The 57,390-nt window shown below is 36.9% G+C and carries 64 protein-coding genes, 3 pseudogenes and 2 riboswitches (1 of these 69 running past the window's edge); of the genes and pseudogenes, 12 read left to right on the forward strand and 55 right to left on the reverse strand.

Annotation, left to right across the window (positions count from 1 at the left end; genetic code table 11):
• Positions 1–29: 29 nt before the first annotated feature.
• The 16 genes from BTHG_RS21305 to BTHG_RS21380 form a co-directional block, all read right to left on the reverse strand.
• The gene (locus BTHG_RS21305; RefSeq protein ID WP_010284312.1) at positions 30–842 is read right to left on the reverse strand and encodes a histidinol-phosphatase; all 813 of its coding nucleotides are present in this window, start codon (positions 840–842) and stop codon (positions 30–32) included.
• 73 nt (positions 843–915) lie between these two features.
• Complete coding sequence (locus tag BTHG_RS27730) at positions 916–1,608, reverse strand: peptidoglycan DD-metalloendopeptidase family protein (RefSeq protein ID WP_010284314.1); 693 nt, start codon at positions 1,606–1,608, stop codon at positions 916–918.
• A gap of 221 nt (positions 1,609–1,829) precedes the next feature.
• The gene (locus BTHG_RS21315; protein ID WP_026021924.1) at positions 1,830–3,062 is read right to left on the reverse strand and encodes a hypothetical protein; all 1,233 of its coding nucleotides are present in this window, start codon (positions 3,060–3,062) and stop codon (positions 1,830–1,832) included.
• On the reverse strand, positions 3,037–3,585 hold the full coding sequence (sigX, locus tag BTHG_RS21320) for an RNA polymerase sigma factor SigX (RefSeq protein ID WP_010284317.1): 549 nt from the start codon (positions 3,583–3,585) through the stop codon (positions 3,037–3,039). Before sigX ends, BTHG_RS21315 begins: the two co-directional genes overlap by 26 nt.
• Positions 3,586–3,695: 110 nt before the next feature.
• Positions 3,696–4,199, reverse strand: coding sequence for an ECF transporter S component (locus BTHG_RS21325; protein WP_010284319.1), 504 nt, complete (start codon positions 4,197–4,199; stop codon positions 3,696–3,698).
• Positions 4,199–4,615, reverse strand: a complete 417-nt coding sequence (locus BTHG_RS21330; RefSeq protein ID WP_010284323.1) for a DUF4430 domain-containing protein — start codon at positions 4,613–4,615, stop codon at positions 4,199–4,201. The genes BTHG_RS21325 and BTHG_RS21330 overlap by 1 nt, the downstream gene beginning before the upstream one ends.
• 168 nt (positions 4,616–4,783) lie before the next feature.
• Positions 4,784–4,986, reverse strand: a riboswitch (cobalamin riboswitch).
• Between the two features lie 272 nt (positions 4,987–5,258).
• Complete coding sequence (locus BTHG_RS21335; RefSeq protein ID WP_010284325.1) at positions 5,259–7,046, reverse strand: ATP-binding protein; 1,788 nt, start codon at positions 7,044–7,046, stop codon at positions 5,259–5,261.
• Positions 7,043–7,759 carry a response regulator transcription factor gene (locus BTHG_RS21340; protein ID WP_010284327.1) on the reverse strand — a complete coding sequence of 239 codons (717 nt, stop codon included), beginning with the start codon at positions 7,757–7,759 and terminating at the stop codon, positions 7,043–7,045. Before BTHG_RS21340 ends, BTHG_RS21335 begins: the two co-directional genes overlap by 4 nt.
• A 180-nt stretch (positions 7,760–7,939) precedes the next feature.
• A complete protein-coding gene (gene ccsB, locus BTHG_RS21345) occupies positions 7,940–9,112 on the reverse strand; it encodes a c-type cytochrome biogenesis protein CcsB (protein WP_010284329.1) in 1,173 nt (390 codons plus the stop codon).
• A 1-nt stretch (position 9,113) separates the two neighbouring features.
• Complete coding sequence (locus BTHG_RS21350; protein ID WP_010284330.1) at positions 9,114–10,772, reverse strand: cytochrome c biogenesis protein ResB; 1,659 nt, start codon at positions 10,770–10,772, stop codon at positions 9,114–9,116.
• 13 nt (positions 10,773–10,785) lie between these two features.
• A complete protein-coding gene (gene resA / locus BTHG_RS21355; protein WP_010284331.1) occupies positions 10,786–11,316 on the reverse strand; it encodes a thiol-disulfide oxidoreductase ResA in 531 nt (176 codons plus the stop codon).
• A 146-nt stretch (positions 11,317–11,462) separates the two neighbouring features.
• Positions 11,463–12,200: a 23S rRNA pseudouridine(2605) synthase RluB gene (gene rluB / locus BTHG_RS21360; protein ID WP_010284332.1), complete on the reverse strand. Its 738-nt coding sequence runs from the start codon at positions 12,198–12,200 to the stop codon at positions 11,463–11,465.
• 134 nt (positions 12,201–12,334) lie between these two features.
• A complete protein-coding gene (locus BTHG_RS21365) occupies positions 12,335–12,868 on the reverse strand; it encodes a spore maturation protein (RefSeq protein ID WP_010284333.1) in 534 nt (177 codons plus the stop codon).
• Positions 12,865–13,464, reverse strand: coding sequence for a nucleoside recognition domain-containing protein (locus BTHG_RS21370; protein WP_010284334.1), 600 nt, complete (start codon positions 13,462–13,464; stop codon positions 12,865–12,867). The genes BTHG_RS21365 and BTHG_RS21370 overlap by 4 nt, the downstream gene beginning before the upstream one ends.
• Positions 13,465–13,466: 2 nt before the next feature.
• Positions 13,467–14,612 (reverse strand): D-alanyl-D-alanine carboxypeptidase family protein, encoded by a 1,146-nt coding sequence (locus tag BTHG_RS21375; protein WP_010284337.1) that lies wholly within the window; start codon positions 14,610–14,612, stop codon positions 13,467–13,469.
• A 323-nt stretch (positions 14,613–14,935) separates the two neighbouring features.
• A complete protein-coding gene (locus tag BTHG_RS21380) occupies positions 14,936–15,814 on the reverse strand; it encodes a superoxide dismutase (protein ID WP_010284340.1) in 879 nt (292 codons plus the stop codon).
• Between the two features lie 191 nt (positions 15,815–16,005).
• Here BTHG_RS21380 and BTHG_RS21385 point away from each other — a divergent pair, with 191 nt between their 5' ends.
• The gene (locus BTHG_RS21385; RefSeq protein ID WP_010284341.1) at positions 16,006–16,818 is read left to right on the forward strand and encodes a DUF2935 domain-containing protein; all 813 of its coding nucleotides are present in this window, start codon (positions 16,006–16,008) and stop codon (positions 16,816–16,818) included.
• Positions 16,819–16,862: 44 nt separating this feature from the next.
• On the opposite strand, the gene BTHG_RS21390 is transcribed toward BTHG_RS21385, so the two are convergent.
• The 3 genes and pseudogenes from BTHG_RS21390 to BTHG_RS21400 all read right to left on the reverse strand — a co-directional run bounded on the left by BTHG_RS21390 (position 16,863) and on the right by BTHG_RS21400 (position 18,709).
• Positions 16,863–17,279 (reverse strand): hypothetical protein, encoded by a 417-nt coding sequence (locus BTHG_RS21390; protein ID WP_010284342.1) that lies wholly within the window; start codon positions 17,277–17,279, stop codon positions 16,863–16,865.
• A gap of 76 nt (positions 17,280–17,355) precedes the next feature.
• Positions 17,356–17,945 (reverse strand): annotated as a pseudogene (gene scpB, locus BTHG_RS25575) (SMC-Scp complex subunit ScpB).
• A 2-nt stretch (positions 17,946–17,947) separates the two neighbouring features.
• On the reverse strand, positions 17,948–18,709 hold the full coding sequence (locus BTHG_RS21400; RefSeq protein WP_042342431.1) for a segregation/condensation protein A: 762 nt from the start codon (positions 18,707–18,709) through the stop codon (positions 17,948–17,950).
• A gap of 343 nt (positions 18,710–19,052) precedes the next feature.
• On the opposite strand from BTHG_RS21400, the gene BTHG_RS25580 reads away from it, so the two are divergent.
• Together BTHG_RS25580 and BTHG_RS21410 are read left to right on the forward strand one after the other, a co-directional pair.
• Positions 19,053–19,142, forward strand: coding sequence for a YjcZ family sporulation protein (locus BTHG_RS25580; protein WP_042342399.1), 90 nt, complete (start codon positions 19,053–19,055; stop codon positions 19,140–19,142).
• 110 nt (positions 19,143–19,252) lie between these two features.
• Complete coding sequence (locus tag BTHG_RS21410; protein WP_010284345.1) at positions 19,253–19,783, forward strand: DUF309 domain-containing protein; 531 nt, start codon at positions 19,253–19,255, stop codon at positions 19,781–19,783.
• Positions 19,784–19,883: 100 nt separating this feature from the next.
• Here BTHG_RS21410 and BTHG_RS21415 read toward each other — a convergent pair whose 3' ends face one another.
• The 6 genes and pseudogenes from BTHG_RS21415 to BTHG_RS21445 all read right to left on the reverse strand — a co-directional run bounded on the left by BTHG_RS21415 (position 19,884) and on the right by BTHG_RS21445 (position 24,442).
• The gene (locus BTHG_RS21415) at positions 19,884–20,261 is read right to left on the reverse strand and encodes a GNAT family N-acetyltransferase (protein ID WP_010284347.1); all 378 of its coding nucleotides are present in this window, start codon (positions 20,259–20,261) and stop codon (positions 19,884–19,886) included.
• Between the two features lie 189 nt (positions 20,262–20,450).
• The gene (gene ribH / locus BTHG_RS21420; RefSeq protein WP_010284349.1) at positions 20,451–20,918 is read right to left on the reverse strand and encodes a 6,7-dimethyl-8-ribityllumazine synthase; all 468 of its coding nucleotides are present in this window, start codon (positions 20,916–20,918) and stop codon (positions 20,451–20,453) included.
• Positions 20,919–20,983: 65 nt separating this feature from the next.
• Positions 20,984–21,592: pseudogene (gene ribB, locus BTHG_RS25585) on the reverse strand (3,4-dihydroxy-2-butanone-4-phosphate synthase); the annotation flags it as partial.
• Between the two features lie 16 nt (positions 21,593–21,608).
• The gene (gene ribE / locus BTHG_RS21430) at positions 21,609–22,265 is read right to left on the reverse strand and encodes a riboflavin synthase (protein WP_010284355.1); all 657 of its coding nucleotides are present in this window, start codon (positions 22,263–22,265) and stop codon (positions 21,609–21,611) included.
• A gap of 10 nt (positions 22,266–22,275) precedes the next feature.
• On the reverse strand, positions 22,276–23,346 hold the full coding sequence (gene ribD / locus BTHG_RS21435; protein ID WP_042342436.1) for a bifunctional diaminohydroxyphosphoribosylaminopyrimidine deaminase/5-amino-6-(5-phosphoribosylamino)uracil reductase RibD: 1,071 nt from the start codon (positions 23,344–23,346) through the stop codon (positions 22,276–22,278).
• A gap of 201 nt (positions 23,347–23,547) precedes the next feature.
• A riboswitch (FMN riboswitch) is annotated at positions 23,548–23,722 on the reverse strand.
• Positions 23,723–24,007: 285 nt separating this feature from the next.
• On the reverse strand, positions 24,008–24,442 hold the full coding sequence (locus BTHG_RS21445; RefSeq protein ID WP_010284360.1) for a peptidylprolyl isomerase: 435 nt from the start codon (positions 24,440–24,442) through the stop codon (positions 24,008–24,010).
• 197 nt (positions 24,443–24,639) lie between these two features.
• Here BTHG_RS21445 and BTHG_RS21450 point away from each other — a divergent pair, with 197 nt between their 5' ends.
• A complete protein-coding gene (locus tag BTHG_RS21450; protein WP_010284361.1) occupies positions 24,640–25,509 on the forward strand; it encodes a DUF1002 domain-containing protein in 870 nt (289 codons plus the stop codon).
• Between the two features lie 46 nt (positions 25,510–25,555).
• On the opposite strand, the gene lysA is transcribed toward BTHG_RS21450, so the two are convergent.
• The 20 genes from lysA to BTHG_RS21550 form a co-directional block, all read right to left on the reverse strand.
• A complete protein-coding gene (lysA, locus tag BTHG_RS21455) occupies positions 25,556–26,875 on the reverse strand; it encodes a diaminopimelate decarboxylase (RefSeq protein WP_010284364.1) in 1,320 nt (439 codons plus the stop codon).
• Positions 26,876–27,062: 187 nt separating this feature from the next.
• Positions 27,063–28,541: a spore germination protein gene (locus tag BTHG_RS21460; protein ID WP_010284367.1), complete on the reverse strand. Its 1,479-nt coding sequence runs from the start codon at positions 28,539–28,541 to the stop codon at positions 27,063–27,065.
• Positions 28,495–29,103 carry a stage V sporulation protein AE gene (locus tag BTHG_RS21465; RefSeq protein ID WP_010284370.1) on the reverse strand — a complete coding sequence of 203 codons (609 nt, stop codon included), beginning with the start codon at positions 29,101–29,103 and terminating at the stop codon, positions 28,495–28,497. The genes BTHG_RS21460 and BTHG_RS21465 overlap by 47 nt, the downstream gene beginning before the upstream one ends.
• 5 nt (positions 29,104–29,108) lie before the next feature.
• Positions 29,109–29,459, reverse strand: a complete 351-nt coding sequence (spoVAE, locus tag BTHG_RS21470) for a stage V sporulation protein AE (protein WP_010284371.1) — start codon at positions 29,457–29,459, stop codon at positions 29,109–29,111.
• Between the two features lie 197 nt (positions 29,460–29,656).
• Complete coding sequence (spoVAD, locus tag BTHG_RS21475) at positions 29,657–30,661, reverse strand: stage V sporulation protein AD (RefSeq protein ID WP_010284372.1); 1,005 nt, start codon at positions 30,659–30,661, stop codon at positions 29,657–29,659.
• A gap of 23 nt (positions 30,662–30,684) precedes the next feature.
• Positions 30,685–31,146 (reverse strand): stage V sporulation protein AC, encoded by a 462-nt coding sequence (gene spoVAC / locus BTHG_RS21480; RefSeq protein WP_010284373.1) that lies wholly within the window; start codon positions 31,144–31,146, stop codon positions 30,685–30,687.
• A gap of 39 nt (positions 31,147–31,185) precedes the next feature.
• Positions 31,186–31,605, reverse strand: coding sequence for a stage V sporulation protein AB (locus tag BTHG_RS21485; protein ID WP_010284375.1), 420 nt, complete (start codon positions 31,603–31,605; stop codon positions 31,186–31,188).
• Positions 31,595–32,215 carry a stage V sporulation protein AA gene (locus BTHG_RS21490; protein WP_010284377.1) on the reverse strand — a complete coding sequence of 207 codons (621 nt, stop codon included), beginning with the start codon at positions 32,213–32,215 and terminating at the stop codon, positions 31,595–31,597. The genes BTHG_RS21485 and BTHG_RS21490 overlap by 11 nt, the downstream gene beginning before the upstream one ends.
• 125 nt (positions 32,216–32,340) lie before the next feature.
• Complete coding sequence (gene sigF / locus BTHG_RS21495) at positions 32,341–33,099, reverse strand: RNA polymerase sporulation sigma factor SigF (RefSeq protein ID WP_010284378.1); 759 nt, start codon at positions 33,097–33,099, stop codon at positions 32,341–32,343.
• Between the two features lie 12 nt (positions 33,100–33,111).
• Entirely contained in the window at positions 33,112–33,552 is a 441-nt protein-coding gene (gene spoIIAB, locus BTHG_RS21500) for an anti-sigma F factor (RefSeq protein ID WP_010284379.1), read from the reverse strand.
• Positions 33,552–33,902: an anti-sigma F factor antagonist gene (spoIIAA, locus tag BTHG_RS21505; RefSeq protein ID WP_010284381.1), complete on the reverse strand. Its 351-nt coding sequence runs from the start codon at positions 33,900–33,902 to the stop codon at positions 33,552–33,554. The genes spoIIAB and spoIIAA overlap by 1 nt, the downstream gene beginning before the upstream one ends.
• A 299-nt stretch (positions 33,903–34,201) precedes the next feature.
• Entirely contained in the window at positions 34,202–35,365 is a 1,164-nt protein-coding gene (locus BTHG_RS21510) for a D-alanyl-D-alanine carboxypeptidase family protein (RefSeq protein ID WP_010284386.1), read from the reverse strand.
• A gap of 135 nt (positions 35,366–35,500) precedes the next feature.
• Complete coding sequence (locus BTHG_RS21515; protein ID WP_010284388.1) at positions 35,501–36,802, reverse strand: pyrimidine-nucleoside phosphorylase; 1,302 nt, start codon at positions 36,800–36,802, stop codon at positions 35,501–35,503.
• Between the two features lie 35 nt (positions 36,803–36,837).
• On the reverse strand, positions 36,838–38,031 hold the full coding sequence (gene deoB, locus BTHG_RS21520) for a phosphopentomutase (RefSeq protein WP_010284390.1): 1,194 nt from the start codon (positions 38,029–38,031) through the stop codon (positions 36,838–36,840).
• 215 nt (positions 38,032–38,246) lie between these two features.
• The gene (gene xerD / locus BTHG_RS21525) at positions 38,247–39,137 is read right to left on the reverse strand and encodes a site-specific tyrosine recombinase XerD (protein WP_010284393.1); all 891 of its coding nucleotides are present in this window, start codon (positions 39,135–39,137) and stop codon (positions 38,247–38,249) included.
• 6 nt (positions 39,138–39,143) lie between these two features.
• Positions 39,144–39,371 (reverse strand): YqzK family protein, encoded by a 228-nt coding sequence (locus tag BTHG_RS21530; RefSeq protein ID WP_010284396.1) that lies wholly within the window; start codon positions 39,369–39,371, stop codon positions 39,144–39,146.
• Positions 39,372–39,524: 153 nt separating this feature from the next.
• Complete coding sequence (fur, locus tag BTHG_RS21535) at positions 39,525–39,995, reverse strand: ferric iron uptake transcriptional regulator (protein WP_010284400.1); 471 nt, start codon at positions 39,993–39,995, stop codon at positions 39,525–39,527.
• Between the two features lie 114 nt (positions 39,996–40,109).
• Positions 40,110–40,757: a stage II sporulation protein M gene (gene spoIIM / locus BTHG_RS21540; protein WP_010284406.1), complete on the reverse strand. Its 648-nt coding sequence runs from the start codon at positions 40,755–40,757 to the stop codon at positions 40,110–40,112.
• Between the two features lie 120 nt (positions 40,758–40,877).
• Entirely contained in the window at positions 40,878–42,047 is a 1,170-nt protein-coding gene (locus BTHG_RS21545) for an endonuclease Q family protein (protein ID WP_010284409.1), read from the reverse strand.
• Between the two features lie 6 nt (positions 42,048–42,053).
• Positions 42,054–42,605, reverse strand: coding sequence for an NUDIX hydrolase (locus tag BTHG_RS21550; RefSeq protein WP_010284413.1), 552 nt, complete (start codon positions 42,603–42,605; stop codon positions 42,054–42,056).
• A 92-nt stretch (positions 42,606–42,697) separates the two neighbouring features.
• Between BTHG_RS21550 and mciZ the strand changes: the two genes are divergently transcribed.
• Positions 42,698–42,841: a Z-ring formation inhibitor MciZ gene (gene mciZ / locus BTHG_RS21555; protein ID WP_010284415.1), complete on the forward strand. Its 144-nt coding sequence runs from the start codon at positions 42,698–42,700 to the stop codon at positions 42,839–42,841.
• Positions 42,842–42,940: 99 nt separating this feature from the next.
• Positions 42,941–43,864, forward strand: coding sequence for an aldo/keto reductase (locus BTHG_RS21560; RefSeq protein WP_010284417.1), 924 nt, complete (start codon positions 42,941–42,943; stop codon positions 43,862–43,864).
• A gap of 49 nt (positions 43,865–43,913) precedes the next feature.
• On the opposite strand, the pseudogene BTHG_RS25590 reads toward BTHG_RS21560, so the two are convergent.
• The 4 genes and pseudogenes from BTHG_RS25590 to BTHG_RS21580 form a co-directional block, all read right to left on the reverse strand.
• Positions 43,914–44,164 (reverse strand): annotated as a pseudogene (locus BTHG_RS25590) (YqkE family protein).
• Between the two features lie 87 nt (positions 44,165–44,251).
• Entirely contained in the window at positions 44,252–44,908 is a 657-nt protein-coding gene (locus BTHG_RS21570; RefSeq protein ID WP_010284421.1) for a CoA transferase subunit B, read from the reverse strand.
• 13 nt (positions 44,909–44,921) lie between these two features.
• Positions 44,922–45,611: a CoA transferase subunit A gene (locus BTHG_RS21575; protein ID WP_010284423.1), complete on the reverse strand. Its 690-nt coding sequence runs from the start codon at positions 45,609–45,611 to the stop codon at positions 44,922–44,924.
• A gap of 12 nt (positions 45,612–45,623) precedes the next feature.
• Positions 45,624–46,811 (reverse strand): acetyl-CoA C-acetyltransferase, encoded by a 1,188-nt coding sequence (locus tag BTHG_RS21580; RefSeq protein ID WP_010284427.1) that lies wholly within the window; start codon positions 46,809–46,811, stop codon positions 45,624–45,626.
• 177 nt (positions 46,812–46,988) lie between these two features.
• On the opposite strand from BTHG_RS21580, the gene BTHG_RS21585 reads away from it, so the two are divergent.
• Together BTHG_RS21585 and BTHG_RS27735 are read left to right on the forward strand one after the other, a co-directional pair.
• On the forward strand, positions 46,989–47,882 hold the full coding sequence (locus BTHG_RS21585) for a hydroxymethylglutaryl-CoA lyase (RefSeq protein ID WP_010284429.1): 894 nt from the start codon (positions 46,989–46,991) through the stop codon (positions 47,880–47,882).
• A gap of 74 nt (positions 47,883–47,956) precedes the next feature.
• Entirely contained in the window at positions 47,957–48,085 is a 129-nt protein-coding gene (locus tag BTHG_RS27735; protein ID WP_010284432.1) for a hypothetical protein, read from the forward strand.
• A gap of 43 nt (positions 48,086–48,128) precedes the next feature.
• Here the strand turns inward: BTHG_RS27735 and BTHG_RS21595 are convergent, their stop codons facing one another.
• On the reverse strand, positions 48,129–51,188 hold the full coding sequence (locus tag BTHG_RS21595; protein WP_010284435.1) for an efflux RND transporter permease subunit: 3,060 nt from the start codon (positions 51,186–51,188) through the stop codon (positions 48,129–48,131).
• 215 nt (positions 51,189–51,403) lie between these two features.
• On the opposite strand from BTHG_RS21595, the gene BTHG_RS21600 reads away from it, so the two are divergent.
• Positions 51,404–52,312, forward strand: coding sequence for an alpha/beta hydrolase (locus BTHG_RS21600; RefSeq protein WP_026021927.1), 909 nt, complete (start codon positions 51,404–51,406; stop codon positions 52,310–52,312).
• 13 nt (positions 52,313–52,325) lie between these two features.
• Here the strand turns inward: BTHG_RS21600 and BTHG_RS21605 are convergent, their stop codons facing one another.
• Complete coding sequence (locus BTHG_RS21605; RefSeq protein ID WP_010284439.1) at positions 52,326–52,568, reverse strand: DUF2552 family protein; 243 nt, start codon at positions 52,566–52,568, stop codon at positions 52,326–52,328.
• The gene (locus BTHG_RS21610) at positions 52,552–52,896 is read right to left on the reverse strand and encodes an iron-sulfur cluster biosynthesis family protein (RefSeq protein WP_010284441.1); all 345 of its coding nucleotides are present in this window, start codon (positions 52,894–52,896) and stop codon (positions 52,552–52,554) included. Before BTHG_RS21610 ends, BTHG_RS21605 begins: the two co-directional genes overlap by 17 nt.
• A 160-nt stretch (positions 52,897–53,056) precedes the next feature.
• Between BTHG_RS21610 and BTHG_RS21615 the strand changes: the two genes are divergently transcribed.
• The 3 genes from BTHG_RS21615 (at position 53,057) to BTHG_RS26925 (ending at position 55,353) form a co-directional block, all read left to right on the forward strand.
• Positions 53,057–53,260: a CDGSH iron-sulfur domain-containing protein gene (locus tag BTHG_RS21615; RefSeq protein ID WP_010284443.1), complete on the forward strand. Its 204-nt coding sequence runs from the start codon at positions 53,057–53,059 to the stop codon at positions 53,258–53,260.
• A 99-nt stretch (positions 53,261–53,359) separates the two neighbouring features.
• Positions 53,360–55,153: a dihydroorotate dehydrogenase gene (locus tag BTHG_RS21620; RefSeq protein WP_010284453.1), complete on the forward strand. Its 1,794-nt coding sequence runs from the start codon at positions 53,360–53,362 to the stop codon at positions 55,151–55,153.
• 50 nt (positions 55,154–55,203) lie between these two features.
• Positions 55,204–55,353 (forward strand): hypothetical protein, encoded by a 150-nt coding sequence (locus BTHG_RS26925; protein ID WP_157256241.1) that lies wholly within the window; start codon positions 55,204–55,206, stop codon positions 55,351–55,353.
• 79 nt (positions 55,354–55,432) lie between these two features.
• Here the strand turns inward: BTHG_RS26925 and BTHG_RS21630 are convergent, their stop codons facing one another.
• The 3 genes from BTHG_RS21630 to BTHG_RS21645 all read right to left on the reverse strand — a co-directional run.
• On the reverse strand, positions 55,433–56,164 hold the full coding sequence (locus BTHG_RS21630; RefSeq protein WP_010284454.1) for a class I SAM-dependent methyltransferase: 732 nt from the start codon (positions 56,162–56,164) through the stop codon (positions 55,433–55,435).
• Between the two features lie 367 nt (positions 56,165–56,531).
• Positions 56,532–57,080: a GNAT family N-acetyltransferase gene (locus BTHG_RS21640; protein WP_010284456.1), complete on the reverse strand. Its 549-nt coding sequence runs from the start codon at positions 57,078–57,080 to the stop codon at positions 56,532–56,534.
• 66 nt (positions 57,081–57,146) lie between these two features.
• Positions 57,147–57,390, reverse strand: partial view of a YolD-like family protein gene (locus BTHG_RS21645; RefSeq protein WP_010284458.1) — the 3' portion only. The gene runs 89 nt beyond the window's last position; the window shows 244 of its 333 coding nt (coding positions 90–333); its start codon lies off the right edge, out of view; it ends in the stop codon at positions 57,147–57,149.

Below are 57,390 nucleotides of genomic sequence, written 5' to 3' on the forward strand. Positions count from 1 at the left end.
TACACTCTGACAGGCTTTCGCCTGTTTTTTTATCCTAGTGGAACTTCTTTTCGTTCCCCTTTTTCAAATGTCATGAGTGTTTTATAGCCAACACGTTTAGCTAACTCTATGGCTTGGTCAAAATCAGCGCCTACATCCTGAGGTCGATGTGCATCAGATGATAAAACGATTGGAATATGTTTATCAAAACACATTTGCAGTAAGCGTGGATCTGGATATAGTTTGCCGATTGTCTTTCGTAGTCCTGCTGTACTGATTTCCACACAGGTTTTGGAATTTGCTAATGCATTAGTTGCACGATCAAATTGATGCAAAAGAAATTCTTCATCTGTTGGGATATATTTAAAAATTTTAACTAGATCAATATGACCGATAATATCAAATAAGTTGGACTCCGCTAAAGTAACAACCTGATCATAGTATTTCGTATATGTATCATGTAGATCTCTCTTATCCCATTCTTCACGGAACTCAGCAAGATCAATACCAAAGTCACCGACCCAGTGAATAGAACCTATTACATAATCAAAATCATAGGAAGAAATGAATTTTTCCATTTCAGCATGCTTCCCTGGTGTATAATCCATTTCGATTGACATTTTTACATCGATATTGTTTTTCCAAGCAATTTTAAATAAATCTACATAATCCTTCATATCGTAATATCTTCTTGCGTCAACCCAAGGATTACTTAGAATATCCTTTGTCTGATAAAAGTGATAAGCATGCTCTGAGATACCAAAATGGTCAATTTTTTTTGCCTTTGCTTCATCAATAAACTTCATTAAATAGTCTAATTCAAGTGTTCCAAGCTCTAAGTGATTGTGATAATCAGTACGCATCTGAATCCCCCTCGAAGTTTTTTTTATTATACAAGAACAAGACTACGAAGGGAATAAAAAAGCTCAAAATTATTTAGGATTTTTCGACAATTAAAATTTGATTCGGAAAAATTAAATCATCAGTTAACTGATTCAGTACTTTTATTTCTTCAACTGATAGCCCCACCCTGCTAGCAATAATAGATAAGGAATCTCCTGCTTTGACGGTGTAGGTCTCAAGCTTTTTGGAAACTTCTGCATGCTCTTTTTGCATGAATACAGGAACAAGAATTTGTTTATCAGTTAGCATATAAAGAGGGTCAATCGCATTGTTTCTAGAAGAATTCCATTCCCCATTATGTACTTCAAAATGCAAATGTGGTCCTGTTGAGTTACCTGTACTTCCAATATGACCAATTAATTGACCTTTTTCGACAGTTTCACCTTCCTGAACAATTCGTTTACTAAGATGAGCATAAACCGTTTCATACCCATTTGGATGTTCAATGAAGACTACATGGCCATATGAGCCCTTGTAGTACGATTTTTTAACAATTCCTTTCTCAACTGCATATATGTGATCTCCAAGCGGAGCTGCTATGTCTAATCCTTTGTGATTCCCTTGTCTAGTTCCGAATGTGTCAGTAATTCTCCCTATAACTGGCCATGCCCACTCCTCAGTATTAACTGCTGGAAGCTCCTGTGCAGTGACATTGTGTCCAAAGATAAAGAGTAATTCTAATAATGCTGCCATTACGGCCCAGCTTGCAAATCGTCTAACAAACATGATAATCCTCCTTGAAAATTGAACAATTAGTGCTATATAAAACTAATTGAGCCCTTATCATTATTTTTGCTTGATCATGGACACCTCCTTATCTACGATTATCTATTTAATCAAGCAACGGGAAGGGACACCCTTTCATTATTTGAAAAGTTTTCTTAAATTATGTAAATAAATACATGTATATTTTTAAAGCAAAAAAAAAGAGACAGCTGATTGTCTCTTTAATTTAAAGGTAATAGATTGGGTGCAAGTGGGACACTGGTTGGTTCCCCGAATCGCACATCGCCAATTTGATCGATGTTCCCGTAAAATGTAACAGTATCGAAATTAAACTCTTTAGCTGTTAACATGATTGCATCCAACATGAGGATGTAATTATCCGAATTCTCTAGAACTGTATTATCACTAAAATGAATCTCTACATTTTTTCCTTCTTCTTTTACTGCTTTTATTTCAGAAATTATAGGTGGGTTAAGTTTATAATCCCCTTGTTCTACATCTGCCTTCATCACTTCCAGAGCTTGTTCGAATGTATTGAACTCGTCATAGGTTAAGGCTAAAACTTTATGTTCAGATCCTTCATTCTTATAATACAAGTAAGCCTTTTTTGTATCCTCTTCTACATCGATACTTTTCTCGACAATACCTGACTGCCCAATCATAATGCCTTGTTGATTATTTTGGAAAAGCTCTACATGTTGATATTGTTCTAATAGATATCGAAACGAATTAATGGTATGTCTAAACTGATCAGATTCTGCAGGTGAAAAGGAACCTGTCTGAATTGTATTATTTACTTCAACCTTAACTGCTTTAGTTTTGTCTTTCGTTTCAATTTCAGAAAAGTCCCCAAAATAAGCTTCAGGAATCTCATCAATGCCCCATTCTATGTTTTGACGAATAACATCATTTACTTTAGGTACATTCTGTTGCCATTGTTCGATAACATTTTCCCCATCTGAATCTACTACTACTGACACGAAGGAAGGAAACATGGCACCTCCTAAATATACGCCATATGTTAAGAGGACTTCATTTTCTGCCACATTAGTAACGACATAGCTTTGGCTAGATTGCTCATCAAACGAAAAAATACGAGCCTCTTCATCCTGTCCTGGTTCATCTGCTTTTTGTAAAGTGTTAAATGATTCGTCTTTTGATGCTGACTCTTTATTGTCGGTATCTTTTGCAATACTCATGTTTTCTCTCATTTGTGCTGAGTCAGAACTTGAACTGTTCATATTATTTATAAAAGAAGGAGCTAACATGAATAAAAGAAGTGCTGCTGCTGCAGATGCAATGGTAGGAACAATCCACACTTTTCTCTTTTTCTTATTCATTGAAAGGGTTATATTTTGATAAATCTCATGTGGCTTTCTTTTGTCTTTTATACCTGGCATTTGCGTAAGCAGCTGCTCTAGTTGTTCATCATTCCACTCTGATTTTTTCATCATCTACACCCTCCTTTACGCCTGATTCCTCCATATACGTCTTTAAGACCTTAAGGCCTCTATGCTGAGTTGTTTTTACTTTACTCTCCGTCCAGCCAAGTGCTTCTGCAGTCTCTGAAATCGAAAGTGACTGAATATAACGCAATATTAGCACCATGCGCTGATCAGTTGTACAGCGATCTAAACAGCGATACATCACTTGAACTTGCTCGTTTTGCAACGCTATTTCTTCTGGAAGCGGAGCATAATCCTTTATCTCTTGGCGACTCCAATCAAATGAATCCATTATACGTTGCTTCCAGCCTTTTTGTTTCCGAAACGAATCAATCGCAACATGTCTTGCAATTGAAAATAACCATGTTTTTTCACTACTCTTTCCTTCGAATCTATCATATGATTTTAAAACTCTAATATAAACTTCCTGAACGAGATCCTCAGCTAGTTCACGATTTTTTACCATATAAAATAAGAAGGAGAACACATCGTGATGATACTTTTCATATAATTCCTCAAATAAGGAATCCATTTTAAATCCTCCCGTTCATCTCATTAGTCGTAAGCACTATAAAAAAAGTTACACTCCCAATATAGTATGTTTTCAAACAAAAAGGAAGAATATTTTGGTAATATTCTTCCTTACTTTGCGATTGTTACATTTTTCAAGAATAATAGTCTCAAGATTGGATATAGGACGAGAAAGAATACGCCATTTCCAATTGCATGGCTCAAATCAAATGGTAAACCAGCTATATAATAAGCGAAGAATTTTCCAGAGAGTACATATAGCGGAATAGAGATAACAAAGCCATACAAAAATCCACAAAACACAGCATAGATAGATAGTAAAACGACTGGAATTCTCTCGCGATGCTTACGTAATGCACCGCTTACTAAGCCAATTATCCCCCACGCAATGATTTGTCCAATGGTCCATAAGCCCATACCCATTACAAGATTAGATAATACAGAACTAATAACGGCAACAAGCACACCATAGATTGGTCCTAAAAATAAGCTAGTTATAATAATAATCGTGGTAGTAGGCTGGACATTAGGTAGAAAGGTAAATGCAATCCGTCCTACAACCGATAACGCGATTAGCATCGATAAGAGCGTTAGATTTTTAACAGATAAATTCATTATTCCCACTTATGTAGGTCAAATTCAATCTTGTCATCAGGCTCCAACTTGTATTCGTTCGCTCCTACCATTGCTTCTTCTCCATTTACTGAATAAAACCAAGATGTTTTTTCATCTTCGCTGCCTGCTACTCCGTTAATGCTAGCAACAAAAGCACCATCAAATTGTGTTTCAATGTCAAAGTTTTCTTGCATAACGTCCATAACGGTCACTTCTTTACCCTCTTCAATTTCGATTTCTTTTTCTTCAATGATTTCTTCGCCGTTGTTCTTTGAAATGACAACTGTTACGATTTCAGCTTTTTCTTCTTTGTTGACAGTTTCAGACGTATTTTTGGAAGTATCGTTTGTTGGTTGATCATTGCTACATCCAAATAATAATCCTAGTGATAGTAAAGCAACTATGAGTTTCTTCATGTTTCTAGCTCCCCTTTGTTGTTAATAAAATATTTTATGTGTAAGTACTATAAGTACTATTACCAAATTAAAAAGCTCACCACATCGGGTGAGCTTTGGTAAATTAATTGGGAAACAACAAAAAAGCATAGAGCTTGATTGTTAATTCCCACACCCCGAAGAATTAATCGAAACTTGAATTTTAAGGCAGGTCTACTGACTTAAGCTTCTTCCTACTTTGAGTCCTTCCCATATGTTGAACAGCTTTTGCCATCCAGACATACAGTGGTTTTTCTCATTTCGTCCACTTTTACAGTTGCGGGGGCAGTTCTGGATTCACACCAGATTCCCTATTAAGTCTATAAGATGATGTTCAAAAGTTCCGGTTAAAATGACACATCGAATTTCTTCGTTGGCTTGCTTCTCCGCTCCTCACGTATATGCTTCATACGTTCCGGTACTCAAAGCTTCGCCGCCTCGAACTTCTCGGTCCTTTTCATCCTTTTTTGAACCCTCATTTTGAGAAGAGAAAAATCTTCTCTGACACCTAAAATTCCAATTTGTTATTAAATTATTATAACAATCATTATATTACTTGAAGAAAATTTCTTTTACAAGATAAATGTTTCTTATGGAACAAGAATCTTCGCCACATTATATCAAATTATTCACTTTTTCGAGGGATTACGAATGTAAATGTCGTTCCTTCTCCAAGTTTACTATGGACCGAAATATTCCCATTGTGTGCATCTATTATATTTTTAACGATAGCCAGTCCTAAACCAGTTCCAGATTTTCCTCTCGTTCTGGCTTTGTCTGCTTTATAAAAACGTTCAAACACAAATGGCAAATCCTCTTCCGGAATACCTGATCCAGTATCTTTAATATCCACCTTAACGGATGTCTCTTGTCCTGTTACATGTACCTCAACCTTGCCATTCTCATCGGTATGTCTAATGGCATTATCAATCAAATTCGTAAATACTTGTTCGATTCGGTCAGCATCAAGGAAAATCTCACCGATTTCCTCGTCCTTTGTTGCCGTTAGGGTTATTACATTATCCTTTGCCAAGCCTTGAAATTTCCTAATCACTCGATTAACCAGAGAATCAAACTCGACTTTTTCTTTATTCAAAGTTATATTGCCTGATTGCATTCTAGCCAAGTCTAATAGTTCGTTGACAAGTCTTCCCATGCGTAAGGATTCATCATAAATAACCTTTGTGATTTCTTTTCTTTCTTCTTCAGAGCTTGCAATATCATCCATTATTGCTTCACTATAACCCTGTAACATTGCAATCGGTGTTCTTAGCTCGTGTGAAACATTTGCAATAAAATCTTCCCGAAGTTTATCCAAACGCCTTTCTTCGGTCATATCTCGAAGCACAGCAACCGCACCCCTAATATATGTCTGATTATAAAGCGGACTCATTAAAATAACCCATGTTCTTCCTTGAAGACTTATCTCAATAAATTGTTCTTTTTCAAATGAAACGGAACGTTGAAATAATTCCTTCACTTGCGGTGGTAGTTCTTCTCCAACATCTTGATACATACCTTGCTGATAATACCATGCCTGTAAAAAACGTTCTGCAGGTGGATTTGTTATCAGAATGGTTCCATCACGATTTAATGTAATAACGCCATCGGCCATACTGTTTAATATACTTGCGAGTTGCTCCTTTTCTTGATTAAGAGCATTCATATTATATTTTAATTGTCTTCCCATTTGATTTAGGGCCATTCCGAGAGCACCAATCTCATCATGGGTGAGAATCGGAACCTTTGTATCAAATTTCCCTCTTGCTACTTCAAATGCAGCTTCCCTCATTTTACGTAAAGGAGCTGTAATACGTGTAAGTAAGAAAAAGGCAAAAACAGTAGTAAGAACAATCCCAATACCTGCTGCTAAAATAATGAATTGGGTCGTATGTCGAGTTGTACTTTGGACAACATCCAAAGATTGATAGAGAAATACTGCACCCTCTTGATCATTTTCGATATGGAGAGGTGCTCCAACTACGAATAGCTCCCGACTTTGTTTATTATTCACAGTATTACTTTCCGGTAGGATAATCTTTTTACTTTCGTTTTGATCATTTGTGATAACTCGTTTTAGCACTGGATCTTCTGTTATAAGTGAAACAGGAATATTTGCCACTAACTCCCGATCAGGAGATACCCAATATGTGTTCTCATCTGCTATAATAACGACCTTTGTTTCATTATTCACAAGTTCCCACGCAAGCGATCTGGCAACATTTTTATCCTCGTGTTGTTCCATAATGACAGCTATATTGGCTGCTAATTGAGTTAAATTTCTTTCCGCTTCTTGAATATGATAATTCTCAAAATACTCCATGAAAAGAATCGTTAATACAAATAAAACAAAGGAAAACAGTAAAAGAATGGTTGCCCAAAGTTTTCCTACGACACTTCGCCAAAATTTCATTCTTGGCCGACCTCAAATTTATAACCAACGCCCCATACTGTGACAATCATTTTTGCTGCATCTTGAGACACTTTATTTAATTTTTCACGCAAGCGTTTAACATGTGTATCAACTGTTCGTAAATCACCAAAGAATTCATAATGCCATACCTCTTTTAAAAGTTGTTCACGATCAAATACCTTGTCTGGTGATTTTGCCAAGAAACATAATAACTCATATTCCTTCGGAGTTAAGCCTACTTCCTTTCCATCTGCCAAGACACGGTGTGCATCATTATCTATTGTTAGATGTGGAAATACAATAACATCCTTAGCGGTTGTCTCAGTTTGAAGGTAGGTTGTGAGTGATGCTCTTCTCAATAATGCTTTCACACGAAGGACAACTTCTCTTGGACTAAATGGTTTCACAATATAGTCATCAGTTCCAACCTCAAAGCCTTGTACACGGTTTACTTCCTCGCCTTTTGCGGTAAGCATGATAATCGGAGTTGACTTCTTTTCTCGCAATTCACGACAAACTTCAATACCATCCTTACCAGGCATCATGAGATCTAACAAAATAAGATCATACTCATTTTTTAATGCCTTTTCTATGGCAATATCGCCATTATCCGCTTCTTCAATTACATAATTTTCTCGTTCTAAATACATTTTGAGTAAACGACGAATTCTTTCTTCATCATCGACAACTAAAATCTTTGCTTCGTTTTCCATTTTTCTTATTCCTCCATTTTCTTTCCGAAAGAATATTTCTATACATCTCTATCGTACATAAAAATTTCATATTTAGCTATAACATATATCACACTAGTTTACCCAGCGAAGGAAAAGTCAATATTTCGACACAAAAAAGGTGAAAAAAAGCCCTCACCAAAGTGATGAAGGCTTTTTCTACTATGCATATGAGTGTAATCCAGCGATAACGAGATTTACAAAAATTGTATTGAACATTATTATAAAGAATCCAACCACTGCTAGCCATGCTGATTTTTCGCCATGCCAACCTTTTGATAATCTTAAGTGAAGGAAGGCAGCATAGAAGAGCCACGTGATAAGAGCCCATACTTCTTTTGGATCCCATCCCCAGAAACGCGTCCATGCAATTTGGGCCCAAATCATTGCAAAAATTAACGCACCTAAGGTGAATACTGGAAATCCAATTGCTACTGAACGATACCCTATTTCATCAACTAAATCTAAATTTAATCGTTTTGTTAAAGGCTGTAAGGCAGCACCAATACGTTTACGTAGAATTAAACGTAATAATCCAAATAAAATCGAACCAGAAATGATTGACCAAAGAACAGTATTCACTTTTCTAGCACTTAATAATGCTGGCAGTTCAATACCACTTGAAAACTTACCATCTGTTAGTAATTCTCCTTCATTTGGTACCACTAATGCAGGTAATTTATATACCATTTCGGCATTTGTGCCTTCCTTATCAACCCAAGAAAAGACTGATTCATATTTCATTGCACCAAAGGTACTTGTAATTGCTACGAAGCCTACAACAACAACTAGCACATACATAACAAATTCTAACCAAAATGTTTGCTTGCTTTTTACAGTCTGATCAACAGATTTTAATAGATACAAGATTCCGGCAACAAAGCTAATGGAAAGAATCGCCTGACCTAATGCCGCTGTCGTAACATGGATGTGAAGCCAGTCACTTTGCAACGCTGGAATTAAGGGAGAGATTTCTCTTGAAAACATACTTCCATAAGCAATAACTAATAATGCAATTGGCAATGTAAAGAGGCCTAAAATACTTGTTTTATAAATAAAATAAATGATGATGAATGCAAGGACTAACATCATTCCAAAGAAAGTGATAAATTCAAACAAATTACTAACAGGTGCATGTCCTGAGGCAATCCATCGGGTAATAAAATAGCCTACCTGTCCAGCAAATCCGATGATAGTGATGAAAATTCCGACATGTGACCAACGATTATAACCATTTGTGCTCTTTTTATCTCTTATTGCCCCACCAAAGACAAAGGTTGCGACAAGATAGAGAATGAAAGCGGCATATAATAGATTTGAGCTTAAAGCAGCCATATTATCCCTCCTTCTCCTTGTTTTTTACATCAACTTGATCTACAGGTTCCGCTATATCTGTATCACTAAGTACATAACGGATTTCATTTTTTAATCCAAACCAGTTTTTGTTAGTATGACCGGCAACAATAACCTCATTATTTTTGCGTTGCAGCCAGATGCGGCGATGGTGCCAGTAAGAACCTTGAATGACTCCAATCATAAAGATTGCTCCACCAACTGCAAGAATCCATAACGTAAAGTCTCTTCTTACTGTTAAGCCTGAAACATTCTTCATTTCCACACCAGCAAATGCCATCTTGTATTTATTGTCACCGAGTGGTTCAATATTTTGCTGAATGGCTACAAAACTGATTTCTCCATCTGGCTTATCAGGTGCAAACATTTTAAATACAAAGGCTGGATTATTTGGAATTTTTGTTTTCGTAGCCGGCTCCCCTTTATCATTAAAAAAGAAATCTGGGAAATAGCTTGCCAACTCGACTGAATATCCATTACCTAAATCATATTTTTCTTGTGGATCCATTAAATTGATTGTGATTGTTCCATAATCCTGATTTGTTTCCTTGTCTACCAGAGAAAATGACATCGTACTAAATTCATTTAATTTGTAATCAACTTGGTAGACTGCATAATGATCATGCTTTAATGGCTCATTCACTCGAATTTCATGCGATTTAATTTCTTTTAATTTTGGTTCAACACCGGGAATAATCTCATCTGTTCGTTCATATAGCGTAACATCTGATTGATAGTTTTTTACAACCATACCATTTCCCGCAAGTTCAATGGCCTTATCAAAGACTTCCTTTTCTTTGCCTTTTTCATACACTTCCACAATAAATTTATCGCTTTTCAAATAATACTTTCCATGTGTTCCTGGGACACTTGCAGTTTCTCCTTCACGAATCCAGAGAACTTCGTCTACATACATACCAGGTACAAAGCGAAGCATCGCACCAATTAGGAAAATGATTAAACCAACATGGTTCACATATGGTCCCCATCTTGAGAAACGCCCTTTTTCAGCTAATATATTCCCGTTTTCTTCACGGATGGAATAATGTTTTTTTCTTAGTTTTACTTTCACCGCTTCAAAATCTTTATCTACATCTTCGACAATGTTTTTACCGTATACACGCTGTCTTTTCAAGAAACTTTCATGACGTGTAACACCTTGCTTTTTCAAAGCTTTGTATAAAGGTACAACACGGTCAATACTACAAATGATTAAAGAAACGCCCAACATTGCAATAAGAATCATATACCACCATGAACCATAAAGATTATGGAAGCCTAATTGGTAATATAATCTACCAGTAATACCGTATTCCTGTTCATAAAAATCAGCCGGACTCATGCTTGGTGGTATGTATAATTGCTGTGGATAAATCGTTCCAAGTGCTGATGCAATGAGCAATAGAACGATAATCCAAATTCCAACTTTTACAGATGAAAAGAAATTCCAAATCTTATCGACAATTGTTTTATTATAGGTTTGGGAGCGTCTCGCACTTCCCTCATACCTCATATCAAGTAATGGCTTTTTCTCTTTTTCATTCTGAGTTGTTTCCTCGGTTTGGACTGGTTTCCCACAAGCTTCACAAAAAATTGTTCCATGTGGATTTACATGCCCACATTCGCATTTTACGTTTTCCATAAAAAATAACTCCCTATGGTTTTATTAGCTCCATATATTCTCGTACCATCTTGCTAGTCATTTCACCAGTAATGATTTTGACAACTTCGCCATCTTTATCAATTAACAAGGTTGTTGGTAATGGGTCAATACCATAGGCATTTAGCAACTGGTTTCCTTTATCGATTGCAACTGGAAATGATAAATCGTATTTTTCGATAAAGTTGTTTACACTAAATTTCGGTTCACCAACATTTATTGCGATGACCTCTACTCCTTGATCCTTATAGTCCTGATAATATGTATCAATATATGGGAATTCTCGTTGACACGGCTCACACCATGTTCCCCAGAAGTTTAAAAACACACCTTTTTCTCCTCGATACTCTGATAAATGGTGTTCCTTCCCATTCAAGTCTGTAACGACAAAATCTGGTGCCTTATCCCCAACTGCTACCTTTTCCTTACTCGTAAAAAAGTTAATATACAATGTATAAACGAGTGCAGCGGCGAGAAGTAACAATATGATGGTCCGAATAACTAATCGTCGCTTTTTCTTGTCCATTGGAAATCTCCCTTTATATTAAATTAGATATGTACTTCCCTTGCCATTATAGCACTTAATACAATTATGACATTGCAAACATTTTGAAGGTTATGTGACAATTGAGAATAGTTATTGGTAGGCCAATTTCTATTCGATTTGGCCTACTAACTTAAACGATTATTCTTAGAACTCGCTAACGCCCTTAATTGCTTTACCTCATGCGGAAGCAATTCTCTGTACTCCCCAGTATGTAGTCCTTGAAGTGTAAGGAATCCAAATCTTTCCCTCTTTAACTTCATTACTTGATGTCCAATCGCCTCAAACATTCTCTTTACCTGTCTGTTTCGTCCTTCATGAATACTAATCTCGATAATGGATGTTTGTTTACGCTTGTCCATCGAAATAAGCTTCACTCTAGCAGGAGCAGTTACTCCGTCCTCTAACTTAATACCTCTTTCTAGTTGGCGAAGCTTTTCCTTTGATGGGATACCTTTTATCTTCGCAACATAAACTTTGTCGATTTCATATTTCGGATGAATTAAAAGGTTTGCAAATTCCCCGTCATTTGTTAATAAAAGCAATCCTGACGTATCATAATCAAGTCTTCCTACTGGATATATACGTTCCTTAACTTCTGGAAAAAAGTCGGTTACAACCTTTCTTCCTTTATCATCACTCACACTTGAAATCACAGAACGCGGTTTATAAAATAAAAAATATACTGGCTCTTCCCTTTCAAGTGGGATACCACTTACCTCAATTTTATCATTTGGGCCAACTTTAACCCCAAGCTCCTTTACAACTTTTCCATTCACTTTAACATGTCCTGCAACAATAAGCTCCTCAGCTTTTCTTCTTGAAGCAACACCTGCATGTGCAATTATTTTCTGTAAACGTTCCATCTATGCTCACCCCTTAAACATCTTACTTGTTTCTTTCTATTTGTACAAGATAAAAACATTCTCTATTATGCCCAATCCAGTAGTTTCCTATAAAATTGGTGTATGGCACAAAAAAACACGCCATTTTGCGTGTTTTATGTACCAAATATTAAAGTGACCACTATGATACTGATGATTATACCTAATAAATCGGCTAGTAACCCGACCTTTAAGGCATCTCCCATTTTTTTAATTCCGACTGCTCCGAAATAAACTGTTAGTACATAAAAGGTTGTATCTGTACTACCTTGCATGATTGATGCTAGTCGACCAATAAAAGAATCTGGACCATATGTAGCAATCAAATCTGATGTCATCCCTAGAGCTGCTGTACCGGAAATTGGCCTTATTAAAGATAAGGGTGCAATCTCTGGTGGAAATCCTATAAATTCCAATGCCGGACGAATTAAACTTACGAGAAATTCCATTGCACCTGACGCTCTAAATATTGAAATCGAAACTAACATTCCAACTAAATATGGAATGATTGAAAAGGCAATTTTAATGCCTTCCTTTCCGCCCTCCACAAATGTTTCATAGGTTGGAATTCGTTTCGCAGTCCCAAAAATAAGGATAAACCCAATGATTCCAGGTATAAGCCAGAGTGATAGGGTGTTAATCATATTCATTTATCAACTCCACCCTTCTTTACTCTTCGATAATAAAAATATCTATCAATTAACACAGCACCAATTGCCGAAGTTACAGTTACGATTAATGTGGGGCCTACAATTTCAGTTGGATTTGCAGATTTATATGTCATTCTAATGGCAATTACAGTGGTAGGTATGAGAGTTACACTCGCTGTATTAATCGCTAGAAAAGTAATCATTGAGCGACTTGCAGATGTTTTCCCGTCATTTAGCTCTTTAAGCTGTTCCATCGCTTTAATTCCCATAGGTGTTGCTGCATTGCCAAGTCCAAACATATTAGCAATCATATTTGATAGCATATACCCCATGGCCGGGTGATTTACTGGAACCTCTGGGAATAAGCGACTCACAATAGGTCGAAATAGTTTTGAAAGTTTTTCTAACAAACCAGCCTCTTGGGCAATTCTCATGAGTCCTAACCAAAATACCAACACACTAATTAACCCTATACAAATGGTGACTGCTTCTGAAGCTCCCTTAAAAATAGCTTCATTTACCTCACTGATTGTTCCATTCACGACCGCAAATATAATCCCAATAACTGTCATTGCAACCCAGATAATATTTACCATCGTCATCTAACCCCTAAAATTACTAAAAAAATACTTTTAAGTGTATGCCAGAACGTTTCCTTTGGTCTATCGTTATTGCCATTATCAAAATAGATAGGCATCTCTTCAATCGTCTCATCGCCAAGATTTACAGTAAGAGTCCCTACTATATCAGGAACATTTTCTGGTTTTCTCCACTCATTTTTATTTGGTTTTAAGAAATCCATCGTAAGTTTTATTTCTTGTTCTTCTTCTTTAGTGAGTGGGTACTTAAAATCATGATCTACAAATACTTTTCCTTTATAAAAGTTATTATCTGTTTGAATATCGCCTTCTTCCACAACCTTCACTAAATCATACGTATCAAAAGCACGGTTAAACATGTTCATATGATCATTCCAGTCATCAGACGCGTTTATCGTGACGGCAATTAAATCAACCCCATCCTTTGATGCAGTTGAAACTAAAGTACGCTTAGCACGTTTTGTATAACCTGTTTTTCCACCTGTACTATATGGGTATAATTGTGTAAGTAGTTTATTTTTATTTCGCCAGACGCGATCCCATTTTTCGTTCGGGTTTGGAGCACGGTACACCTTTGTGCCGGATATTTCCCTGAATTTTTCATTTTTCATAGCATAACGCATTAAAATCGCCATGTCATAGGCTGAAGAATAGTGATTTTCGTGGTCATCCAATCCATGTGGATTTGCAAACTCTGTATTTTGCATGCCGATTTCTGCAGCTTTTTGGTTCATTAAAAATACAAAGCCGTCTAAACTACCGCCTACATGCTCAGCGATAGCAACTGCAGAATCATTACCAGATCGTAACATCAATCCATAGACTAAGTGCTCAAGTTTAATTTCCTCATTCGGCTGTAAATATAAGGATGATCCTTCCGTACGCACTGCTTTATTACTCACCTTAACCATATCGTTCAATTTCCCTGATTCAATAGCGATAATGGCTGTCATGATTTTTGTTATACTCGCAATTCTCATTCGTTGATGGGCATTTTTTTCATACAAAATTCTACCAGACTCTTGCTCTATTAGGATCGCACCTTTTGCACTAACAGAAAGTGCACTCGTTTTTTGAGGAAGGAAGCCTATGAGAATCATAACAATGATGATACATAAAATAAGTCTTTTGCGAAAATATGTCATTCGATCCCCGTCCCTTTTGCTGTTTTGTAAAAGTCTATGCAAAACATGTCCAACTATATGAATAAAAATTTGAAATGCGAAAGGACCTTGATGTGGAACATCGACTAACTACTGCCACGTCCTGTGGCAAACGTCGATGTCAGCACTTCCTGTGCAAGTCCGACAAGCAAATGTTCTTGGCAAAAAAATTCGTTCTGTGACTTTTCTGTCCACAGTTTATTTGACCTCGAGGGGCTAGTCGCTGCAGCTAGACATCAAAAACTATGCGCAAATAACACAAAAAAACTGACCAATGCTTGGTCAGAAAGGGAAACAAAAAAATATTAATACTGCTTCCATTGAAGTTTTGATGCTTCATTAAATCGGTGTTCCACTTCATCCCAATTGACGATATTCCACCAATTCTTCACGTAGTCTGCGCGAACATTTTTATACTGAAGGTAATAGGCATGTTCCCAAACATCTAAGACAAGCAATGGAATCGTATCCCACTGGGTCATGAATTGATGACGTTCTGCTTGTAAGATTTCCAAGTGACCAGCTCTTGGCGACCATACTAAGATTGCCCAACCTACACCTTCCACCTTGTTTGCTGCTTCACTGAAATGTCTCTTAAAGGCTTCAAAGCTTCCAAAATCCCTATTAATCTGACGAAGTAAGTTACGACCAGGCATACCACCGCCTTTTGGTTTCATGACATTCCAAAAAATTGTATGCAAATAATGACCAGACCCATTAAATGCTGCTTCCCTTTCCCAATGCTTCAACAATTCGTAATCCCCTGTATCACGGGCTTTTTCCATCATTTTTTCAGCCTTGTTTAGTCCGTCCACATAGCTTTTATGATGTTTATCATGATGGAGTTTCATAATTTCTTCTGATATAAAAGGCTCTAATGCATTATAGGCATATGGGAGAGGTGGTAGTGTATGCTGGCCAATTCCCACTCTTCGTATCTCTCCAACGCCTTCATTTTCTTCTATCTGTTTTACAAAACGAACCCCTTCTTCATACATTGATTCCACTCTCTCTTGTAACTCAAGTAAACCAGTTGGAGTTAAATGATCTTCTATTCCATCTATGAAATTGGAAAGATTCAATAGTTTCGTTTGCAGGTCTTGATTCCGTACATTTTCAAATTGATTTTTCATCTCCAAAAACCATTGTTTCACTTCATTCACATACTTTTCTGAGTTGCCCATCATAATCCTCCTCTAAACTAATCGACACTATCGTATGCAATTTGCCTACTTTTGTGACTTTACAAATAATGAATTGCAACCTTGATTCACCTCTTTCAACACATCTACATACAGATACATATAAAAACCTGACGAATGCCTAATGGTTGGAATTTTTTACCTATAGGTACATTTATAGGAGGTATAACCCAGTGAATCGTTCTTTTCAGAATGAAGCTTTATTTGAAACTCAGTTTTGGATGCAGGTTTTAGGTGACCATAGTCGATTTTTGCATGACTCCTTAGCTCCAAGTGAAACTGAAAGAATTGCTAAAACAAATCAATTTATTACAATTTTTGATACTTTATTAGATAATTCGAAAAAGCCCATTGAAACCAATCAATTAATCAATATTATCCAAGAAGGAAAAAAGGCTGGCGAACAACTTCGAATTCTCAAATTAGATATTATTAAAGAACAATTAATCGGAAAAGTGAAAATAGGACTTACTCCTTCTTTTATTAATCACATGGTTAATGAATTAGAAGAGTGGCTGCGGGTGTCCAGCTTTTTAGTGGAAGGGAAAAGTGTACCATCGACACATGCTCTTCACCATCATCTCATTTGGTTATTAGATGCTGCCGGACATGCGGGTGGGATTGTATCGAATCTAGACCGGGTAGAGAAAGAACTCCTCCAAAAGAGCGAAGCATTCGTTAAAGAATGGGAAGACTTTTACTTAAAAGCGGTTGAAATGGTCGGATTTTTACGAACAAGTCAATATGAATTCCCCGCTTTAGCTAGATTTAACAGTGATGTAGAATTAGAAATGAAGATATTCAAAGGTTTTTTAGAAGAGTTAGAGGAAATGCAATTAAATAAAGAAATTTTAGGTGTACTGACTCCACTTATGGCCGATCATATGGCAAGAGAAGAGTGCTACTATTTAATAAAGCTAGCGGAAACTACGAAAGAAATTAATCAGCCAAATTGTGACCCTACAAAGCCTCGAGTACAAGAATAAAAGAAAACCCCAATTGCGTAAATCTAGCAATTGGGGTTCCATATTTATGGCTGTTTGATGTATTCCAAAGTTGATTTTACTTCATAGCTATTTTTATGATGGAGATGTGTAAATATTTCTTTCAGTCTATCAAATTGTAAACCTTTAAAATGTTCTTCAAACTGTTTTTGTTCATTTAGGTAAACACGTTTACGATGACGATATCCTGGGTTCTTAAGCAAACATACTAAAGCTACAAGATCCCTAAAATAAACTTCAGTTGAATCAATTGTAAAAACCGGGTCTTCGGTAAAAGGAGTAAATGTTGTAAATTGTTCATCAAAATAACGTAAGTATAAAACCTGTAATGTCTTCTCTTCTCCATCTTGTATATACATTACTTCGGATTGATTAAAAAAGTCCTCAAAGGTATTTTTCAACGTTTTATCAAGCTCAAATCCACTACATTGTTTTATTATCACAATTCCACCCCACTCGCCACCATTTTTCCATTTATATCTATTTATATATTACCATAGTTAACGTAGTAAAGGTTATTTAATTTGAATCTTCTATCGTTTCTTGAAATCTTTCAAAAAAGAGGTCCGCTTCCTCCTGGACATATTCTTCATCAACTTTTTCAGGAAGTGGAGGTAGTTCTTTTAATGTTTTTAATCCAAAATACTCTAAGAACTCCTTTGTTGTGCCATATAAAATGGCTCTTCCTGTACCTTCAACACGTCCAACCTCTTTTATCAATGCTTTTGCCATTAGGGTTTGAATCGGTCTTTCTGTCTTCACTCCACGAATTTCTTCCACTTCTGCTCGTGTAATTGGTTGCCGATAAGCAATGATTGCAAGTGTTTCTAGTGCAGCCTGTGATAATGAAGTTGAAGTTGGTGATTCTACAAGTTTTTTAAGATAAACAGCATGCTCCTTTTTGTTGTGAGTTGGAAGGTTCCAGCTACTTCAACAATATTAATCCCTCGTTCAGCATGGTTGTAATCATCCTTTAAATCATTAATAATCTCTAAAGCCGTACTCTCATTTATTTCTAAAACCACTGCCAGTTGTTTTAGTGTCAATCCTTCATCACCAGCAGCAAATAGAAGCCCTTCCACGATGGCTTTCCAATCTATTAATTTCATTTCTAAAAATCCCTTTCCATACTTGATATATAAATTTCTGAAAAATTGTTCTGTTGTTCAATTAACACAACATTCTTTTTCATTAATTCAAGAAGAGCCAGGAATGTAACAACAATATGGTTTTTATCATGGTATGGAAAAAGTTCTGTGAATTTCTTTTTTCCGCGGTACCCTTTTAATTCATTAATTATCTCTTCCATCCTTTTTTCGATGGGGATTTCTTGTCTCGTTATTCTTGTTGATAATGGTTTCTGCAATTTTTTTCGACGCAAAAGTTTTTGAAGTGCGCCAAGCATGTCATAGAGGTTGACATCCAATGAATAATCGATTGCAACGTCCTTTGTAAATTCACTTAAATCACTAGGTGGTTTTGTAAACAATTGAGACCGTTCTTCTTCTAAGTGTTTCAAATCTTCAGCAGCATTTTTATATTTGCGATATTCAATCAAGCGATTCATTAAATCTTCACGAGGGTCTTCTTCAATTTCAAACTCGCTATCTGCATCGAAAAGCTCTTCTTCTTGTTTAGGAAGCAACATTTTACTTTTAATAGCTAAAAGCGTTGCGGCCATTACAAGATATTCGCTAGCAATGTCTAATTGTAATACTTTCATTGCATGGATATACATTAAATATTGTTCTGTAATCTCAGCAACAGGTATGTCATAAATATCTATTTCAAGCCGATTGATTAAATGTAAAAGAAGGTCTAATGGACCTTCAAAAGAGTCAATTTTTACGCTGTAATGTAAATCCACGTTCATCTCACCAAAAATACCCTTCATAACAATTTCATATTTTATCAAATACGCCTTAGCGTATTTACGCCAAGATTTTTTCAAGCTAGCTGGAAAAGCTTCCATTGAAAATCTGTGGCATCCGCCAAAGGCTTTAACTATAATCAGCAGGAACTTCTGATGATTATAGTTAATTTTAACACAATAATTAGTATAGAACATAATTCGTATTCAAGCCATATCTGGTTTTTGGATATTTGACCCATAAAATAATTAAAAAAATGACTGTATTATGGACACACGCCCACACAAGAAGAGGTAAAAGTCATACTATAACTGTGTAACCAAGAAACTTAAGGAGGTATTTTAAATGAGTGGTGGATACTTTTTCGGAGGCGGTTTTGCCTTAATCGTAGTATTGTTTATTCTTTTAATTATCGTAGGTGCTGCTTGGTTTTAAGAAAATGAAATAAAGTGTTCAGCCATTGCTGGACACTTTATTTTTGTTATGTAGACGTGTTCTTGTGTTAAACTACACTTACATAGTGTTAAAGGAAGGTGTTATGCCACTTGTATCCACAAGCCTTTATTGAATATTTAATTCATTTCCATTGTGATCGTGATTATTTTGAATGCCATGAAGTGTTAGAGGATTATTGGAAAGAGGACCCAGTTCCGGAAAGAAAACAATATTGGGTCGGATTCATTCAAATTGCAGTTTCTCTTTACCACCATCGCCGTGGCAACTCAACAGGTGCCTTACGAATGATGAAAAGCGCAATAAAAATATGTGAAAATCAAAAGTTTGAAATAGAACAATTAGGCATACAATTTGATAATCTGCTTGACGTTTTACAAAAAAAATATAATGACATTAAAAACGGATCACCCTATGAAAGTATTAATTTACCTATAAAGGATGATAATTTATTAGCAACCTGTATCACCAAAGCTTCTCAAACAGGACTGACTTGGGGAGCAGCTAGTGACTTGACTAACAAGGAATTAGTTCACAAGCATAAATTACGTGACAGAAGTGACATAATCGCTCTACGGAACAAGCAATTCCTATTGAAACAAAAATTGAGAAGAGAGAGCTAAAAAGGACAGTTCGGGAAAGCTATTTATAGTTAGATAACCCCTAATAATTTCGTGTAGACAAAGTCAGTATTGATTTTGTCTACACTCTAAAAGGACAGTCTTATGACTGTCCTTCTTCACATTTCTCGTCCTCTGAGAAATCACATTTCTCAAAAAAGGCTGCGGTATGTTCATTTGGTTTTAATTCACGATCTGGAAAATGTTCTTTAAGTGCCTTCACCATCTTTTTCCCAATACCTTGATATCGATGGGACGGATTCACACAGATATGTTGAATTTCTACAAGATTCCCGTCATGGATTGTTGTTCCGATAATTCCTACAATATCTTCTTCTTTCCATAAGAATAACTGCTGTGTATCATCTTCTTCATATTGCTTCATAGTTGCTTGCAGGTTCTTTAGGTCCTTTTCTGTTGGCATAAATGAAAGAAGCCCCATTGCGATTTTCTCATAATTCTTTTTATAACGAATTAACATATAAATCCCTCATTATCGAAAAACTTTCCAAATAGTATATATATTATCAAATACCCTACTACTTTTGGACTAACCTTAATACATTTATTAAGAGTACCATTTTCCATCTCATTTTTCCATAGTTCTTTTAGAATACCCTTAAATTTAAATTATATCCAATACTTTCCAATTTCATACAAAACCAAGCAATTACTCAAATGAACGTGATAAATTCGCCATTTCAATCGCTGCTACAGCGGAATCCCATCCTTTGTTTCCTGCCTTTGTTCCAGCTCTTTCAATTGCTTGTTCAATTGAATCAGTTGTTAAAACTCCAAACATGACAGGTTTTCCTGTAGCAAGAGCTGTTTGTGATAATCCTTTTGCCACTTCGTTACAAACATAGTCATAATGAGAAGTTGAGCCTCTAATCACAGTACCTAACGCAATTACAGCATCATATTTGTTTGACTCTGCCATTTTCTTCGCGAAAAAAGGTATTTCAAAGGCACCTGGAACCCATGCAATTTCAACATCCTCATCAGCCACTCCATGTCTCTTTAGTGCATCAAGGGAGCCATTTAAAAGCTTGGTAGTTATAAACTCGTTAAAACGAGCTACCACTATTCCGATTTTTAAACCTGTGCCAACTAAATGTCCTTCATAAATTTTATTCATATATATCCTCCTATGTTATCAGTTATTTGGTCTATGATAAAAAATTGTTTTATTGCCTATTCATTTAATGTTAGTTGTTGTTTACGATAACGTTTAAGTCCTTCAATTGTAATTAACTTTAAGTTAAATTCTGTGGCAATTTTTTGCAAATCAGGAACTCTTGCCATTGTTCCATCTTCTTTGACTATCTCACAGATTACCCCAGCCGGTTCTGCATCACAAAGGGAAGCTAAGTCAACAGCTGCTTCTGTATGGCCTCCTCTAGTTAGAACTCCCCCTTCTTTCGCAATTAATGGGAAGACGTGGCCTGGTCTTTTGAAGTGTGAGGGTGTTGATTCGGGATTTAGCAATTCCTTAATGGTTCTTGCACGCTCAAAGGCACTAATTCCTGTTTTTGTCGTTTCGTGATCGATACTAACCGTAAAGGCTGTACCATGTGGGTCTGTGTTCTCGGCAACCATTGGTTCAAGTTCTAGTTTCTGAGCTAAAGCTCTTGTTATTGGTGTACATACAAGTCCACGCCCATGTGTAATCATAAAATTGATGACTTCGGGAGTCACATTTTCAGCAATTGCGATAAAATCTCCTTCATTTTCACGATTTTCATCATCACATACGATAATGACTTTTCCTTGTTTTAAGTCAGAAAGTGCATCTTCTATTGAATCAAACATGTTAGTCCCCCCTTTATTATTTAAATCCATGTTCTTCTAAGAAACTTGTGGTTATCGTTGATTTTGATTCTTTTTTATGATCAATTGATCGTTGCATAAATTGGCTCACATATTTTCCAAGCATGTCACACTCAATGTTTACAATATCCCCTATCCCTTTTTTATGTAATATTGTTTCGGATAGCGTATGGGGTATGAGTGATAGAGTAAAGGTATTTTCGGAAAGTCCAAAAATCGTTAAACTCGTTCCGTCTACTGCAACCGACCCCTTATAAATCATAAACTGTATAAGTTCTTCTGGAACCTCTATTTCATAATAAACTGCATTCCCTTTTGATTCTTTTCGAATTATTTTTCCTATCCCATCCACATGACCTGAAACAATATGCCCTCCAAAACGACCATTGGCTATCATGGCTCTCTCGAGATTCACGTCATCATTCCGGTGTAAATCACGTAATGAAGTTGATTTAACTGTTTCTGGCATAACATCAACGGTAAACCCATCCGTCGTAAATTCAGTCACTGTTAAACATACTCCATTAACTGAAATGCTATCCCCTAGGTGTACATCTCCAAGAATTTTCTTAGCTTGAATCACCATTTCAACCGAGTCTTGTGATCCATTTATTGCTTTAATCTTCCCGATTTCTTCTACAATCCCTGTAAACATTTTTTCACCTCTATCTCGGTTGTGCTACAATTTTAATGTCTTCTCCAAGCTGCTCCACAGATTTAATTGTTAATTGTACTGCATCATCAATTGATTCGACTCCAATGCCACCAATAGAAGTCGGTGCATGTTTTCCACCAAATAACTTTGGTGCAAGATAAACGATAACTTGGTTAATCGCTTTTTCCTTCAAAAAGCTACCGTTCACTTCAGCTCCACCTTCAACAAATATGGAAGAAATACTTTCTTCCCCAAGAAGTGTAAGCACAGCCGTTACAGACAAACTGGATTCAGGTAATTGTAGGACTCGGACACCTTTTTTACCGGAAAATTCATTTATTTTCTCTTGGGTGACTTTATTCGTTACAACAATCCACGTCTCCGCCTTACCATCATTTACAACATTTGTATCTAACGGTGTACGTAAGGTTGAATCCAAGATAATGCGAATCGGATTTTTTCCTGTTCCATTTGGCAATCTCGTCGTTAAACTCGGGTTGTCCACGAGCACTGTATTTACACCTACTAGTATGGCATCGTGAATACTACGATATAAATGAACATCATTCCTTGCAGCCTCACCTGTAATCCATTTACTCTCACCTGTAACTGTCGCTATTTTTCCATCAAGAGTTGTTGCAGATTTCAAAGTTACATATGGGAGTTTTTTCTCTAAAAAGTGATAAAAAACAGCATTCAATTGATCTGCTTGTTCTTTACATACTCCAACCTCTACTTCGATTCCAGCCGCTTTGAGTTTGGCAATGCCTTTTCCAGCAACAAGTGGATTGGGGTCAGTCGTTGCTATGACAACTCGCTTTACATTACTGGTGATTAATAAATCCGCACAGGGTGGAGTTTTTCCATGATGACTACATGGTTCTAATGTTACATACGCGGTGGCATTTTTAGCCTTTTCACCAGCCATTCTTATGGCATGTACTTCAGCATGTGGCTCCCCGGCTTTAAGATGTGCTCCGATTCCCACAACACGACCTTCGTTTACAATGACTGCCCCCACGACCGGATTTGGACTAGTTTGACCAACGCCTGCCTTTGCAACATTTATCGCTAAACTCATATAATCCTGATCTCTCACTTTATCCACGCCCCTTTCTATTTATCATTTACCTAATTCGGGAGTTTCTATCTTGATTTCAAAACAAAAAAGACCTCGGAATAATATCCGGGGCCTTGGTAGATGTAACAAGTAACAGAATATGTATTTTTGCCCAACACAAATAGAGGTAACATGAGGCAATTTTTTTCACATACCGGTACTGACATCCTTCTCCCATCCAGACTATAACTGTCGGCCTTGGATTCTCACCAAGTCCACCATTTTAAATGAAAAGATTTCATAGCAAAAAGCCTAAATTAAAATGGGTCACGGGCTTAGAACAATTGGTTTGTTCATCACCGTCGGTAAGGAATTTCACCTAACCCCGAAGGAAAGTATTTAATTAGCGATTTAAAACAGTATAACATAAAGTACTCTTATTTTGTCGAACTTTATGCATTCACATACAATTATGTATTATTCATTCTTTTATGAAGTTAAACAATAAACAGCCAATAAATAACTCCCCATGCTAAAGATAATAAAAGCAGTACAATAAATACAGTCCATCTTCCTTTTCCCATCTAATTTCACCTCATGCTATATTATAGGATATAGAAAAAGACACAACAAGAAAGACTTGTTGTGTCTAAATCTAATCAAATACACCAATCAAATTTAATTATTCTTCCCAAACTTTAACTTCCTTCATTACGTCACCTTGATGAATACGGTACACTGAATCCAATCCTTCAATTACTTGTCCGAAAACAGTATGTACACCATCTAAGTGAGGTTGTGGTTCATGCACGATGAAAAATTGGCTTCCACCAGTATCTTTTCCAGCGTGTGCCATAGATAATGCTCCCGCAACATGCTTATGTGGATTTCCTTCTGTTTCACATTTTATTGTATATCCTGGTCCACCAGTCCCATTACCCCGTGGGCAACCACCTTGTGCAACGAATCCTGGAATTACACGGTGGAATGTTAGGCCGTTATAAAACCCTTCATTCGCAAGTTTTTCAAAGTTAGCTACAGTTCCAGGAGCTTCATTTGGATATAACTCAATAATAATTTTTTCTCCATTTTCAAATTCAATGCTAGCTTTTTTCATTTGAAACCTCCGCTCATTTTCTTTCGTCCATATGTATTGAACGTGTTTCATTTTACTATAAATGGTTCGAATAATCCAATTTAAAAGGGTGTCGTTTTTCCTAAATATAAGTCAAAAAGCTATTTTTAGTAAAGAATATTGTATAATATGGACGATGGATGATATCGTTTTTTGAAAAATTAAAGGAGGAAACCATTTTGAGATATAAATTTGCACTCTCATTTTTACTCATATTTTCACTCATTTTTCCATCACTTAGCTTCGCAGACGCAGCACCTGGAGATGTGATTATTACACTTGGTGAAGATTTAACCGAAGCTGAAAAAGAGACGATTTTAAAAGAAATGAATGCACCCGAAAACCCTCAGATAGTCGTTGTCACAAATGAAGAGGAGCATCAATACCTTGGAAATTATATTCCAAAGGCTAGAATTGGTAATAAAGCCCTATCTTCAGCTGCAATTACCATTGAAGAAGAAGGTTCCGGATTAGATGTAACAGTTACAAAACATATCACTTTGATTACAGAGGAAATGTATGCAAATGCTCTAATCACAGCTGGTGTGAAAGATGCAAAAATATTTGTAACTGGGCCTGGTAATGTTTCAGGAACTGCCGCATTAACCGGTATCATTAAAGCGTATGAGGTTTCTACAGATAAAATCATTCCTGAAGAGGTAAAACAGGTTGCCAATGAAGAAATGGTTGAGACCACAAAATTAAGCGAAAAAATTGGCGCGGAAGATGCAGCGGCCTTAATGGCAAAAATTAAAGATGAAATTGCGAAAAATGCACCAAAAAACGATGAAGAACTACGTACAATTATCATTAATGCTGCGAATGACTTGGGTATAACATTATCAGATGCAGACATTCAGCGTTTAATGGATCTTTTTAATAAGTTAATGGAACTCAATATTGACTGGAATCAGGTAGGGGAACAATTAAATTTAGCAAAAGAAAAGTTAACAAATTTCCTTGAATCCGAAGAAGGACAAAGCTTTTTAGATAAACTTAAAGAATTCTTTGTTAACCTAATCGACGCAATTAAGAGTTTGTTTAAATAATGGCCATAATAAAAACCCACGAACTTTCGTGGGTTTTTATTTCGATTTATTCTACAACTTTTGATTTTAATGGAATGTCAAGTCTTACTAAATCTTCATAACTTTCACGTTGGACGACAAGTTGTGCCTCTCCATTTTCTACAAATATGATTGCAGGTCTTGGAATTCTGTTATAATTATTTGCCATCGCATATCCATATGCACCTGTACAGAAAACTGCTAACAAGTCTTCTGAGTTGGCCTTTGGTAAAGGCAAGTCCCAAATAAGCATATCTCCGGATTCACAACATTTACCCGCAATTGAAACTGTTTCTTCAACAGGGTCTTCAACACGATTTGCTAAAACAGCCTCATATTTTGCTTGATATAATGCAGGTCTAATATTATCTGTCATGCCCCCATCAATTGCAAGGTATTGGCGAATATTCGGGACTTCTTTGCGAGATCCAACAGAATAAATCGTTGTACCTGCATCACCGACAATTGATCGGCCTGGCTCAATCCAGATTTCAGGAATATCAATTGAAAGTTCATCCGCTTGCTTTTTCACTTCTCCGATAATTGCTTCTACATACTTTGACGCCGGAAGTGGTTTATCTTCTTCTGTGTAACGAATGCCAAACCCGCCACCAAGATTTAATACTTTAGGTGCAAACCCGAAGCGATCCTTCCAGTCCTTAAGTTTTGTAAACATTTTACTAGCAGCAACTAAAAATCCTGTGGTTTCAAAAATTTGTGAGCCAATGTGGGAATGAATTCCTAATAACTCTAAGTATTCTGAATTAAGTGCTTGTTCAACTGCTTGATCTGCCTGTCCATTCTCAAGCCCAAATCCAAATTTAGAATCATCTTGTCCAGTTGTAATATAATCATGGGTATGAGCCTCAACACCCGGCGTTACACGTAATAAGATTTTCATCGTCGATTTATTCTCTTGACAAACCTGTTCCAACAAAGGAAGTTCATAAAAATTGTCAACAACAATACATCCAATGTTATTTTTAACCGCCATGTCTAGTTCTTCATAACTTTTATTATTACCATGAAAATGTATACGTTCTACCGGAAAACCGGCTTGTAAGGCAGTAAATAATTCACCACCTGAAACGACATCCAATGATAATCCTTCCTCTTCTGCAAGCTGAATCATTGCAACTGTTGAAAAAGCCTTACTTGCATACGCAACCTGCGCAGGGATATTTAATCGCTTAAATGTTTCACGAAAACCTCTTGCACGTTCTCTGATAAGTGCAACATCATACACATATAAAGGTGTACCGTATTGTTTTGCTAACTCTACTGTATCGACCCCACCAATTTCTAAGTGGTTTTCTTCATTTACTTTGCTTGTTCCATGCAAAAACATTGAATTCCCCTCGTTCCTTCAAAGTGTACTCATCAGAGCCTAAAATCCAAAGCACCCGTATCGTGCTTTTGACATCCTTTTAAAAAGAAAAAAGACAACTGATAACATATAGTCATCAGCTGCCTATTCAATCTAAAACGCTGTACTATATGAAAAATAGATTAACACAACGTTTTATATGGCGCAACTATTGTTTGAAAGGTTTTTGAGGGTGTACTATACTAGGTCTTAACTTTGCTCCAGGTACTGAAGTCCGAATTACAATTTGTAGCAATGCTTTAGCATTAAACGGTAAAAACGGCCATAAATATGGGGTATTTAAGGAGCGTATATTTGCCAAGAACAAGACATAGATAGTGCATCCAATAACAAATCCTGGCACCTTAAATATCGCAACTAGGACTAATAGAAATAATCTGGCTATCTTATTTGCTGCACTTAATTCATAACTTGGCGTTGCAAATGTACCCACAGCTGCAATGGCTACATAAAGAATCACTTCAGGTCCAAATAACCCAACATCAATGGCAATTTGACCAATTAATGCGGCCGCAATTAAACCCATTGCAGTTGATAAGGGTGTTGGCGTATGTATAGCCGCCATCCTTAAAAACTCAATTCCCATATCTGCAAGGAATATTTGAAGGACAATAGGGATATTTGATTTTTCATTTGGGCCAATATAATCGATTGCTTTTGGTATCAAATCCGGCTCTAAAACAAATAAAAACCAGAGTGGTAATAGAAAAATGGATGCGAGAATTCCAATAAACCTCGTCCACCTTAATAATGTACCAACTGCAGGAGCTTGACGATATTCTTCAGCATGTTGTACATGATGGAACATCGTAGTAGGGGTGATAATTACACTTGGTGACGTATCGACCATTATGATGACATGCCCCTCAAGTAAATGGGTTGCTGCAACATCAGGACGCTCTGTGTATCTAACCAACGGATATGGATTAAAGCCTTGATGAACGATAAATTCCTCAATTGTTTTATCCGCCATTGTTAGACCATCAACATCAATTTTGCTCAGTTCCTTTTTAATAATCTCAACTAAATTCGGGTCAGCAACATCCTGAATATAGGAGACACAAATATCTGTCTTGGACCTTTCGCCGACCTGCATAATCTCATGTCGGAGCCTTTCATCCCGTATTCTTCTTCTTGTTAATGCACAATTCACGATAATGTTTTCTACATATCCATCTCGAGCCCCACGGATTACTTTTTCAGTATCCGGCTCTTGCGGTGTTCTTCCTGGATAACTTCGTACATCAACAGCTAATCCTGAATCTTCACCTTCAACTAAAAAGAGGATAAGACCTGACAAGATTGTATCTACTGCTTCATCTAAATTTTTGATTGTACTTACTTGTTGATGGATAAGACGATTTTCAATGATTTGGAAAGCCTGATAAGAGTTCCTTTCATTATCATTGATATTTATTAATTCCTCTAAAATTTGAATAATAAATTGGGTGTCGCACAGTCCATTTAAAAAATAGAGATGAACTTCTTTATTTAAGATTTTAAATCTTCTAACCCCAACATCAAAGTTTTGAGTCCCTAAGCCTATACGTGATTCAAAATATTTGTCGTTTTTGACTATATCAGGAGAGATTGGAGTCTTCCCAGAATTCTTTTCCTTTCCGATCATAACCACTCCTTTCGAGTATTAGATCCACTGCCTTTCTTGTAATGGGTGCACCGATTTTACGATCATCTTTACGTGCCATTTTCCCAATATCTCCAATACCTACAATAATCGGAACATCAAGTTTATCTAAACAATATACGGTATCACCATTTATCCGACCTATATCATATTCAGTGACTCCGCTTTTATCGACACCGTATTCTGTTAAGTTACCATCGCGATCGATACAAATATCAACTTTTGTCCATTCTGTTTGATGGGTTTTCGCGGCAACTGCAATAACGCCTAACACTTCAATTTTAGGGTGCCTTGCGACATCCATTAATGCTTGCTCACCCTTTCCTTCCCCTAAAAAACCACTATCATCAAACATAACAAATACAGGATCTTGGGGTGTTTGAAGAATGTAATCCACAATTTCTTTTCCTGTTAATGTTGTTGGGTTCCCTTGTGATTTGGAAATACATCGTCCCCCTACTTCTTTGGCAACATATTCTAATGTTTTTTGTGCATATTCATCCCCATCTGTTACTAGAATCACTCTTCTCCTTGTTTCATCCATAAATCCTATCCTTTCGCTCTGAAAATCAGTGCAATTAAGAAAGAGAACAATATCGCCGAAGATATTCCAGCAGAAGTCAATTCAAAAATCCCCATTGCGATACCAATAAACCCATGTTCTTCTGCACTTTGCATCGCACCGTGTAAAAGTGAATGACCAAAACTTGTAATTGGAACCGTTGCTCCCGCTCCTGCAAACCTAATTAAGTTATCGTATAAATTAAAACCATCTAAGATTGATCCTGCTACGACAAAAATACTCATCACATGAGCAGGTGTTAATTTTGCAAAATCAAGTAAGAGCTGCCCTACCACACATATTGCTCCACCGACTAAAAATGCGTATAAATATTCCATTTCTTACTCACCTCTATCAAATACGCCTTGACGTATTTGCGCCCGATTTTTTTCGAGCTTGCTCGAAAATTTTCCTTTTAAAAATCGAGGCATCCGCCGGAGGCATTAATTTTATTCAACTGGGGTTAGAACCCTTACTAAATTTTATACTCCTAATACCATATAACCACTAATTAGGGAACTTATTTTGAATAAAATTAAACACGTTCCAAAACTACACCATGTGCGATTGTAGGAATAGTTTCTTTCTGCTGAATCATTGTTGGACTGAGAAGCGCACCTGTTGCAACAATGAATGCCTTGTTAATATTTCCGCTAATGAGTTCTTTTACAATATGTCCATACGTCACAATTGCTGAACAAGCACATCCACTTCCACCTGCAAATACTTCTTGGTCTGAATGATAAAGCATCAGCCCACAATCGTTATGTTTATTCCCTAAATCGTATCCTTCTTCTTTTACCATTTCTTTTAAAATTGGACTACCTACACCTGATAAGTCACCAGTAGCAATTAAGTCATATTCATCTGGATTGATATTTAAATCTTTAAAATGTCGAGTAATAGTATCTGCAGCTGCTGGTGCCATTGCTGAACCGAGATCAAATGGGTTTGTAATTCCTAAATCAATCACTTTTCCAATTGTTGCAGAGGTAATCCGAATTGGCCCCTTCTCTTTACTCACTAATGCTGTGCCGCCACCAGTAGCTGTAAAGGTAGCAGTATCTGGTTTTTGTCCCCCATATTCGGTTGGATATCGAAATTGTCTTTCTGCAGTAGCATTATGACTACTCGTTGAGGCAAGAATTCTATTTGCAAATCCTCCATCAACAAGGGCTGAACCAACTGCAAGTGTCTCCATTGAAGTTGAGCAAGCCCCAAACATACAAATCAATGGGATTTGATGATGTCGAGCCGCATAGTTTGTTGTGACATTTTGATTTAATAAGTCACCAGCTAAAAAAAAGTCAATATCGTCATTTGTTAAGTTAACCTTTTTCAAGCATGAATCAATGGATTCAACCATGAGTCTTCTTTCAGCAGATTCCCAAGAGTCTTCTCCACAATGTAAATCATCATATTTTATATCGAAACTTGAACCTAAAGGACCTAGACTTTCTTTTGGCCCTACAGCTGTTCCTGTTGAATTTAAATAGATTTGATTTTCAAATACCCATGTTTGTTTTCCAACTAACCTCATTAAGGTTCACTCCTTGCACTCATTCAAGAAATTGTGAGATTAAAGAAATATCGAATAATCCCAACCACATATGCTGCAACTGCTCCAAATACGATAACACTTCCTGCTAGCTTAAACATATTGGTAGCAATCCCTAAAACGATTCCCTCACTTTTATATTCCATCGCTGCACTTGTCATTGAGTTTGCAAATCCTGTTACAGGAACTGCCGACCCTGCCCCCGCGAATTGCCCGAGTTTGTCATATAAACCAAATCCCGTTAATATAGCTGAAATCAAGATTAGGGTTGCGACTGTTGGGTTACCGACGTCTTTTTCTGAGAAATGAAAGACGGTCATATAGAAGTTTTGGATTCCTTGCCCGATACAGCAAATCGCTCCTCCAACAAGGAATGCTTTAAGACAATTTAGAAAGTATTTTGGTTTGGGCTGGTACTTTTTAATACTATTTTTATAATCGTCTTTTATTTTTTTCTTAGTAGCCATTTCCTGTCCACTCCTTGTATACAAATAACAAAAAATAAATTATTTCACATAGTACATCCATTGGAATAACGAACCTACGATTTTTCCGAAAACAATCGCCATGACTAACATTACAATTTTATTTTCAATGCCTATCCGTTTTGCTAATATCGGAAATACATTGAGTACTTCAGTAAGAGCAGCAGCCAACATCCCAACGAATATTCCACTTGCTAATCCTACTGGAAGTACAATTAAATCCCATAAATAAAAAACGTGATCATTAAGAGTAAACCAGCTACCAAAAACAGCGCCGAGTACGACACCCCATTCATAGTAACGAATGTATTTCATCGTTTTCGTTAACTGTGTAAGCCTTGGAATGATTCCTAATACAGCTAAAAAGGCAACAAATCCTCCTCCAACTGCTAGTCCACTTCCTAAACCGATAAACATAATGAGTAGAACTTTAATTGTCATCGATGTGTTTCATACTTTCTTTGTTTTCTGTAAGGATAAGATAATTATCTAAATCCTGCTGGTAATTAAACATCTCTACTTCTAGTGGACTTGGTTCTTCGTTAAGACGTTTACGGAAAAAGTGATTGAAAAATAAAATCATTCCTAAGCCTAAGCCTAAAGAATATGGTATTTGAAAAAGTAGCGGCTTTGGAACCACATCACCTGTAATCATCGTGTAGATTCGAAGGTGTACTTCCCTCATTGAAACATCTTCATGGAAATTCATCATGGTGAGTGCTGCTCCAACAAATAATAAAAACCAAACAGCGATAAACAGTGCAGGCGCAAACCTTTTTTTCTTTATTGCAACTTCAATAATCGTTTGCGCAGGTCCTACCGTTTGAATATCGATTTGAGGAAATCGTCTCCTGATTTGATCAATGACCTTCATGACATCGATCACTACGATATTTTTATCTTTCTTGCTTACCTGGTAAATAACAATGTTTTTAATCTCCTCAGCGACTTTTTCCTCGGCACTTATTTGCATGATTTGTCCAATTTTTACTGTTGCATTGGGTTGAACCAGTACGCGATGGCGCATTCGAACATAAATTGATTTTTCCATCACTCTCACACCCTACACATTGTTTTCCTTATACATGTAGTATGTTAAATCTTACTTATCTAATGCGAATGGACCTCAAACTCCAATAATTACCACAGTTTTGAAAACGAAAAAGACCGAATGGATTATACATCCATTCGGTCTTTCATTTGTTGTAATATTTTTTTCTCAAGCCTCGATACTTGAACTTGAGAAATACCAAGCCTAGTCGCGACTTCGGATTGAGTCTGATCCTTGTAATAGCGTAGGAAAACGATTAGTCTCTCACGCTCGTCAAGCTCGCGAATTGCTTCCTTTAACGCAATTTTATCAAACCATTTTGTTTCATTATTATCTGCTATTTGATCAAGTAATGTAATCGGGTCCCCATCATTTTCATAGACGGTCTCATGAATCGATGAAGGTGCTCGGCTTGCCTCTTGGGCTAAAACAACATCTTCAGGAGTGATTTCCAAGTACTCTGCAATCTCAGCAATCGTCGGTACCCTGCCAAACTGCTTAGACAACTCATCCCTGGCTTTTCGGATTTTATTTCCAGTCTCCTTTAATGAACGACTCACCTTTACCGTCCCATCATCTCTTATAAACCGCTGGATTTCACCGATAATCATTGGTACAGCGTAGGTAGAAAATTTTACATCATATGACAAATCAAATTTATCAACTGACTTTAGAAGTCCAATGCAGCCTATTTGAAACAAATCATCTGGTTCATAGCCTCGATTTAAAAATCGTTGTACAACAGACCAAACTAACCTCATGTTCTTTTGGACGATTAAATCACGCGCTTCTTGTCGTCCCTCTTGGCTAAGTTTGATTAAATTCTTAACCTCACTGTCCTTTAAATACGTTTCACTTTTGTTGTTCTTGACCTCCACATCCATTGGCAAGTCTCCTTAATTGCATAACGCTTTACTCTTTGATAAATGCTTTGTTAGCCGTAATGTTGTACCTCTTGCTGAACCTGTTTCTACTTCAAACTCATCCATGAAATTTTCCATGATTGTAAAGCCCATACCTGATCGTTCGAGCTCTGGTTTTGTTGTAAACAATGGCTGCCTTGCTTCCTCGAGATTGTTGATTCCAATTCCTTCATCTCTAATGGTGATATACACAGTACCGTCTTCAATTTTGCACGAAATATAAACAATCCCACTTGGATCACTTTCATATCCATGAATAATTGAGTTTGTTACGGCCTCAGACACAACTGTCTTAATTTCTGTTAGTTCGTCTAAGGTTGGATCAAGTTGTGTAATAAATGCTGCTACTGCTACACGAGCAAATGACTCATTTTGGCTTAGTGCCGAAAATTGAAGGTGCATCTCGTTTTTCATTACGCCACCCCCAATGACTGAAGCGCAAAAGACTCATCACGCTCTAATCGAATGATCTTGAATAGGCCAGACATTTCAAATAAACGTTCGATTTGCAGGGAAATGGAACAAACGACCATTTCTCCGCCTAAATTTTTGATTTGCTTATATCTTCCTAAAATGACACCTAATCCTGAGCTATCCATAAAAGTAAGCTTTTCAAGATTCAATAAGATGTGATTAATTTCATTGTTTTCAATTATATCTGTTACCTTTAACCTTAATTCCTCAGCTGTATGATGGTCTAGTTCACCAGTAAGCCGAATGCATAACACATTGTGTTTAACCTCAAGTTCAATACCAAGACTCACTTTACAATGCCTCCTTAAAATCGTATAGAGAGTCTTTTCGCTATTGACACACAAGAATCCTTCTAGTTGACAAAACTAGTGTTCATTCGGCAAAAAACACTGAAATGCGCAAGCTCCTTGATCAGCCGCGACAAGTACAAGACGAGCTGGCTAGAAGGTTGTTCATTGGCCTTCTTGACAGATTGGCTTGTGAACTCGAGTTGTTTAAAGCAAAGCTTTACGCAAGATACTCGCCGAAAGCCTTTTCATGGTAAAAACTAGCTAGGCGTTGGAGCTAGACATCACGAACCTTTAAAAAATTAAGGAGTTTTATTAAACGATCCCATTGTACGTTTAAATAGTTTCCACCAGCTAGCAGCATCGATATCTTTTCCAGCTACAAGTGGACTTTCACTTACTACTTTCCCATCCTTCTTAATTACCAATTTGCCTATTTCGTCACCTTTTTTGATAGGTGCATTTAATTTCTCATCCACAACAATTTCTTTTTGTACATCGTCAACTTTTTCACCTTTTTTCGTTAACAGTGATATTTGTTCTGATGTAACAAGCTTTATTTTCTTTTCACTGCCCTTACTTACCTTTGCTTCAGCAACTTCCTGGTTGCGTTCATATAAAGGGTGTGTCTTGTACTGACTAAAACCATAGTCAAGCATTTTCGTTACTTGAGCATTTCTCTCCTTTGGTGTTGGTGCTCCAAATATAACAGAGATTAAACGCATATCCTCTTTTTCAGCAGTAGCTGTTAAGCAATATTTTGCCTCTGTTGTAAAACCTGTTTTTAAGCCATCCACACCTGGATAGAATCTGACAAGACGATTTGTATTTACTAGCCAAAACTTATTATCAGAGTCTTGACGTAAATAATCTTCATATTTACCCGTAAATTTAGTGATTTCCTCGTATTTTAATAATTCCTTTGCCATGATTGCCATATCATGAGCTGAGCTAAAATGATTTTCTGCGGGAAGGCCTGTTGGATTTTGAAATACTGTATTTTTAAGGCCTAACTCCTTCACCTTGTTATTCATCATTTCAACAAACGCTTCTTCTGAACCAGCTATCTTTTCCGCCATGGCAACAGATGCATCATTGCCTGAACCGATTGCAATACCTTTTAACATCTCTTCAACTGTCATTTCTTCGCCTGGCTCAAGGAATATTTGTGATCCTCCCATTGATGCAGCATGTTCACTTGTTCTAACTTTCTCAGAAAAGGTGATACTACCTTTATCAAGGGCCTCCATGATTAACAGCATTGTCATGATTTTGGTCATGCTTGCTGGGGGAAGCTTTTCATCACTGTTCTTTTCGTAAAGAATCTTCCCTGTATCACGTTCAATTAAAATGGCGGACTTTGCATTACTCGCCAAATCAACTGTTGATTCCTTAGCAGAAGCGAAAGGGCTAAAAGTAAAGATTAAGATTGTTGATAGTAACAGACTAAAAAATACGCGTTTCATCCCAAACCCTCCATTCTTTATACCCTCCCATTTTTTCCAATAAATGAAAAATTATACACAAAAAAGTTTGCGGTTTCTTGAACAGGATTTCTATAAAATAAAAAAACCGAGGATAAAATATCCTCGGAATGTTCATTATGAAATCTTATCAATGATTAATGTTGGCGCCGTTACTGCATTTTGTGTAATTGTAATGCTTTCTAAAAGTTTCTTTTTAATTTCATCAATCTCTTCAAAATTACTATGGATCGTCACCAGAGACTCTCCCTTTGAAACCTTGTCTCCAATTTTTTTCCGGAGAACAAGACCAACCGCTAAATCAATAGTGGAATCCTTCGTTGCTCTTCCCGCACCTAAAAGCATGGCCACGGTACCGATTGAGTCAGCAATCATCTCTGATATATATCCATCTGTTTGGGCTTCCAGTTCAATTTGATATTTTGCTTTTGGTAGCTTATCCGTGGAGTCCACAACAGAAGCATCACCGCCTTGTGATGCCAAAAAGGTTTTAAAGGTTTCGAGTGCTTTTCCATTTCGGATAGATTCTTCAAGCAAGCTTCTAGCCTCTTCAATAGATTTTGCCTTTTTTGCTAGAAGCACCATCTGGCTTCCTAAGACAAGGCAAAGCTCCCTTAAATCAGCAGGTCCATTCCCTTTTAATGTATCAATTGCCTCTTTAACTTCAAGTGCATTCCCAATCGCAAAACCAAGTGGCTGACTCATATCTGATATAATTGCCATTGTATTTCTGCCTACATTATTCCCGATATCAACCATTGTTTTGGCCAATTCTTTTGCATCTTCCAAATCCTTCATAAAGGCGCCTGCACCAGTTTTTACGTCTAAAACAATGGCATCTGCTCCTGCTGCGATTTTCTTACTCATAATTGAACTAGCGATCAATGGAATACTATTAACAGTTGCAGTGACGTCTCTAAGCGAATACAGTTTTTTATCTGCAGGTGTTAAATTTCCACTCTGTCCTATAACGGCTACTTTATTTTGATTAACAAGCTGTATGAATTCATCATTAGTAATTTCAACATGAAACCCTGAAACTGACTCTAGCTTATCAATTGTTCCTCCTGTATGACCAAGACCTCTACCTGACATTTTTGCAACCGGAACACCAACTGATGCAACTAGGGGCGCAAGTACCAATGTTGTCGTATCACCGACACCACCTGTGCTATGCTTGTCAACCTTGATTCCTTGAATCCCAGAAAGATCAATTGTGTCACCAGACTGGACCATTGCCATTGTAAAATCGGCTTGTTCATGTTTTGTCATGCCCTTAAAATAAACCGCCATTGTAAAAGCGCTCATTTGATAGTCAGGTATAGTCCCTTTTGTATAACCGTCAATTACAAACGAAATTTCCTCAGTTGTTAATTCCAATCCATCACGTTTCTTCTCGATTAAATCAACCATTCTCATTTGATAATCACCTTTTTCGTCCCATTGATTTGTTCCTATTTTCCCCCATGAATCTCTGATAGAAAGCTTTTTCCATTTTTAGGTAATTCAACATTAAAATTATCAGCTACAGTTGCACCGATGTCAGCAAAGGTTGTTCGTACTGGCAACTCCTTGCCGCCAGCCATTTTTTTGTTATAAACCAATAATGGTACATATTCACGTGTATGATCTGTTCCAGTATGAACTGGGTCATTTCCATGGTCAGCTGTAATGATTAATAAATCGTCATCGTTTAGTTTTTCAAATACTTCAGGTAGACGTGCATCATATTCCTCTAAAGCTTTGCCATAGCCTATAGGATCGCGACGGTGTCCAAATAATGCATCAAAATCAACTAAGTTTAAAAAGCTTAAGCCTGTAAAATCCATATTAAGTGTTTGAACTAATTTATCCATTCCATCCATATTTGACTTTGTACGGAGGGCTTGTGTAACACCTTCTCCATCATAGATATCTGATATTTTTCCAATTGCAATGACATCAAAACCTTGATCACTTAACTCATTCATTACTGTGCGATCAAACGGCTTTAATGCATAGTCATGTCTATTTGATGTTCTTGTAAAATTGCCTGGGTCTCCAACAAATGGGCGCGCTATTACTCGTCCCACCATATATTTTTCATCAAGTGTTAACTCACGTGCAATTTCACATATTTTATAGAGCTCATCTAAAGGTACTGTTTCTTCATGTGCAGCGATTTGCAATACGGAATCTGCAGACGTATAAATAATCAATTTTCCAGTTTTCATGTGTTCTTCGCCAAGTTCATCAATAATAGCAGTTCCTGATGCTGGCTTATTGCCTAGAATTCCACGTCCAGTCCGTTTTTCAAGTTCATCTAATAATTCTTTGGGAAAGCCATCCGGGAATACTTGAAAGGGCGTTTCAATATGTAACCCCATGATTTCCCAATGTCCAGTCATCGTATCTTTACCATTAGAAGCCTCTTGCATTTTAGTGTAGTATGCAAGGGGTTGTTCTTGAACAGGTATTCCTTTTATTTCGCGAACGTTACTTAAGCCAAGCTTGGCCATATTTGGCATATGTAGACCATTCATTTCCTTTGCTATATGTCCTAAAGTATCTGATCCTTCATCACCAAATTTTTTCGCATCCGGCGCTTCTCCAATTCCAACAGAATCCATAACAATTAGGAAAATCCGTTTATATGTATAATTAGACATGTATATCCCTCCCAAATGATTTCTATGCTGTATTTTCCCCTTATAGCCTCAACTTACTCAACAATTCACCTATGTATACTTGTCGGAAGTCTGACATCTTTGAGTATAAGTGTGAATGTTTGTATTTTCAAGTAGATTAGAAGTGTTTTAGCAAAAAATGTTAAGATTACGTGACAAAAAAAGCCAGACATTTGTCTAGCAATCTACTAAAAATGTTATGCACGAGGATGATAAGTTTTATAAACATCCTTAAGGCGTGTTTTTGTAACATGTGTATAAATTTGTGTCGTTGATATATCAGCATGACCAAGCATTTCTTGAACTGCTCGAAGGTCAGCCCCATTTTCCAGGAGATGAGTTGCAAACGAGTGCCGAAGAGTATGTGGTGTAAGTTCCTTTTCGATATGCGCAGCACTCGCCATTTTCTTTAAATTTTTCCAGAAACCTTGTCTTGTCATGCGATTCCCATGATGGTTCACAAAGAAAGCGTCTGTTTTTTTTCCTTTCACTAATTGACTACGACTATGATCTAAATAAGCTTGCAATGCTTTTGTTGCAACACTTCCAAGTGGAACTATTCGTTCCTTGTTACCTTTTCCAAGACATCTAATAAATCCCATGGAAAGATGGATATCTGCTAAGTTTAAGTTAATAAGTTCACTAACCCGAAGACCTGTCGCATACAAAATTTCAAGCATTGCTTTATCACGTATACCAAGCGGTGTGTTCGATTTTGGAGCATCCAACAAAGCCTCTACCTCTTGGATATTTAATACCTTTGGAAGCGTACGTTCCGCTTGTGGTGTTTCAATCTGTTCAGTAGGATCATGGTCTGTCACTTTTTCACGAAACAAAAACTTATGAAAAGACCGTATTGATGCGATATGCCTTGCCAAGGTCCTGGATGAATTTCCTTGCTCTTTTAAATGTTTCAAGAAATGCATCACTTGTAGACGGCTCACATCATTAAAAGTTGAAATATTTTCAACCTTGGTTATATATTGATAGTATTTTTTTAGATCCCGCTCATAGGATTTCACTGTGTTAGCGGCAAGTCTTCTTTCAACAACTAAATAATGCAAATAATCCTTTACTTGATCTTCCACTGATCTCTACTCCCCATTTCGGTAAAAAAACAGTAATCTATCTAACAGGCCTTCCTCCTTGTCTTCAATCATCGAGGTAGCCTTCACTGAGGTTCCTTCCGGTTCATCATATTTGTGATAATTTTGATATTCCTCATTAATCCATATAATACCATAATAAAATAAAATCGTGCATCCAGTAAACAATACAAAAACCTTCAAAGTATCATATACCATTCGAAACCACTGTCTCATCTAGTAATCCTCCATATAATCCATTGTTATATTAGAAGATATGCCAATTTTACATGGTTTTATACACGCTTGACCCATTTTTCACGAATTCTTTCTTGAGCCTATAAGTTTATGAATATGAAAAAACCCTTTTCTCAAGAGGAAAAGGGCCGTTTATTCGAGATGATTCGTTTCTTCTTTTGCAACTTTATCATGACAACGATGACAAATACCATGGAAAGTTAAACGATGGTCTTTAATAATAAAATTCCAATTCTTTTCAACGATTTCTTCTACATCCTCGAGGAGATCCTCTTGAATTTCATCGACTGCACCACATTCGATACATACGAGGTGATGATGGAAATGTGCTGCTCCTTCTTGGCGAAGATCGTATCTTGATACACCATCTCCGAAATTTATTTTATCAACAATCTTTAATTCGGTGAGTAATTCAAGTGTCCGATATACAGTTGCTAAGCCGATTTCTGGCGACTTCTCTTTTACTAGGAGGTAAACGTCTTCGGCACTTAAATGATCTTCTTCATGTTCTAGTAGTACCCGTACGGTCGCCTCACGCTGTGGAGTAAGCTTATAGCTAGACGAATGCAACTGTTTCTTTATCCGATCGATCCGATTTTCCATGTAAAACTTTCCCTCCCTCGCCGTTACTTCATTATTATACCAGAAGAAGGGGCGCTGTCCAAATAAAATAATTATAAATAACAAGAAGTATTTAGTATCATTTAATAATTATTATTATTTATTAACCACATCAATTATTTCTTTCATTAGAACCGGAGAAGCAAACGCCTCCACAGCTGAAGCGGTTAAAATCACAAAGCTAACAGCAATCATTAGCAGAGAATACCGTGTTAGCAATTGTAAAATTGGTTCATTCATTCGCTTCATAAATTGTTGTCGAATCATTTTTAGTGAGAATGCGACTGCAACTGTACCTACGACAATAAATGTGGGAATGATTAATAGATTTTGTGGAAGTACGGAAACAAATGATAAGAGAAAGCCACTCCATCCCATTTGATTGACAAGAAAGCCCACCGTAAATCCAACAACAACCCCTTTTAGGAATAAGAGGATTAAGATAATCGGTAAACCGATAATTGAAATTCCTAAAATCCACATAAGCCCTACATATTTAAGGTTATGAAGAAAGCTTTGTTTAAACATGTCGGTTGAATTTGCATAGGTTCCTTCAGAAACTTCACCGAAAAATCGACTTAAGTAGAAAAATAGATCCTCTTTTTGAATGGGGTTTAGACTGTTTACGACAATTGCTCCAAAAATGACTCCCATTAAGAATAGTACGGAAATAAATAAATATATGGATGAATGTTCTCGAAAATGGGCAGCTACGATTTTTTTATATGATTGTTGCTTTCTCATCTATCGTTCCTCCTATCAATCTTCTAATAGATTCTATGAGGTCGAATAGATTTCTATGACAACTAAACAAAACTATTTCTAGTAATTTAATCATTTGTTGTAGTAAAAAAAGAGACTCCTTTATTTGGAGTCTACTTTACCGTATTTACCGCCACCACCGGATTTAAGGCGAAGTTTGCCTTGTCTAGCTTGGATGATAACATCAACAATTGAACCTTTGACGACACGTAGTAATTCTTCTTCAGGAACTTCATGAAGGATTGCCATCTCAGTTTTAAAATAATCCCTAAGTTTTTGTAAGGTTTTAGGTCCTAGCCCAGGAATAAATTCCAGCGGAACCTGATGCACGTATGGCGGTCGGTTTAGATTCGGTTGGTCGGTATTTTTTAACTCCTGTAACCTGTCAAACACTCCTTTAACAAATCCTTTATGACCACAATTCGGACAAACCTCTGTAGTTACATCCTCAATCAATGTTAAACATTTATCACATGTTGTTTTATGATATTTTCCCAACAAAGGATCTAAACCATAATTTGCAACAATTTCTCTGCCATCTAATTGATGAAGAGCTAGTCTTAGTTCTTCAAATGTAGGCTCCTGCATTTTTATAATTTGATATTCTCTTGCGATTTTTGGTAATGAATGCGCATCAGAATTAGAAACAAAAGAAAGCTGATGCAATTCTTTAATCTGGTCTGCCATATCTGTATTCGAGCTCAAACCAAGTTCAATACCATCCATTAATTCCGCATCAAACACTTCCGTTAACGATTGTTGTACCCCCCGACCATACATGCTTTTGTAAGGTGTAAAAACATGGGCAGGTATAAAAATTCCTGATAATTCTTTTACCTTCTTCTGTAGCTCTCTTCCGTCTACATAAATTCTTTGCGAGCTTAAGGTTATATTTTTCATCCTTTCAGAAAGCCATGCTGAAAATACCTTCATTTTTTCAATTGTTGGCATAAAAGCCAAAACGTGGATGGGGCCTTTGCAGTTCTCATCGTAAATTTCCAGCTCACTGCCTAAAATGAGAGTTACATTCTTAAAGCGAAGTCCCCCCTCTTCATATGGGTACACCTCTCCATGTTCGAGTAAATCCTCTAACTCCCCAATGACTTCTGGAACATGACAATCAATTACACCAATCATGTCCATTCCTTTAATTTCAGTGGACTCATGTAGGATATTTCCGATTGTTAGTGACTTGGCTCCTGTGATTTTAACTGGTCTACCTGAGTTCGTTCTCCCAATATGAATATGTAGGTCAACATAGTATTTGTTCATGTTGGCTTATTCTCCTAAAGCTTTCTGTAGCTGTAAATACTGTACTGCATAAGCCGTTTTTGCATCAAAAATTTTCTTTTCTGTTATAAACTCAAGTGCTTTATCTAATGTAATTTCGAGTACATCTACAAATTCGTCCTCATCCAAACCAGCTGGGTTTTCAATTCTTTTTAAACCTTTTGCAATAAAAAGATGAACTAATTCATCTGCAAATCCTGGTGATGTATAAAAAGAAATCAGCGGTGTCAATGTTTCACAATCATAACCAGTTTCTTCTTCTAGTTCTCGTTTAGCAGTAGATTCTGGTGATTCTCCCTTTTCAAGCTTTCCAGCTGGGATTTCAACAATTACCTTCTCTAATGCTTTTCGATATTGCTGCACCATGACAATTTTATCATCATCGGTTAATGCAAGAATAGCAACAGCACCCGGATGTTTGATAAGTTCTCGTCGACTAGTATTGCCATTTGGTAATTCTACCTCTTCTATATGCAAATCAATTACCTTTCCTTCAAAAAGAACTTCCCTACTAATTGTCTTTTCTAGTAAATGGTCCATTATTGCCAGCTCCTTGTTCTACGAAATCTTATTACTTCATACATTTTAGCATAGTTTGTTTATTAGTTTAAAAACCTTGGGGGGTTTTGCAGGTGAAAATTGTCATTGGTGAGAATCGAGTTACACTAGTGGGGAAAGCTTGGGAAATTCGCACAAAACTTAAGGAATATCGTCGTTCCTATCAAACTGTCCAGGAATGGATCAATCAAGGAAAAGAACAACAAAAGAATAAATGATTTACTCTTACTTCCCCTTCAAATCATTTGTGGTTCAGACATGAAAAGGATAAAATGTGACTAGATGTTTATAGAATTGCACATTTTGGAGGGGATAGTATGGAAAAAAGGAGAATTGGATCTTCCGACTTATTTGTCAGTAAAATAGGACTCGGCTGTATGTCAATTGGTACGGAAGAAAGGAAGGCATTACAAATAATTGATGCAGCATTGGATTTGGGAATCAATTATTTAGATACTGCTGATTTATATGATCATGGCCTAAATGAAGAATTTGTTGGTAAAACCATTAAACAGAAAAGACAAGACATCATTCTTGCCACTAAAGTGGGAAACCGGTTTGAAAAGGGAAAAGAAGGATGGTCCTGGGATCCATCAAAAAAATACATTAAAGCAGCTGTAAAAGATAGTTTACAACGGTTGCAAACAGATTATATTGACCTCTATCAACTCCATGGTGGAACGATGGAAGACAATATCGATGAAACAATTGAAGCATTCGAGGAGTTAAAACAAGAAGGTGTGATTCGTTATTATGGAATCTCTTCCATTCGTCCGAATGTGATACGAGAATATGTAAAGAAATCCTCCATTGTAAGTGTAATGATGCAATATAGCATTTTGGATAGACGCCCTGAGGAGCAAGTTCTTTCTTTTTTAAAAGAGCATGAAATTAGTGTTCTCGCACGTGGTCCAGTGGCTAAAGGTTTGCTCTCCAATCGACCAATTAAGAATGCTAGCCCAAGTATAAAACAAAATGGGTATCTTGATTATTCCTATGAGGAGCTTGTCGCTGTAATTTCTAGCTTACCCTCACAAGTAGCTACCAACAGGCCATTAACTGAAATAGCACTTCAATACTGTTTATTTGAGGATGCTGTAGCTTCAGTAGTCGCAGGAGCGAGTTCCATTCAGCAAATTGAAAAAAATGTTGAAGCTGCGAATGCAAAACCTTTAACAGCAGAAGAAATTAAGAAAATCAGGGAACTTTCAAAGACTTCTGTTTACAATCAACATCGGTAATTCGGATTATATAACCCCACAGTTGGAAATGTACTGTGGGGTTTTGAAATTATTTGAAGTCTGACCATTTAAGATTGCTATCATTTAATAGCTCTTCAAATGACTTATTTTTTCACGTTTTCTACGTTCTTCTCTTTGTCTTTCAAGCTCTTCATCTTGTTTCTTCTGAGCTTCTTCTTGTAACTGCTGTTGTGTATGTTTTAATTTTGATACAATATCGTCATTCAGTAAATCTCCAAGACTTAGCTTTTCATCTTTTTGCTTTTTACCAGATGGCTTCTGTTGTTTCTTTTTAGCCATAGTATTCCCTCCATACGTAACCATTTCTATCTTTATTATATCACTAAAAAAGCGAATAACCACCAATGGTTACTCGCTAAAGTGTTCCTAGTATGCGTCTACTAAAATGTCATCCTCGATTATCAAATCTGGCTCTGTTGAAGCTTTTATTTCATCAACAGTAAATCCTTTCGCCACCTCGACCAATTTCAAACCATTTTTTGTAACGTCAAGTACTGCACGATCAGTAATGATCCGATTGACAATGTTCTTTCCGGTTAAGGGTAGAGTACAATTTTTCAAGATTTTTGCTTCCCCTCTTTTGTTTACATGATCCATAATGACAATGATTTTCTGGGCACCGTGAACTAGGTCCATTGCTCCACCCATTCCTTTAATCATTTTCCCTGGAATCATCCAGTTTGCAAGGTCACCTGTCTCTGAAACTTCCATGCCACCTAGGATAGCAATGTTGATATGGCCGCCGCGGATCATTGCAAACGATTCTGCACTGTCAAAATAAGCAGCACCAGGAATTGCGGTAACAGTCTCTTTTCCAGCATTAATCAAATCAGGATCAACATTTTCTTCAGTTGGATATGGCCCAATCCCAAGCAACCCATTTTCTGATTGGAGAACAACTTGTTTATTGGACGAAATATAGTTTGCAACAAGGGTTGGCATTCCGATGCCAAGATTTACATAAAAGCCATTTTCGATTTCCTTTTCAGCCCTTTTCGCAATCTTTTCACGAGAATTTGTCATAGCTTTCTCCCTCCTATTTTGATAATGTCAATCGTTCAATCCGCTTTTTTTGTTCACCAACAATTAATCCTTGGACATAGATACTAGGTGTATGAATCATATTGGGGTCCAGTTCACCAATCTCATAAAGTTCCTCAACCTCGGCAATTGTAACCTTCCCTGCAGCCGCAATCATAGGATTAAAATTTCGGGCTGTCTTGTTATAGATCAAATTCCCCATTTTATCCGCCTTTTCAGCACGAACTAGGCTAAAATCAGCTACAAAAGCTTCTTCCAATAAATATTCTTTTCCATTAAATTCACGGGTTTCTTTCCCTTCAGCAATTGGTGTTCCAACCCCTGCAGGAGTATAAAATGCAGGAATACCAGCTCCACCTGCTCTAATTTTTTCTGCCAATGTCCCCTGTGGAACAAGTTCCACCTCAAGTTCTCCTGAAAGAGCTTGGCGTTCAAACTCCTTGTTTTCACCAACGTATGAACCAATCATTTTCGAAATTTGTTTATTGTGTAAAAGTAAGCCAAGCCCCCAATCATCAACACCGCAGTTATTAGAGATTACGGTTAGGTCCTTCACTCCTGATTCAGCCAATGCCAAAATTAAATTTTCTGGGATACCGCACAATCCAAATCCACCAACCATAATCGTGGAACCATTCTTGATTTCCTTTACCGCTTCTTGAAAAGAAGTATATATTGGTTTCATTTTCACACCCCATTATTCGATATTTTCAACTATTGTTGCAACACCTTGACCCCCACCAATACATAAAGTAGCTAATCCGTAACGGTCTTTACGACGTTTTAGCTCATGAATAAGAGTAACGAGAATTCTCGCACCACTTGCTCCAATTGGATGTCCTAAAGCAATTGCGCCTCCATTCACATTTAAAATATCATGATTAAAATGGAGTTCGCGGTCAACCGCAATTGACTGAGCAGCAAATGCTTCATTTGCTTCAATTAAGTCCATATCACTGACACATAACCCTGCCTTTCCCATTGCCTTTTTCACTGCAGTAACTGGCCCAATCCCCATTATGCTTGGGTCAACACCGGCATTTCCATTTGCTTTAATGGTGACTAATGCTTTTATGCCTAATTCATCTGCTTTCTTCTTACTCATGACGACAAATGCTGCTGCTCCATCATTTATTCCTGATGCATTACCTGCTGTAACTGATCCATCTTTTTTAAATGCTGGGCGCAAGCTGCCAAGCCTTTCCAAAGTAGTGCCTGCTTTAGGGTATTCATCAGTATCAAAGACAATGCTTCCTTTTTTCCGTTGTGGAATCTCAACAGGCACAATTTCATCTTTAAATTTACCTGCCTCAATTGCCGCAATCGCTCTTTCCTGACTACGTTCTGCAAAACGATCCTGTTCTTCCCTTGTAATTTCGTATTTATCACACAAATTTTCTGCAGTAATTCCCATATGATAATCATTAAATGCACACCATAACCCATCGGAAATCATGCTATCAACCATTTTTTGGTCGCCCATTTTAAAACCATTTCGAGCTCCCTTTAACAGATAAGGCGCTTGGCTCATATTTTCCATTCCACCAGCGACAATCAGTTCTGCATCACCAGCTATAATAGCCTGTGTCGCTAAGTGCACGGCTTTTAATCCTGAACCACAAACCTTATTAATTGTCATCGCCGGAGTTTCCACGCTCAGTCCAGCTTTAATCGCTGCCTGTCTCGCAGGATTTTGTCCCACTCCCGCCTGCAAAACATTTCCCATAATGACTTCGTCCACTAGCTTTGGATCTACTCCCGCTCTTTCCAAAGCGCCTTTGATGACAACCGCACCAAGTTCCGGAGCTGGAACGGATTGCAAACTACCTCCAAAACTACCAATCGCCGTTCTGACAGCGCTTACAATCACAACATCATTACTCATATCAACATCTCTCCTTTATTCCTGAATAAACTTAGCCTATATGTATCCAATATCATGTATATTTCGATGCATTTTTCGAAATACCTCTTATTTTGTCCAAATTCCTATTATTCTTGCTTTTTAAGAAAATCCTCCACTAAAATAGAGATAACAATACGTTTTGCTGGAGGGTTGTCAATGCAATTACCTGAGCAAGTTACGATAATTGAAGTAGGTCCAAGAGACGGACTGCAAAATGAGAAAAGCTTAATCCCAACAGAGGCTAAAATTGAATTTATAAAAAAATTAAAAATGGCAGGCTGTCAAGAAATGGAGCTTACTTCATTTGTTTCGCCAAAATGGGTACCGCAGATGAAGGATGCAAAAGAAATCATTACATCTTGTTTAGATGATACTCGTAATATCGTCCTTTCTCCTAATCGAATAGGAATTGAAAGACTATACGAAACGAATTGTAAAGCCGTTGCTGTTTTTGTTGGGGTAAGTGAAAGCTTTAATAAAAAGAATATTAATAAAACAACCACTGAGAGTATGGAAGAACTACAGCCCCTTATTCAGGAACTAAAGGAAAAAGGATATTTTGTACGGGCCTGCATTTCCACATCATTTTATTGTCCGTATGAAGGAAAAGTAGATGAAGAAGCGGTTGTAAAGCTATGCTCAACCTTTGTACAATTCGGTGTTGATGAATTAAGTGTGGCTGATACGATAGGAAAAGCAAATCCACTAGAGGTTTTTTCTCTTTTTTCAAAGCTAAAAAAAGAGCTGCCTAACACAATATTAACTGCTCATTTTCATGACACTCGCGGTATGGCACTTGCAAATATAGTTGCTGCCCTACAAGCAGGAGTTAACCGATTTGACACTTCTGCAGGTGGATTAGGTGGATGTCCATTTGCACCAGGTGCAACTGGTAATGTTGCGACGGAAGATGTTGTGTATATGCTTGAAGAAATGGGTATACAAACAGGCATCAATCTTTCAAAGCTTGTTGAAGCCGTTGACGTGATCAAACCTTATCTGACAAGAGAAATTGATAGCAAATTTTATCGGTTACAAACTACCAAATAGGAATATTTCGGTTAACAACTCCACATCCTATCCATGAAATTATAAACATCCCCTCAGGATTGGAGTTGTTACCATTGGCAAAACGAGACAAAGGCCGTTCTCAAAAAGGAAAAACGAATGCTGATACGACAAATAATACAATGGCTGCTGAAGAAATGGAAAAAGCCATTCATCCTACAAATCGTCAAAATTCAGAGCAATAGAAAAATCCCCTGGTACAGTCGAATAAACTGCCAGGGGATTTTTTTAGATTTTAGGGACTGCCTCAATTTTTCCGCTAGCTTTTGCTCTGGATTTATTTCTTGCTTTTCGAGTTTCAGCTGACCGAGAGAATGAAAACAATCGGTAAACAGCAGGAATTAACAGTAATGTAATAAAGGTTGCAAACGAAAGTCCAGAGATAATAACCGTTGCCATTGGGGCCTGATAATTCCCGGATGCTCCGGATTCAAGGGCAAGTGGAAGCATGCCCCCAACCGTTGTTAAAGTAGTCATAAAAATGGGGCGAATCCTATCATTACCGGCTCCAATAAGCGCTTCCTCAACTGAATGTCCTTCCTTTCTGAGTTGGTTTGTTCTATCAATTAGCAATATCGCATTATTCAAAACGATACCTATTAGCATAATAATCCCCATTCCAGACATAAGGTTTAATTCCATTTGGGTTATAAATAATCCTAAAATAACACCAATGATGGTAATCGGAATGACGGACATTACAAGCAGTGGATGCCCAAAATGGTTAAATTGAACAGCCATTACAATATAAACAAGGAGAATAGAGATTGCAAACACAAAAATCATATCTGTCATAAGTTCCTGTTGCTGCTCTAAATCACCACCTGTTGAGAGAGAATACCCGGTTGGGGTCTCAAAACTATCAATTAATTTCTGAATGTCACGATTCACAGCACCAAGATCACGGTCTTTAATATCTGCCGAAATGATAACAAGCCTTTCCCCGTCAGAATGAATGATTTCATTTGGTGTTTGCACACTTTCAAGTTCAATAAATGCTGAAAGTGGTTTTTCCACACCATTAACGGATATATTCATATCAAGCAAGTCAGCTTTTGTAGCTGGTATTGTCGTCCAACTAAGGTTTAAAGGAATGCTTTCATCATGATTTAGTATCGAACCGACCGGCATTTGAATATAAGATTCCTCGATAACTTGTTTAATTTGTGAAGGAAATAAGCCTGCCTTTTCAATTTCATTTTCTTTTAAAACAACGATTTGCTCTTCAGAAGTTCTTTCATTGGAATTTGTAATTGCAGAAATCCCATCTATTTTCTGAAGTTCATCTGTAAATTTGTTTGAAATCGATTTAAGTTGCTCAAAACCATCACCTTTAATATTTACCTGTACGGGAAACCCTCCTCCGCCTGCCATCGCACTTTGAACACTCAAAATCGGATGTTCCTTTTGCATATCTCGTAACGTTTCTAAAATATTTTCATTTACTACCTTTTGTTCTACCGTGATATGATCGCCCTTCGTCATATTAATAATGGTGTAAAACATGCCCCCATTATCCATTACATAATTCGTATCAACATCTTCTACCTTCTGAAGTCTCTGATTTATTTCTTTCACTACACTCTGTTTTTCTTCAATAGATAGGCCTGGCTCTATGTCTACGGCAATTTCTGCATAGCGGTTTAACATATCTGGCATGATTGTCATCGGTATTTTCGTTACAAGAAATACAGAACCGACTAGCATCAATAGAAACAGTGTAATGACAGCTAAGCTGTTTCTTTTCTTTCTAATCGCCCAAGCCACTATATTGCGATAGCCTTTCATAAAAATTGAATCTTTTCTCGCTTTAGTTGATTTACGAAGTTTTAAAAATGTTTCTGATAGAGACGGAATGAGCGTAAACGATATTACTACTGAACTTATTAGAGTTATTGCCACAACAGCCGACAGCATTATAACAAATTCACCCATCTCACCACCAATTAAACCGATTGGTAGAAAAACAACAATGGTTGTTAACATAGATGCAATGACTGCCGAAGCTACTTCTCTAGTTCCTTCAATTACGGCTTCAAATTTTCGATATCCAAGTTCCTTCTTTTTATAAATAGATTCTAAAATAACAATAGAGGAATCTACCATCATGCCTATTCCCAGACCAAGTCCTAATAGGGTTAGCATATTAAAGCTATAATCAAATAACCACATCGCTGTAAAGGTTAACAAAACAGAAGAAGGAATTGATAAACCGATAATAAAGGTCGCCCTGATATTACGTAAGAACAGTAATAAAATGACAATCGCAATGACTCCACCTATCAAAATATTGTCTTTTACTCCATCTATTGATTCACTTACATAATCAGCTTGGGCTACAACCTCGTTTAATTCAAAGTTCTTTACGAGATTTTCGTTTTGAATTTTCTTTACTTCTGCTCGTACTGCCTTCGCCATATCAATTTGTGTAACATTTGAAACGCGCCCGATTTGTACGAGTATAAAGTCCTGTGATCCGTTCTTCCATACATACGAATTATTTTCAAGAGGCTGAATTGTTATACTGGCAACATCCTTTAATAAAATCAATCCATTTTGCGTAGGTATAGTAATATTTTCAATATCCGTTACATTTTCGACTTTGGAGCTCCATCTAAGGGAAGGTGAATCCTTATCATTTTGAAGTTCTCCTAAAATAGCTTCATCGTCTGACTGTTGAACTGCTGCAACCACCTGACTAACATCAAGTTGATATTCTTGTAATTTTTCACGTTCTATTTTTATGGCAACCTCTTGCTCCACGATGCCTGTTAGTAAAACATCTCTCACCTCAGGCAATGCTTCTAACCTTGGCTCTAAAATTTCTTTAGCAAAAGCAGACATTTCCTCAGTGTCTCCTCCTGACACATCCATAAAAAATTCGTAGCCTTGACTGCCTCCATACTGACCTGATGCCATGTCGGTGATACCCGGATACTCTGATTTAGCAGATGCTAAAACTGATTCCACTTCCCTATAAATCTCTTCTCCTCGCCCCGCTTCAAAGCTTAGATCTAGTGAAATTCTACCGGTATTTGTCGTTGACTCAACGCCCTCAACACCGTCTATTGCTAAAATTTGCTTTTCGATAGGGGTTGTAATCGTTCTCTCCACTTCAATTGCTGCCATTTCACCTGCGTAAATCTCAACAAAAGCTCCATCAAGTTTCACAGGAGGCATTAACTCTTTGTCTACTTTCATTAGGGAGTAGCTTCCAAAAACAGTTACTAAGAAAATCATTAATGTTATCAGGATTTTCCGTTGTACAATAAATTTTAAAATCTTCACAATCCATCTCCTCTTCCTTTTAATAGGTAAAATTTAGTACTTTTGTATAAATTAATCATATCCGTTAATAGGTAGCGAAATAAGGATCCAGAGATTTATCTTCTTCTAAGACTCAAGACGTAGGAAAATTATGGAGAATGACTAAAAAAAGGATATAATATAGGAGACATAAGTTTGCGATTGTATTTTATAAGGAGCGTTTCTTCATGAAAAGAATGAAAAAGATATTAATATTCCTTGGAATTCTTATAAGCTATATGGCTACAATTGGGATGATTTTTACAAACATTGTAATGTTTATGAAGAAGAAAACGGATGATGAAATTCTTGAACGTGAAACAAGGGAAGGACGCCTTACTTTAGACGAGGTTGAGTCTTTAAAAAAGGAGGATGTTTCCATTCCCTCAAAATTTGGATATACAATAAAGGGGTGGCTGGTTAAAGGCACTGAGAAGAAAAGATTTATTATCATTTCCCACGGTGTTACTCAAAACAAACTGAATTCAATTAAATACATGAAGCTTTTTTTAGAGCGAGATTGGAATGTTCTTTTATATGATCATCGCCGCCATGGAGAAACCGGAGGAAAAACGACTAGCTATGGCCATTATGAAAAGTTTGATTTAGCTTCTGTCGTTTCTTGGGTTAAAGAAAATCATGGAGAAGATAGTACGATTGGCATTCATGGAGAATCTATGGGTGCTGTGACAACCTTACTTTACGCGGGGATGATTGAGGACGGTGCAAACTTCTATATTGTTGATTGCCCGTTTTCAGATTTTGAAGCGCAGCTGAAGTATTTATTAAAAGTTGATTATAAAATCCCGGCTCCACTAGTTCTTCCATTTGCTAATATCTTTTTAAAGCTTCGGGATGGCTACAGCATTAAGGATGTCTCTCCTGTTTCTGTCATTCAAAATATTAAAAGCCCTGTTTTATTTATCCACAGTGCCAAGGATGATTATATTTTGCCAGAAATGACGATGGAACTTTATAAAATGAAGGAAGGGCCTAAACAAATGCTAATTGCCGAAAAAGGCAAGCATGCATACTCATTCGCTGAGAACAAAGAAGTTTATGAAAAAGTGATTGATGACTTTTTAGGCAAATATGTAAGGGACTGATTTTTCCAGTCCCTCATCCTAGCACATCAGTAATGTCCGTTAAATTCTCATCAATCCAAGCTAATGCGAGTTCAATTGTTTCGAACTCCTGAACCTCAAAAGTCACTTCATCTTGAAGTAGCCACACATCTTTTTGTTCATGGTTTGCTCCTGCAATTGACCAATGCAAGAGGCTATATGGATGATTGTTATGTAAAAAGGAAACCCATGTTTTATCTAAGGCAATATTTCGGATTGTGTTAAGCTTGGAACTCATGTACATCACTCACTTCTACTAGCCGCAAACGTGGATTTAGTATCTCATTTGGGCTTTTTAGCATATAGCAATTCGCCGCTTCGATAAAATCAATGGTCATTGTTTCATCTAAAAACACCATCTTCGATTTTTCGACTAATAAAGGTTGATAATTTGTGTGCAAGGTTATATCATCCTCATCTCCAGAGTCTACTAGCCATAACGCAGTAACCCCACTCACCACACAGCCACAACCCTCAGTTTCATATTTCAGTTTTAATTTTCTATCTTTATTTTTAATTTGTGTATTTAGTTTTTCAATCGCACGGTCTGTAAATGATACGTTCATTTTGTTCTCCTTTTTCTTTCGTTTATGATTATTCTATCATATCTTGTAATCTTCTACATATCATTACAATAACTCTACACTTTACTATGTAATTTGAAATTTGGTAAATATTGTCTTATTATCAATAGTAATTCTATTATTCTAAGGAGGAGTTCAAAAGATGTCAAAGGTTACCATCAAAGTAAATGATAATGGTTCTTTAAGGATTACAGGTGACGTTGATTTAGTTGATACGGAAGGAAACAAGTTCCCAACGAAACAAACCTTTTCACTTTGTAGATGCGGTAGATCTAACAATAAACCTTTTTGTGACGGTTCTCATAAAGGCCATTTCGAGTCAGTCGTACGTGCCCCAATCGAATAAACCTAATTAAACCGAATGTGAAATGCGTTCGGTTTTCTCGTTTTGTGGATTGATTAATGTGTTACAATACGAGTAAAAGCCTATCATGGAGGATGAAACATGCCTGATTGGTCATATCATGTACTCTTTAAACCTATTTTATCTCATCTATCTCCCTATCAATCCCGTGAGTTTATCCATAAAGGAATGAGTCTAGTCGCCTCCATCCCAGGAGGACATCGTCTCATTCATTTTCTTGGAAGACAGGAATCTTCTGAACTTATTAAAAAAGAAATTCAGGGCGTATCCTATACAAATCCAGTTGGACTTTCCGGAAAAGTTGACCCACTCTTAACTGGTTCAAGAGCTTTTTCAAATCTTGGATTTGGTTTTATTGAAATTGGTCCAGTAACGAAGGATCCGACAATGAATCCTTCTCTTCCAATTGTGGATTGGCAAGAACAGCAAATTAATTTTTTTGAAAACGATGAATCAATCGGAATTGATAAAACGATTCAAATACTTGAGAAATGGAAGCCTACACAACCCGTTTGGGCAAGGTTGTCTGGAACGAAGGAAGAACAACAGGATTTAATTTCTCGGCTAGAGCCATATGTTGATGCATTTGTAACTTCTGCCCCGAATTTTCATTTAAGTACGGGCCTACCCGTATATCTATCAGTTCAAGTTGATAGGGTAAAAGCACTTTCAGTTGACGGCTTTACGTCTAATCTATCTGGAATTGTCATTGATGAACCAACGGGACTGCCAAACGACAGATATGTAAGGGATCTAGTAGATTCGATTCGTTATTTAAGAGAAAACAGGCTCACACTTCCTATCACCACGGTTGGTGGTATCTATGAACCAGCTGATGCTCTTACGCTTTTTGATGCAGGTGCTGACCTTGTTATGCTATCAAGCGGCTATGTTTTTTCCGGCCCAGGCCTTACAAAACGAATCAACGAAGCCCTTTTATACAAACTTGAACCAAAGCCTATTCTTCATCACGCATGGATTTGGTATTGGTTGTTTGGATTGTCCATTTTTATTGGAGGATTACTTGCTGTTCTCTTCGGTTTGACAACTACTATTTTGCCTTACGATGAACAATTTCTTGGAATGCAAAGAGAGGAGATCCTGTTATTCAATGAACGGATTCTCTATTTTATGGCGCACGATCGACTGACTCTCGCCGGTACGATGATTTCTGGCGGCATCGTCTATATGGCTTTGGCACGTTTCGGTGTCCGAAAACATATTCTTTGGGCTAAGCAGGCCATTGATTTTGCTGCGATTCTTGGGTTTTTAGGCATTTTCTTGTTTATTGGTTACGGATATTTCGATTGGCTTCACCTCGTTTTTTGGCTCGTATTACTACCAATCTATCTAACTGGTTTTTATAAAACGAGATATCTTAAAGGGACACCCACATCACTTAACACTCGTAATCACAGGGCTTGGAAACAAAGTTTGATAGGACAATTAGCCTTTATTTCCCTTGGATTTTCTTTTATATTAGGTGGCTTCGTCATTTCATTAATTGGGATTACCAATGTATTTGTTCCAACTGACATACTATATATTTGTATGCCACCTGAGATGTTGGATTTGTTTAATGATAAGTTAATTTCGGTAATTGCCCATGACCGTGCTGGCTTTGGGAGTGCGCTCCTCAGTGTTGGGTTAATAGTGCTTACAATATCGCTTTGGGGATTTCAACAAGGAAATAAATGGATTTGGTGGACATTACTAATTGGTGGGCTTCCAGCTTTCTTTGCAGGAATTTGGATTCACTTTGCCATTGGGTATACGACTTTTATTCACCTACTTCCTGCTTACTTTGCACTTTGTTTATTCTTCATTGGACTTATTTTGACATACCGTTTTTTTCATATGGATAAGGATGTATAAAGAACTGAGAGGGTGTCCCAAAAGCCTAGCTTTTAGGGGCCTCTTTTTGTATGGATGGTTTAGAACATGTTGCTCTCTATTCCAGGCGGACACTTTCCATTTCATCAACAAATATGAAGCCGTTAAAAACGGATGTTTATGGGTTAGCAGGTTTTGGGTTGGGAGAGAAGACCTGGAAAAGTAATAAAAATAGCAGTTGAATTAGCCTCGTTATTAAATGAAATCGGCAAAAGAAAAATGCTTGGAAAGCCAATGTTTTTTATTTTTCTATTCAACTGTCTACTTTATACAAGAAAAAGCCAATACGACTGGGATTCTAAGTCTTCTTTCGAACTCTTCGTCATTCGTAAAATGTTCTCGTTTTGGTGTTCCTTCCTGTAAATCAATTACTGAGAAACCTGATTTAGTTAGAGCTTTGAAATAATGTTCAGTTGTTCGATGGTATTTCACCACTATCTGTTCAATCCAAGGTTCTTTTCTTTCCCCTTCAAGAAAATAGTCATCAACTATCCAATTTCCACGTTTATCTCCTGTTTGTTTGCTTAAAAATGAAGAAGTAGTAAGGGGATGTTGAACACTAAACACAAACTTACCATTATCCTTTAAGGTTTTATGAACATTTTGGAACAGTGAATGAACATCTGAGACATAGTGTATTGCAAAACGAGAAGTAACAATATCATATTTTTCGGTTGGGTAACAGTATGATTCCATTGTCTCGTGATGAATCGTCCCATTTTCATTGGCTATGTTAAGCTTTGCAGATGTAACCATTTGTTGAGACCCTTCTATTCCTGTGTAAAATGCTGCACCTTGATTAAGTAATTCCTTTCCAAACGACGCATCACCGCATCCTAAATCTAATATACTTTTATTTTGAAAGTCACCCATGAGTTCATAAATGATAGGGCTTTCGATAGCGTTGTTTGGACTGTCCTTTTTATATCTTCTTTTCATATAGTTTGAAAAAAAGTTCTCTTGGTCATAAACACTTGCACCTCTAAATTCCATACAAACCATCTCTCCTTCCGTAGGCTATTCACCCGATACTTATAAGTTGATTGTCTTTAGATGTTTTATCATATTAATTGTTCAATCCTAGTAATATATTTCATTTCTATTTTGTAGAATAGCCATCGATTTCGCATACAATTTAGCAGTACATGTAACTTATAAAATTTACAGTGGCAATAACTATTGTCAGAGAAAAATAGGTACGATAAAAGTACAGTTATTTCAATGTTGATTAATTATTAAAATTAATTTACCAATAAAAAAGCAGACATAATTGCTATGTGCATTAGTCTGCTAATTAATACTCTACTTGTACCGTTTCTCTCCTTTATCGAAACCTGATACTTTTGGGGTTTGCCTTTTTTCATTTTCCTGTCTTCCAATCTTTTGCTAACATGCCATATACAATGTGGTCTACATAGTGATCGTAAAGCCATTCGCTTTGCCGAATCCTGCCTTCATTCACAAAGCCTAGTCTTTCCGGAATAGATCTGCTTTTATGATTTTCGACCGCTGCACGGATTTCGACTCGATTTAGTTTTAAATGGGTAAAAGCGTAATCGGTTAAGGCCTTTGCTACTCTTGTCATAATTCCATTTCCTTGATATTGCTGGCCAAGCCAGTAGCCAATAAAAGTAATTTTATTGGTCCAATCGATTTCGTTGAAACTTGCTACCCCGACAACTTCGTTTTTATAGATAATAACGGTATGTAACCCTTTGTTTTCTGCATAACTTTTCCTGCATGATTCGATATATGCTTTTGTGTCCTCTACCTTTGTTGTCATATCAAGCCATGGTAGCCATTCTCTTAAGTACGGTCTTGACTCTTGTGTTAATTCAAAAATTCGCTCGGCATCGCTTGCCTCTGTGACTTTTAAGGATAGTTCCTCGTCAATTTGGTATACAAACATTGTTTTTACCCCATTCTATTCTTTTACCATTTAACTTCTATCTCTTACTTAAAAATCCTGCTAAAATTATTCAGAAAAACGCAAATCGACCAGCATGTTTATAGGAATATAATGTACTTCCCCGAATTTATCGATAATATGCAGTCTCCCCTGTAAATCATCATAATGATGAATGGTACCAAGGAGGAGTTTGTGGTGTTTTGCCTCATAATGCGTAATTAGCAATTCTCTCCCTTCCTCCATTGCCTGCCAAAGAACACCATTCATTTCTTCAATTTGCTGCTCATCGAGTTCCGGCTTTTGCTCATAC

This window comes from Bacillus timonensis (assembly GCF_000285535.1).
Lineage (GTDB): Bacteria > Bacillota > Bacilli > Bacillales > Bacillaceae_L > Ferdinandcohnia > Ferdinandcohnia timonensis.

Excerpts from the sequence above, each read along its gene's own strand:
- sigF (WP_010284378.1), bottom strand. The coding sequence starts at position 33,099 with ATGGATGTGGAGGTCAAGAACAACAAAAGTGAAACGTATTTAAAGGAC.
- ribD (WP_042342436.1), bottom strand. The coding sequence starts at position 23,346 with ATGAGTTTAGCGATAAATGTTGCAAAGGCAGGCGTTGGTCAAACTAGT.
- spoVAE (WP_010284371.1), bottom strand. The coding sequence starts at position 29,459 with ATGGAATATTTATACGCATTTTTAGTCGGTGGAGCAATATGTGTGGTA.
- BTHG_RS21615 (WP_010284443.1), top strand. The coding sequence starts at position 53,057 with ATGTCAAAGGTTACCATCAAAGTAAATGATAATGGTTCTTTAAGGATT.
- BTHG_RS25580 (WP_042342399.1), top strand. The coding sequence starts at position 19,053 with ATGAGTGGTGGATACTTTTTCGGAGGCGGTTTTGCCTTAATCGTAGTA.
- BTHG_RS21335 (WP_010284325.1), bottom strand. The coding sequence starts at position 7,046 with ATGAAATTTTGGCGAAGTGTCGTAGGAAAACTTTGGGCAACCATTCTT.
- BTHG_RS21380 (WP_010284340.1), bottom strand. The coding sequence starts at position 15,814 with ATGGGCAACTCAGAAAAGTATGTGAATGAAGTGAAACAATGGTTTTTG.
- BTHG_RS21350 (WP_010284330.1), bottom strand. The coding sequence starts at position 10,772 with ATGGAAAACGTAAAATGCGAATGTGGGCATGTAAATCCACATGGAACA.
- BTHG_RS21460 (WP_010284367.1), bottom strand. The coding sequence starts at position 28,541 with ATGATCGGAAAGGAAAAGAATTCTGGGAAGACTCCAATCTCTCCTGAT.
- spoVAD (WP_010284372.1), bottom strand. The coding sequence starts at position 30,661 with ATGAGGTTAGTTGGAAAACAAACATGGGTATTTGAAAATCAAATCTAT.
- BTHG_RS21560 (WP_010284417.1), top strand. The coding sequence starts at position 42,941 with ATGGAAAAAAGGAGAATTGGATCTTCCGACTTATTTGTCAGTAAAATA.
- BTHG_RS21305 (WP_010284312.1), bottom strand. The coding sequence starts at position 842 with ATGCGTACTGATTATCACAATCACTTAGAGCTTGGAACACTTGAATTA.
- BTHG_RS21600 (WP_026021927.1), top strand. The coding sequence starts at position 51,404 with ATGAAAAAGATATTAATATTCCTTGGAATTCTTATAAGCTATATGGCT.
- resA (WP_010284331.1), bottom strand. The coding sequence starts at position 11,316 with ATGGACAAGAAAAAGCGACGATTAGTTATTCGGACCATCATATTGTTA.
- BTHG_RS21610 (WP_010284441.1), bottom strand. The coding sequence starts at position 52,896 with ATGAACGTATCATTTACAGACCGTGCGATTGAAAAACTAAATACACAA.
- BTHG_RS21415 (WP_010284347.1), bottom strand. The coding sequence starts at position 20,261 with ATGTTAATTCGTTATAAAAAGAATTATGAGAAAATCGCAATGGGGCTT.
- BTHG_RS21620 (WP_010284453.1), top strand. The coding sequence starts at position 53,360 with ATGCCTGATTGGTCATATCATGTACTCTTTAAACCTATTTTATCTCAT.
- BTHG_RS21325 (WP_010284319.1), bottom strand. The coding sequence starts at position 4,199 with ATGAATTTATCTGTTAAAAATCTAACGCTCTTATCGATGCTAATCGCG.
- BTHG_RS21630 (WP_010284454.1), bottom strand. The coding sequence starts at position 56,164 with ATGGAATTTAGAGGTGCAAGTGTTTATGACCAAGAGAACTTTTTTTCA.
- BTHG_RS21510 (WP_010284386.1), bottom strand. The coding sequence starts at position 35,365 with ATGAAACGCGTATTTTTTAGTCTGTTACTATCAACAATCTTAATCTTT.
- deoB (WP_010284390.1), bottom strand. The coding sequence starts at position 38,031 with ATGTCTAATTATACATATAAACGGATTTTCCTAATTGTTATGGATTCT.
- spoIIM (WP_010284406.1), bottom strand. The coding sequence starts at position 40,757 with ATGAGAAAGCAACAATCATATAAAAAAATCGTAGCTGCCCATTTTCGA.
- spoIIAB (WP_010284379.1), bottom strand. The coding sequence starts at position 33,552 with ATGAAAAACGAGATGCACCTTCAATTTTCGGCACTAAGCCAAAATGAG.
- BTHG_RS21585 (WP_010284429.1), top strand. The coding sequence starts at position 46,989 with ATGCAATTACCTGAGCAAGTTACGATAATTGAAGTAGGTCCAAGAGAC.
- BTHG_RS21485 (WP_010284375.1), bottom strand. The coding sequence starts at position 31,605 with ATGACAATTAAAGTTCTACTCATTATGTTTATCGGTTTAGGAAGTGGA.
- BTHG_RS21550 (WP_010284413.1), bottom strand. The coding sequence starts at position 42,605 with ATGGACCATTTACTAGAAAAGACAATTAGTAGGGAAGTTCTTTTTGAA.
- sigX (WP_010284317.1), bottom strand. The coding sequence starts at position 3,585 with ATGGATTCCTTATTTGAGGAATTATATGAAAAGTATCATCACGATGTG.
- BTHG_RS21515 (WP_010284388.1), bottom strand. The coding sequence starts at position 36,802 with ATGAGAATGGTTGATTTAATCGAGAAGAAACGTGATGGATTGGAATTA.
- BTHG_RS21605 (WP_010284439.1), bottom strand. The coding sequence starts at position 52,568 with ATGAGTTCCAAGCTTAACACAATCCGAAATATTGCCTTAGATAAAACA.
- BTHG_RS27730 (WP_010284314.1), bottom strand. The coding sequence starts at position 1,608 with ATGTTTGTTAGACGATTTGCAAGCTGGGCCGTAATGGCAGCATTATTA.
- BTHG_RS21340 (WP_010284327.1), bottom strand. The coding sequence starts at position 7,759 with ATGGAAAACGAAGCAAAGATTTTAGTTGTCGATGATGAAGAAAGAATT.
- lysA (WP_010284364.1), bottom strand. The coding sequence starts at position 26,875 with ATGTTTTTGCATGGAACAAGCAAAGTAAATGAAGAAAACCACTTAGAA.
- BTHG_RS21365 (WP_010284333.1), bottom strand. The coding sequence starts at position 12,868 with ATGAATATGATTAACACCCTATCACTCTGGCTTATACCTGGAATCATT.
- BTHG_RS21445 (WP_010284360.1), bottom strand. The coding sequence starts at position 24,442 with ATGAAAAAAGCTAGCATTGAATTTGAAAATGGAGAAAAAATTATTATT.
- ribE (WP_010284355.1), bottom strand. The coding sequence starts at position 22,265 with ATGTTTACAGGGATTGTAGAAGAAATCGGGAAGATTAAAGCAATAAAT.
- fur (WP_010284400.1), bottom strand. The coding sequence starts at position 39,995 with ATGGAAAATCGGATCGATCGGATAAAGAAACAGTTGCATTCGTCTAGC.
- BTHG_RS21315 (WP_026021924.1), bottom strand. The coding sequence starts at position 3,062 with ATGATGAAAAAATCAGAGTGGAATGATGAACAACTAGAGCAGCTGCTT.
- BTHG_RS21400 (WP_042342431.1), bottom strand. The coding sequence starts at position 18,709 with ATGAACGTGGATTTACATTACAGCGTAAAAATTGACTCTTTTGAAGGT.
- BTHG_RS21530 (WP_010284396.1), bottom strand. The coding sequence starts at position 39,371 with ATGAGACAGTGGTTTCGAATGGTATATGATACTTTGAAGGTTTTTGTA.
- BTHG_RS21545 (WP_010284409.1), bottom strand. The coding sequence starts at position 42,047 with ATGAACAAATACTATGTTGACCTACATATTCATATTGGGAGAACGAAC.
- spoVAC (WP_010284373.1), bottom strand. The coding sequence starts at position 31,146 with ATGGCTACTAAGAAAAAAATAAAAGACGATTATAAAAATAGTATTAAA.
- ccsB (WP_010284329.1), bottom strand. The coding sequence starts at position 9,112 with ATGGCTGCTTTAAGCTCAAATCTATTATATGCCGCTTTCATTCTCTAT.
- BTHG_RS21370 (WP_010284334.1), bottom strand. The coding sequence starts at position 13,464 with ATGGTAAATATTATCTGGGTTGCAATGACAGTTATTGGGATTATATTT.
- BTHG_RS21490 (WP_010284377.1), bottom strand. The coding sequence starts at position 32,215 with ATGGAAAAATCAATTTATGTTCGAATGCGCCATCGCGTACTGGTTCAA.
- ribH (WP_010284349.1), bottom strand. The coding sequence starts at position 20,918 with ATGAATAAAATTTATGAAGGACATTTAGTTGGCACAGGTTTAAAAATC.
- BTHG_RS21570 (WP_010284421.1), bottom strand. The coding sequence starts at position 44,908 with ATGACAAATTCTCGTGAAAAGATTGCGAAAAGGGCTGAAAAGGAAATC.
- BTHG_RS21375 (WP_010284337.1), bottom strand. The coding sequence starts at position 14,612 with ATGACATATTTTCGCAAAAGACTTATTTTATGTATCATCATTGTTATG.
- BTHG_RS21575 (WP_010284423.1), bottom strand. The coding sequence starts at position 45,611 with ATGAAACCAATATATACTTCTTTTCAAGAAGCGGTAAAGGAAATCAAG.
- BTHG_RS26925 (WP_157256241.1), top strand. The coding sequence starts at position 55,204 with ATGGATGGTTTAGAACATGTTGCTCTCTATTCCAGGCGGACACTTTCC.
- rluB (WP_010284332.1), bottom strand. The coding sequence starts at position 12,200 with ATGGAACGTTTACAGAAAATAATTGCACATGCAGGTGTTGCTTCAAGA.
- BTHG_RS21330 (WP_010284323.1), bottom strand. The coding sequence starts at position 4,615 with ATGAAGAAACTCATAGTTGCTTTACTATCACTAGGATTATTATTTGGA.
- BTHG_RS21580 (WP_010284427.1), bottom strand. The coding sequence starts at position 46,811 with ATGAGTAATGATGTTGTGATTGTAAGCGCTGTCAGAACGGCGATTGGT.
- BTHG_RS21465 (WP_010284370.1), bottom strand. The coding sequence starts at position 29,103 with ATGGATGAAACAAGGAGAAGAGTGATTCTAGTAACAGATGGGGATGAA.
- BTHG_RS21640 (WP_010284456.1), bottom strand. The coding sequence starts at position 57,080 with ATGTTTGTATACCAAATTGACGAGGAACTATCCTTAAAAGTCACAGAG.